Origin of the sequence: Marinomonas rhizomae (genome assembly GCF_024397855.1) — a bacterium.
Lineage (GTDB): Bacteria > Pseudomonadota > Gammaproteobacteria > Pseudomonadales > Marinomonadaceae > Marinomonas > Marinomonas rhizomae_A.
In genome coordinates this window covers 3171248-3228918 of sequence record NZ_CP073343.1, presented here as the reverse complement: position 1 = coordinate 3228918, position 57671 = coordinate 3171248, and the positions used below count along the sequence as shown (strand labels likewise).

Below are 57671 nucleotides of genomic sequence, written 5' to 3'. Positions count from 1 at the left end.
AGGAGCAATGTCGCCAGCGTCATCCATATTTAAGACCGCTACAGATGCCAAGTTTGTATCGTAGGAGTACAAAAATACCACAGCGGAGACAGTCGTCATTGCGTTCACAAATAAGTAACTAGCAATGTCTAATACCGCTGGCATACAAACTGGCAAGGACACACGCCAGAAGGTGAGTATTTGTGGCACTTTGAGGGAAGCGGAAACAGATTCAAATTCTGGGTCAATCTGTTTTAATGCCGTTGTCGCCGTAAGATGGCATACAGTATAAAAGTGGCTAATGGTACAGATGACGAGAATCGCCATGGTGCCATAAATTCCGTTAAGCGGGTTATTTGGTGCGTTGAAAAAGAAGATATAAGCTAAGCCTAACACCAATCCAGGCACGGCCAGTGGCAGAATAGCAAATAAATGAAAGAACCATTTTAGCAGTTTAAAACCTGCTAATTTGGCGACTAAATAGGATTGGAAGAAGATAAAACCAGTGCCGATTAGTGCTGTATATATACCTAATTGGATTGAGTTCCAATAGGAGTCCCAGCCGCCGCCATCCATAAGATCAAAGTTGTAGTTCTTTAATGATAAAGAGAGGTTATATGGCCAAAAAGTGACCAACGAGGCGTATACCGCCATGGCGATGACGCCTAAAATAATGGTCGACACTAAAACCATTAGGGCGAAAAATGCTTTATCAACAATGTTACGAGCTGGCGGCGTCCATGGCACGGCTTTTGACGTCAGAAGCGCAGATTGACGGCGCTGCAACCAACGGTCAGTGATAAAGGTCAATACCGCAGGCAGTAATAAAATCACACTGACCGCCGCGCCCATTTCAAAGTTTTGTTGACCGATGACTTGTTTGTAAATGTCTGTTGCGAGCACATTAAACTGTCCGCCGATCACTTTTGGTACGCCAAAATCCGTGATAACCAATGTGAACACCACAAAAGCAACGCTGATGATGCCGTATTTAGCCGCTGGTAAGGTCACAGTGAAAAAGGTGCGCATCGGTGAGGCACCAAGCGCTTCTGCGGACTCGTATAACCTAGCATCTGTATTTGCCAATGCGGTCAACATGATCATTAAAGCGTGAGGAAAGGTCCAGAAACATGAACCAATAACGATACCAATTGGCCCATAGATACTTTCGCCCATTAGGACTTCTTTCAAAATACCTTGGTTACCGAATAAATACACCAAGCTGATGGCTGGCAATAAAGATGGCGCTAAAATTGGCAAGACCAAGACAATGCGAAAAAATCCTTTTAATGGAATGCGTGTGCGGCTGATCGCGTAAGCGGTTAAGAAGGCTAAGCTGGTGACGATCACCATAGAAAAAAATGCAATAAATAAAGAATTGCTGACAGAGCTATACAAACTTGGCGTATCGATGAACTGCGCAAAGTTGGCTAAGCCAATAAATTCTCCTTCTCTGTTTTCCACACTTTTTGAAAGCAAAGAATACAGCGGTAAAACCACGCAAATAAACAGGCCTAATACACCAACAATTAAAATGCCGCCCAATGACCATTCATCGACACTGCGGCGTTGATGTTGGTGAGAAAAATATTTTTTATAGGAGTACCAAGGTAGTTCTTTCGCCGTGGCGCGAGCGGGTTGGGTTGCAGAATACATTATGCAGCGCCTCCAAAAATATGCAGGCGTTCATGGGGTAACTGACACACGACATTTTGACCAAGCACTAGGTTGAGGCGGGACATTTCGTTCATAGAAATGTCGGCAATAATTGGACGCTCGTGATCTTCTAATTTTAATGACGAGCGGACTCTAGAGCCTAAAAATTCTAAGTGAAGCACTTGAGCATTAAGGATATTGCCAGCAGAGTTGTCGGCTTGAAAACGTACATCTTCAGGGCGAATGGCTAATTGTGCGCTCTGACCCAGAGGTAGATTCGACGGTGCATCGCAATGCAAGGTTAAGTTGCCAGACTGCATTTGACCTGCACCGCTGACTTTGGCACTTAAGAAATTCATTTCACCCACGAACTCGGCAACAAAAGGCGATGTTGGATGCGCGTAGATTTCTTGTGGTGTGCCGATTTGTTCAATCACGCCTTGGTTCATTACGACGATTTGATCCGCCATGGTTAAGGCTTCTTCTTGATCGTGGGTTACCATGATGGTGGTTACCCCCAGTTTCTCTTGAAGCTGTTTGATTTCTTGGCGCAAATGCGCACGAACACGAGCATCAAGGGCTGATAGTGGTTCATCAAGCAATAATAAACCGGGCGATGTGGCTAGGGCGCGCGCTAAGGCAACGCGCTGTTGTTGTCCGCCTGATAGTTGTGCTGGGTATTTGCCTTCGCTGCCAGATAAACCAACGGTTGCTAATAGTTCTGTTACGCGCGCGCGCCGTTCGTTGGCGGATACTTTTTGGGATACCAAACCGTAGGCGATGTTGTCGGCGACGCTTAAATTGGGAAACAGCGCATAAGATTGAAAGACAATGCCGAAGTCTCGGTGGTTGACTGGCGCGTGGGTGATGTCGCGTCCGGCTTGATGAATTTGCCCAGAGGTTGGCGTGTCGAGTCCTGCGACTATGCGTAATAAGCTGGTTTTACCGCAGCCAGAAGGCCCAAGAAAGCAGACGAATTCTCCTTCGGCAATGTTCAAGGAAACGTTTTTTAGCGCTTGGTGTATGCCAAACATTTGATCAATATTATGCAGTTCCAAGTACGTTTGGTTGGACATGATAGGTCCTCTTTCAGTCGTGAGCGTTTAATTAATCAAGATGGACGCGGGTCCTGAAACAAAACAATTGAACCGCGTTGTTCACACGGTTCAATTGAAAATGATCGAAGTGAAAAGTAAAGCTATCCTGCGATCATAATGTGCTTATTTTGCTTCGCTTTTACTGTCGTAACGTGTTTGCCACTGGGTAAGAATCGCATCACGATTTTTAGCAGACCATTCAAAGTCATTATCTATCATCAATGATTCCGCGTTCTCAGGAAAATATTGAATAGATTTAGCGACGCCAGGCATGGCAACAACGGCATAGCCTTCGCTGTACATTTCATTGGCTTTTTTAGAAGTGGTCCAATCTGCGAGTGTTTTTGCTGCTTCTAGCTTTTTCGTCCCTTTGATAATAGACGTTGCTTCCATGTCCCAGCCTAAGCCTTCTGTTGGAAATACTATGTCTAGTGGAGCGCCTTGTTTTTTCGATTTTGCCGCGCGGAAGGCAAAAGAAATACCGATTGGAATCTCACCTGAAGCGGCCAATTTACAAGGTTTAGAGCCAGAGTGAGTGTAGCGGCTAACATTATTGTGTAAGGCATCCATGTAACCCCAGCCTTTGTCCTCACCAAACATTTGTAACCAGCTGCTTACGTCAAGAAAGCCAGTACCAGATGAGTTAGGGTTTGGCATAATAATGTGGTCTTTGTAAACTGGTTTTGTCAGGTCTTGCCAAGAGGTTGGTTTTGGCAAACCTAATTTTTCGGCTTCTACTGTGTTGAAGCAGATTGCTGCCATCCAAGCATCCATTCCAACCCAAACAGGTTCTTTACTGGTGTCTTTGAATTTTGGCGAAATGTTGTTATAGCCATTTGGTTTGTAGGTTTCTAAAAGTCCGTCATTTTTCAATAGCATTAAGCTGGTGGCGGCAAGTCCCCAAACTACGTCGGCTTGAGGGTTGTCTTTTTCGGCTAATAATTTCGCCGTGATGATGCCAGTAGAGTCGCGTACCCAGTTGATTTTGATATCTGGATTGTCTTCATTAAAACGCGCTGCGTATTTTTTAAGGTCTTCTGCTTCAATCGCGGTGTAAACCGTTAGTTCTGTTTTCGCTGCATGAGCAGAAATAGAAACCAATGCGATACCAGCCGTGGCGGCAAGACGTTTAAAAAGGGCTTTCTGTGTCATCTTCACTTCTCCATCATTTGTATTGAATGAGAGGTGATGAATATTTTGGTGAGTAGATAGGACTCTTAGCACCAAAAAAGCATCAACTCGTTAATCTGGTCTATACCAGATTTGTTAATGCAAAATAGCAGCCAAAAATGTCATTCATATGACAGTAAATAAAAAACTCACTAAAAATAGAAAATACATTGGGCTGGGTAAGATGGTGTATTTTTATTGGTTGGAAAAAAGAGCTAGGTAGTTGAGATGTATTAATCTCGAATGGAAATGTTTATTGTAACGGCATCATGTCGCCAAAATTCGTAATCAATTTCAATTACTTGCTTGTTTTTTTCATCATTACTTAAGTAATTAATTCTTTCGATATGAAGCCCCGGCTGACCCGCTGAAATCCCTAGATCGTTTGCTGCATGAGCGGGAAGTGAAGTGGATTTAAAGAATAAATCCATATTGTGATATTCAATTTGATATTTACTTTTTAGTAGTTGGCTTAATGATTGGGTGAGGTCTTCCTCTTCAATGCCAGGTAAGAGTGCAATATTAATGTACATTTTTTCGATCAATACAGGGCGTTGATCAATGTAACGTCGGCGATGTAAAAACAGCACAGGTGTGTTTTCTGGAATCCCCATAAGTGCCGCAATATAAGTATTGGCGGGTTCTAATTGTTGCACCAGTTTTTGAGTGGATGGCTGACAACCTTGCTCGGCCACGTATAAGTTAAAACTTAGGTAACTGGCTGGGTCATAGACCACCGCAGGTGGAGTAACAAACCAACCACGACGATTTTGCCGATAAATAAGACCCTCTGCTTCTAAGTTTTGCAGGGCTTGTCGAACCGTGATACGAGTTAGTTTAAATTGCTCGCCTATCTCTCTTTCAGAAGGGAGCTTTGAACCTGCTAGTAAGGCTTTATTTGCAATCAATTCACTAAAGTAACGTTGTATTTGTTGATAATGGCTGCTGGACATGGAGTGCCTGAAAATAAAGAGAGTGAAAAATTTATCTCAATATACTCTTTTTTGTTTTTGACTCAAAAATCAAAAATGAATTTCAGTACTTTTTGAATTAATGAGCTAACCAATTGAGTTAAAACTGAGCAGTATGATGGAAAAGTGTTCAATTTTGATGCGTTAAACTTTTTTGATTATGCATGTAAAGTGCAAGCAGAGGCATGTTATCATGCCTAAAATACGCAGTTTACTTTTTACCTAATGACAGGTTTACACGCTATGCTAAGAGGTTTCAATACTTTTAGAAAACGCATTACTCTCTTGTCTGGAGGCTTACTGCTCTCCCTAAGCTTGGTGCTTGTTACCTCTTTTTATCAACTGGCTTCTACTCGTCTATCCGAGGCCAGTGGTGAGTCTTTAGTAAATATTAGCCAATCTATTTCTAATATATTGTCAGCAAATCTTATGGAACGTGAGCGTGAGATTCTTCTGCTAAGTAAGCGCTCTTCTTTGTATGCTAACCAAGACTTAAGCGAATTACAGCACGACATAGATCAAATTAAGAACTCATATAAGAATTATGCTTGGATCGGCTTTGCTAATCTTGATGGCTTGGTGCTAGCGTCAAGCAATGGTGTTTTGAAGGGGGCTGATGTCAGTCAGCGTCCTTGGTTTATTCATGGTCGTACAGGTCCTTTTGTTGGTGATGTACATAAGGCTTTATTGCTCGAAAAATTACTTCCTAAACCGAAAGATGGCGCACCAATTCGCTTTGTCGATTTTGCGGCTCCAGTAATAGGGGAAAATGGTGCGCTTAAAGGTGTGGTAGCGACGCATGCTGACTGGAGCTGGGTTCGAGAGGTTTTATTGTCTTCATTGGCTGAAGCGTCAAGGCAGAAAGGTATCGACATCTTTATTATTGATAAAGAGCACAATATTTTATATCCAGATAATCATCTTAGTGATTTTAGGGTACCAGAAGTATTACCAAGTAATGGCCAATTTAAAACATTGATGTGGCAAGATGATAAGGAGTATCTGACCAGTTTAGTATCTGTGCGATCTCCTGAGTCAACAAACCTAGGGTGGAAAATTGTGGTGCGTCAGCCATTGTCTATTGCTATGTCTGTCGTTAATGAAGTTCATAAGTTGTTGCTTTTTTTAGGTGTGTTTTCAACCTTACTTTGTATGCTGCTGGCTTATCAATTTGCTGGCACATTAAGTCGTCCGATAGAGCGTCTGGCTCAAACTGCAAAAAGCATTCAACAAGGTAATCGTCATCTTACTTTCCAAGATGATAGTCAGTTAAATGAAATTACTAGTTTAAGTCGCTCTTTACAGGAAATGATGTCTTCATTATTGGATAGAGAGCAATCTTTATTAAAAATGAACCTGACTCTAGAAGAAAAAGTACGCACCAGAACCGCTGAGTTGGAGGCGATTGTTAGGCAAGATTCGCTTACTAATAGCTTCAATCGCTTGGCTTTAGATGAGGCGTTATTAAAACAGTTTGCCTCTGCTCAAGCATCCGATAGTACGTTTTCTATCATCATGGTAGATGCAGATCACTTTAAAAAAGTGAATGATCAATATGGACATACTGTGGGTGATACTGTGCTTAAGAAAATGGCCAAATTACTTGCTAATAGAGTTGCAGATAAAGGCATGGTTGCACGGTTTGGTGGTGAAGAGTTTACTATCTTATTGCCAACAATATCTGCTCAGGAAGCCCTGAATATTGCCGAAGTCCTGCGCCAAGAACTTGAAACGGAAGAAATGAGTGCTGGATTGTATATTACTGCGAGCTTTGGCGTGGCTATGTATAACGTAGAAGATCGTCATCATGAGCAGGTACTTAATCGCGCGGATTCAGCCCTTTATAAAGCGAAAGAGCAAGGTCGAAATAGAGTCATTGTTAACGACTAGTGTGTTAGAGGTTCTTGATATGCCGCGCACTAATGTTGGGCATAGAAATGTGTGAGATATTTATATATTCGCTACTTTTTTGCTGTTAAGCCTGCTCTTTCTGGTTTTTCGTTATATTCCCTTTTGGTGCAATAAATCCCTCAATTTATCCATTTCTGTGCAATTTAATTTAATTTAAATATAGTTTTAAATTAAATTGCGTCTCCTTAAAAAAACTGTAATATGCATGTTTCTGACCATTTGGTCACATTTCATTCACATTAATCACACAGTATTGATTGAGGGGAAACTGATGCGTAAAGCACTTTTGGGTCTTTCTACTTTGGTTCTTGCTAGCACAGGGTTTGCTGCAGATTATTCCGATGACATTCATAAAAACGATTATTCTTGGCGTCAGTTCAATATGATGTATACCTTTGATGAGCTTCCTGGCGAGTCGAGTCATGATTACCTTGAGCTAGAATTTGGCGGCCGTTCTGGCATCGTTGATCTATATGGATACCTTGATGTATTCAATGTGACATCTACCGACGCCAATGATAAATCTGATAGCGATAAGATGTTTCTTAAGTTAGCACCGCGTTTCTCATTAGATGGTATGACAGGTAAAGATCTGTCATTTGGTGCGGTGCAAGAGCTTTATGTATCGACTCTATTTAGCTTAGATGGCGGTCAAAACGGTACTAACAATTCCTTTATTGGTTTGGGTGCAGACGTCGATATGCCTTGGTTGGGTAAAGTCGGTATGAACCTGTATGCTTTGTACGATCAGAGTTTTGGCAACAGAAATGGTTGGAATGGCTATCAGTTTTCCGCAAACTGGTTTAAACCTATTATGAATTTTGAAAATGGTTCATTCTTAGCGTATCAAGGCTATGTAGATTATCAGTTTGGTATGGACAGTGATTATGTGACATCTACTGATGGTGGCGCGACGTTCCAAGGTTTGTATTGGCACTCTAAGCGTTATGCATTGGGCTACGGTCTGAAAATATTCAAAGATGTTTATGGTATTGATGATACTCCAGGATTCAAATCTTCAGGGTTCTCTCACTACATCTCGGCGACTTATAAGTTCTAAAATTTATAGGCCCTAAAAAGCAAGCGTTTCCCTTTTAAAAGCCAGCGATCAGTTTTGATCGTTGGCTTTTGCTTTTCTAGATTTATTTTGATTGTTTTTTGATCTTTTTTATATCGTGTTTTTGCTATGAAACGATAGCGTTTCATCTATTAAATTCTAATAAATACTTACAAAATTGCATTTAAAATCTTTTAACTTGCTCATAAATGCCTTTTTTTGTCACAAATTCGTCACTTATGATTTCTATACTCCGCAACATCTTATGGTTGTCGAAGAAGGTCATCATGAACATCAAGGACGTAGCAGCGTTAGCTGGCGTGTCGCCTGCAACGGTTTCCCGATGCTTAAACAATACGGGTCCATTGAATGAGATAACGCGTGCTCGTATTGAAAAAGTGGTTGAGTTAACTGGCTACGAGGTGAATCAGGCATCTAGGCAGGTGGATTGGAATCACAATCCTACCATCGGCGTCATGATTCCTAGCTTACTTAACCCTGTATTTTCTGAAATTGTATCGGGAATACAGAAGCGAGCGCGCCACTTTGGTTATTCCGTCATTGTTGTTGATACCCAATATGAACGCGGTCTAGAAAAACAGGCCATTATCGATTTGATTCGACAGCGTGTTGCCGGCGTGATTTTGACGACTGCCTCGGTAGAAGACAACGAAGCCTTGTCTTTATTACGAGAGTTTAATTTTCCTTTTTGTCTTGTTCATAACCAATCATCAGATGAGCCTTGCGTGTACGTTGATAACTACCAAGCAGGCAGTGAAGTCGCTGAACAATTTTTAGCACTCGGTCACAAACGAGTAGGCATGGTGGCTGGGCGCTTTCAATCTTCTGATAGGGCTAAGAAACGATACTTGGGTTTTACTGAGCGTTTAAAGCAGGATTCGTCTTTACCTTCTGTGCAATTGATTGAAGTCGATCAATATGCCTTAACTCCCTTTGATCAAACTCAATCTTCTTTTTTCGATTCTGCTAATGCCCCAACGGCTTGGTTTTGCAGTAATGACCTGTTGGCGTTGAAGCTAGTTAATCATCTTAAGTCTAAGGGCGTTCTTGTGCCTGAAACTGTATCTGTTGTCGGTTTTGACGGTATGGCGCTAGGGCAAATTTTATATCCGCCACTCGCCACCATTCAGGTTCCGCATCATGACATGGGTATGTGTGCTGTGGATTTGTTGTTTAACGCCAAGCATAAAACGGCGTTGTCTTTAGTTAGAAAGTTAGATTTCCAAACCCACTTTGTGGGCACCGTGGCTGAGTGTCAGCCATCCATAATGCGAAATGTTCTTTAAATAGCAGGAGAAAATTCGATGAGTATCTTTAAAAAGGTTTCTAAACTGGCGGTTTTATCATTAGGGATGACAGCGGGAGCATCTTTCGCAGCGGATGCGATTTGTTATAACTGCCCACCGGAATGGGCAAACTGGGGTGGACAGCTTGAGCTGATCAAAAAAGATCTAGGTATTTCCATTCCAATGGATAATAAAAACTCTGGTCAGTCTCTGTCTCAATTAGTTGCAGAGGAAAACAGTCCTGTTGCGGATGTTGTCTATTATGGTGTGTCTTTTGGTATTAAGGCTGCTGAAAAAGGGGTTGTTGCACCTTATAAACCGAAAAACTGGGACAAGATTCCTCAAGGTCTAAAAGACCCACAAGGGCGTTGGTTTGCGATTCATTCTGGTACCATCGGCTTCTTTGTTAATAAAGATGCGCTTGATGGTAGACCGGTTCCACAGTCATGGGATGATCTTTTAAAACCAGAATATAAAGGTATGGTCGCTTACCTTGATCCGACTAGTGCCTTTGTTGGTTATGCCAGCGCGGTAGCTATCAACCAATCTTTTGGGGGGGATATGAGCAACTTTACCCCGTCAATCAATTACTTCAAAAAGTTGGCTAAGAACCAGCCAATTGTGCCTAAGCAAACTGCTTACGCTCGGGTTATTTCTGGTGAGATTCCGATATTGCTGGATTACGACTTCAATGCTTACCGCGCTAAATACAAAGACAGTGCAAATGTACAGTTTGTCATTCCTAAAGAGGGTTCTGTGGTCGTGCCATACGTGATGAGTGCGGTGAAGAACTCACCACATCCTGATAATGGTCACAAAGTACTGGATTTTGTGTTATCGGATAAAGGCCAGCAGGTATGGGCGCAAGCCTATCTTCGTCCTGTTATCTCTTCTGCAATGACACCTGAGATTGAGGCGAAGTTCTTGCCTGAATCAGATTATAAACGGGCTAAAACTGTGGATTTTGCCAAGATGGCAGAAGCTCAAAGTGATTTTGCTCAGCGTTATTTGAACGAAGTCCGTTAATTTAATAATGAAAAGGGTGGTGTGCAGACCGCCGCTCTTTTCATTACTCATGTTGAAGTAATCAGTTAAAGAAATATCTTTTATGAAGCAAAACAGGCAATACACTTTATTAATTATCCCCGCGTTGATTATCAGTGCGGCATTTTTTCTATTACCTATGGCAAAACTGGTATGGCTTTCATTGGCTGAGCAGCATGGCATTAGCTATTGGTATATTTTGACCAAACCCATGTATTTGAAAAGCCTTTGGTCAACTTTTTTATTGTCTGCTGTGGTGACCATCGCCAGTTTAGTCATTGCAACTATTGTGGGCTTATTTTTGACTCGGCATGAGTTCAAAGGCAAATCAATATTAGTCGCCATGTTGAGCTTTCCTTTGGTGTTTCCTGGCGTGGTGATTGGCTTCTTCGTCATTATGCTCGCAGGTCGACAAGGTTTGTTTGCTGAGCTTGGCCTTGCTCTGACTGGCGACCGTTGGACGCTTGCCTATTCTATTTCCGGTCTCTTTATTGGTTATTTGTACTTCTCTATTCCTCGTGTCGTGCTTACCGTGATGGGCGCTGCAGAGAAGTTAGATCATAACTTGATGGAGGCGGGGCGTTCGTTAGGCGCTAACCGCTGGCAGTTATTACGAGATGTGACTTTGCCTGCGTTAACACCGGGGTTGATTTCCTCCGGCTCAATTTGTTTTGCCACTTCCATGGGTGCGTTTGGCACGGCCTTTACTTTGGCTACCAACCTGAATGTTTTGCCCATGACGATTTATACCGAATTTACCCTGAATGCGAACTTTGCTATGGCGGCAGCGCTTAGTTTGATTCTCGGCTTTATTACTTGGCTGTGTCTGACTATCGCGCGACGTCAAGGCGGTTCGTCATTAGGAATGGGAGGCTGATATGAAAAAGGGGATGTATTTTTATTTGCAGCTGGCTTTCACTTTGCTCGTTTGTGCTTTTTTGATTGTGCCGATTTTCATGTCGATCACAGCGGGGCTGACTAATAACTATTTTGTTGGCGTTAAGAGCGGTCTGACTCTTCGCTGGGTTGAGCAGGTTTGGAGAATGTATGCCGATACTATTTGGCTGACCATGGGGATTGCCCTAGTGACGACTTTGGTGAATCTTTGTATTGGTGTGCCTTGTGCTTACTATTTAGCTCGAACACGCAGCAAATTATCGGCGTTTTTGGATGAATGTCTGACGCTGCCCATTGCTATACCAGGTATGGCAATTGCGCTCGGCTTAATTTCTGTTTATGGCGGTATTAGTGAGTTTCGTATGAGTTGGTTATTTATCTTGGTTGGGCACGTGATTTTTACTTTGCCATTCATGGTGAAGTCGGTGTTGGCGGTATTGCAAAGTATTAACTTTAGAGTGTTAGAGGAAGGAGCCGCCAGTTTGGGAGCGAGTTTTTGGCAACGCTTTTTTCATGTCATCGTGCCTAATTGCAAAACGGGTATTGTCAGTGGTGTCTTGATGACTCTGACCTTGTCTGCAGGGGAATTTAACCTGACGTGGATGTTGCATACACCGTTAACCAAAACCTTGCCAGTGGGGTTAGCGGATTCTTATGCCTCAATGCGGTTGGAGGTGAGTTCGGCTTATACCTTGATTTTCCTTGGGATGATTTTGCCTTTATTAATCGCGGCACAGTGGCTGAACCGAAAACCGAAGCGTACGGCATAGAGCGGATATAAACGCATCTACGAATAAACAAGATGAGTAACATAATGAAAAATACAGCAACAAGTGTGGCGATTACTTTAAAGCAGGTACAGAAAACTTTTTCAGACGGGACATTGGCTTTAAAGCCTTTAGACCTGCACATTGAGAAAGGCGAAATTTTAGTTTTACTGGGACCTTCTGGTTGTGGCAAAACCACAACGTTGCGCCTTATCGCTGGTTTGGAGTTTTGCGATCAAGGCGGGCAAATTTTGTTTGGTGAAAGAAACGTCACCAACATTGCCATCGAACAACGCCGCGTTGGTATGGTGTTTCAATCCTATGCCTTGTTTCCCAATATGAATGTGAGTGAGAACATCGCGTATGGATTGCGAGTACGTGGCGAGAGCAAAGAGTTAAAACAGAAAAAAGTCCAGGAAATGCTTGAGTTATTTGATCTTGAGTCTTATGCCCACCGTGGCATTGATCAGTTGTCTGGTGGGCAGCGTCAGCGAGTCGCTTTGGCGCGTGCCATTATCACAGAGCCAGAAGTACTCTTGCTTGATGAGCCTTTGTCTGCCTTAGATGCCTTGTTGAAAAAGCGCTTGCGAACGGACATCAATGCGTTGTTGAAACGTTTAGGTATCACCGCGGTTTATGTGACTCACGATCAAGAAGAGGCGATGGCGATGGGAGATCGAATTGCCATTTTGGATCGCGGTGAAATTGCGCAAATTGGGACCGCTGAAGAGGTTTATTTATCGCCAAATAGTGAGTTTGTTGCAAACTTTATTGGTCAAATGAATCATTTTGATGGCTTATTGAATGGTCAAGCTCTGTCTTTTAGCTCTAATTTTATTCCGTTGCCTGAAGCATTATTTTCTAGCTGCAAAGAAGGTGACCGACTCCGATGTATGGCTCGTCCTGAGGATATGCGCTTAACGACGTTTGAGGACGCCACGCTAAAAGGCGCCGTGTCACAGAGTGTATTTTTAGGAGACAGAACGCGAGTTTTGCTCAGCGTAGAAGGTGTTAAAGAATTGGTACATGTGGATTGCTTTGAGCGAAAACGCTACAGCATGGGGGATCGAGTTGGTTTAGTCGTACCTCCTTCATGTCTTGTGTTATTGCCCAATTCTGGATCGGAGGAAGTATGCTAATTGCCCAGTTAACAGATTTGCACATCAAAAAGGATGGAAAAATTGCGTATCAAAAAGTGGATACTCTACAGTGCTTAAAAAATGCTGTTAACCATATTAATGAGTTATTACCTCAGCCAGATTGGGTGGTGATAACCGGTGACTTAGGTGACTTTGGTATACCTGAAGAGTACGAGGTCTTGGTGCCAGAGCTAAAGAAGCTTAAGGCGCCGGTTAAGGTTATTCCTGGGAATCATGATCATAGAGATCATCTTAGAGTGGCTTTTGATGGATTTGCGAGTTTTGATCACCCTGAGTATTGCCATTTTTCCCAACAAGTTGATGGCTACCATCTAATTGGTTTGGATTCCTCTGTCTTGGGTAAGCCTTATGGGAAGCTAACGCCAGAATCGTTAGTCTGGTTGGACTCTCAACTTAATGAGCAAAGCGCCTTACCGACATTGATTTTTCTCCATCATCCGCCGATGAAGGTGGGAATTGATCATATGGATGTACAAAAACTTCTTAACGATGAAGATCTATGGCAAGTGCTTCAGCAGCATAAACAAGTCAAAGGTTTGGTAGCAGGGCATTTACACCGTGCTATTTATGCAACATGGAATGGGCTGCCAGTTTGGGTTGGGCCATCTCACAGTCATGCAGTGACCTTGGATTTAAACCCTAATGCACCTTCTAGATTTTCCCTTGAACCGCCAGCGATTCAGTTGTTTAAACTTGAGTTAGATAGTCTGGTGAGTCATATCAGTTACATTGAGTCCGGAGAAAAGTCAGCGGGCCCGTTTCCCTTTTTCGATCAGAATAACAAGCTGATTGATTGAATATCTAATCATGATGATGTTCATGACGGACATCATCTGTATTGGATTCTAGCGCTTCGAGTATGGTGCAATGCTCGGCGCTTTCTTCACCGCCACAGCAGGCATCGGATAGGCGTTTGAGTGAGGTTTGAAAACGAGTGAGTTCTGCAAGTTTCCTTTCGACAGCTGAGAGTTTGGTATCGACAAGCTCTTTAACATCAGCACAGGCGTTGTCGGCTTTATTAACTTCAATTGAAAGTAATTCACGAATTTCTGCCAGAGTGAATCCAACGTTCTTTGCGCGTAGGATGAATTGCAGAATGTCTTTGTCTTTTTCAGTGTAAAGACGATAGCCAGACTCAGATCGACTTGATGGGCTGAGTAGAGCGTTTTTTTCGTAAAAGCGTAATGTGTCATTGTTGATGTCACAGGCTTTTGCTAGTTCCCCTATGCGATACATTTCTTGCTCCTGTTTATTTCCTTTCAGTATAAACCTTAGATCTAGGTCCTAGGTCAAGATTCTCGTTAAGCATTTTTTATTTTTCTTTCACCTAAAATGTTTTACATTGCCGGCGCAAATGATTATGCATTTGATTTCATTGAATGGTCCAGTCGTCGTAAGTAGTGGAAGGTAGGTTGTAGTGGATGTATTTCATAGTGTCATTCTTGGACTGGTTGAGGGAGCGACAGAGTTCTTACCTATCTCTTCAACAGGCCATTTGATTGTTGTTAGTCAATGGTTGGGAATGGAGCAATCAGAAGGCAATAAAGCGTTTGAGGTGATTATTCAGCTGGCGGCTATTTTGGCGGTTGTGGCGAATTATAAAGAGCGTTTTTCTGTGAAGTATTTCCGTTTATGGTGCCAGGTATTCGTGGCCTTCTTACCGGTTGCTATAGTGGGCTTTTTATTTCGGCATCAAATAAAAGCGATGTTTTCCGTGTCTGTCGTAGCGACCATGTTTATTGTCGGAGGTGGAATTTTTTTACTGACAGAGAGGTATATAAAGCATAAGTCTCCGAGAGTGAATAGCTTGGATGATCTGGATTTTAAGCAGTCTCAGTGGGTCGGTATTGCCCAGATTTTTGCGCTTATTCCCGGTACCAGCCGTGCAGGTTCAACGATTGTGGGGGCCTTGCTTGCGGGATTAAGCAGAAAAGCCAGTGCGGAGTTTTCCTTCTTATTGGCGTTACCTGTGATGATGGCTGCTTCGGGTTATGATCTTCTTTCCAATTATAAAGAGTTCTCGGGGGAGCTGTGGGTACCTTTGGCAATTGGGTTTGTAGTGGCTTTTCTAAGTGCTTTTATTGTTATGAAGCTGTTTATGGTGTTTTTGGAAAAATTTACCTTTGTGGCATTTGGCTGGTATCGCATTTTATTTGGCGTTCTTTTATTGGCTTTTGCGTGATAATTTCATTTATCTATGACTTATAGCTTAAGACGATTTTCCTAGTGTTGTGATTTACAGTGATATAGTGGTTTACACATCGGAAGGGATGTTTTGTAATGTTCCTTTCTGTTTACCTTTTCAATGTGATTCAGTGGGATGTTTGTCATGCGTCGTTGTTTTCCTTTCGCCATTTTGGCTTCCTTGTTAGCGGGTGGCTGTGCTTCTTCTGATAACACTCCTGTAAATCGTTCATTAGATTCTTTTAGAGGTTCTTCAGCTTGTTACGATCGAGAAACCGAGCCTTATACTCCAGTTGTGGACACGCATTTGCATTACCGACCATTTGACGGGCGGGCGATTCCTTTTAATGAGGTAAATGAGTATTTGTCTCGTACTACGGTGCGTTTTGCTAATGTTTATGGCATTGGGCAAATGTTGCCAGCTAATTCTTCTTGTTCTAATTATCTAAAATGCCCTGGCACACCTGTTTCACCGACGACGCGAAATGATTTTGTTAATGCTGCGAACATGGTGGAGTACAAGCCCGATGACCTTCATCTTACTCTGTCGATGACGTTCACGGATTTATCGAACCCAGAACCAACTGTTGCGTTAATGGAGCTGTATGAAAAGGAATACCCTGGTTTGTTCCATTGGATGGGGGAGGTCAATTTAGTTAAGCAAGCTCAATTTAATAATCGTCATAAACCAGCGACATCAAAAGACATCACAAAGTGGGCGGGCTTTATGGCGGAGTTAAGAGCCAGAGATTACCCAATTACGATTCATTCAGACATTGGTAACGATGCAACGCCGACTTTGTATTTACCCTTGATGGAGAAAGCGTTAACACTCTATCCAGATAATAAAATTGTTTGGGCGCATATGGGGATTTCTTATGAGCAAAAATCGTTGGACGCTGCAACGCACATTGCTATTTTGTCGCGTTTGTTAGATCAATATCCGAACTTGATGTTGGATATTTCGTGGCGTGTTCTCGAAGATTACTATTTTAGTAAGTTCGGAAATCGGAGCAAATACGTTGCTTTTATTAATCAATATTCTGAGCGTATTTTGCCTGGGTCTGACTTTGTCGCCTTTCGGAATAATAGTTTTAAGGTGTATCAATCTGAATTGGAAGCGACTAGCCGAATTCTGCAATATATTGATGATGACGCCTTTCGCAACATTGCCTTGGGTGAGAATTATTTCAAATTATTAAACCTCGATTATCAGGCTCCACAAATATGCAGCAAGTAATAACATTTGATAGGTTCTTGCAGCTTGCATAGTTTATTCTTTGTCTTTCGTTGTTAAATTTCTCTACTTGTTCCATGCTTTTAGATGTGTATTTATTCGTACATTTAGGAGTATCTGAGTATGGGAAGGTTTATTTCAACATCGTCTAATCGTGGGCAGTCATTAGGTGAAGAAGTGGCAAATAGTATCAGCCACGGCTTGGGGCTGGTGGCTGCAATTGTTGGTACTCCATTCCTTATTCTTAGTGCTATAGACTATGCAGACGTGAGTTTTGTCGTAGGGGTCAGTATTTTCTCTGGTACCATGATTCTATTGTATTTAGCCTCGACGCTTTACCATGCTATGCCAAAAGGTAAGGCGAAATACGTTTTTCGGGTGATTGATCACTCGGCAGTGTATTTGTTGATTGCTGGGACTTATACGCCTTTTATGTTGGGAGTGTTAGAAGGTGTGTGGGGCTGGTCTTTGCTTGCTGCTGTTTGGACGTTAGCACTTATTGGGGTAGGGCTTAAGGCGTTTGGTAAAGCTTCCCATCCTGCTATTTCCACCACGCTTTATGTTGTTTTGGGCTGGCTGATTCTTATCGTTATTAAACCACTTGTTTCATTGATGGAGCCAAATGGTCTGTTATTACTCGTGTTGGGCGGTGTGTTGTACACGCTTGGTGTGGTGTTCTTTGTGATTGATTCGCGCTTGCGTTATGGGCATTTGGTTTGGCATTTGTTTGTTGTTGGTGGGACCGTTTGTCACTACTTTTCAATTTTTTATTATGGGGCTTAAGTCGGTAGGTCGCATGCAAAAAAATATCTTCCAAACTATATCAAGTGTATATTGCCTACTCTGGCGTTGAGTCTTGATCAATGCAAAATTCTTTTCTAGGTAATGCTAATAGTTTATGACCATCCCTCTAAATAATGTCTCTGAAGTTGATGTGACTTGTTCAAACTGCCAAGCCTGTTGCTGCCGGATGGAGGTCATGATCATCAGTGATACTGGTGTGCCTGATAAACATATTTCGGTGGATGAGTGGGGTGGGGAAACCATGTTGAGATTAGACGATGGTTGGTGCTCTGCCGTTGATAGAGAGACCTATCTTTGCACTATTTATGAAAACCGTCCGTGGATTTGTCGTGAGTTCGAAATGGGATCCGATGAGTGTAAGGAAGAGTTTAATGTTATCAGGTAGAGGTGAATCATAGTCGCAGGGGGAGTTTTGTGAACGCAACGCAATTTGGGTTTAATCCAGAATACGCAGAAGAAGCGCCAACGCTTGATGAGATTAATAGTCTAAAAGGTGTGGCCGTTTTGGAGTTCGGGGCGCCTTGGTGCGGTCATTGTCAGGCTTCTCATGATTCCGTGAAAGAAACCATGCAATCATACCCAGATATGGCTCATATCAAGGTATTTGACGGTAAAGGAAAACGTTTGGGGCGCCAGTTTGGCGTTAAATTATGGCCGACCTTAATCGTTCTGAAAGATGGTCAAGAGGAGAGTCGTATTGTGCGTTTTAAAACCTCTGACGCCGTTCGTGAATTATTAGACATGGCGATTTAAGACGTGAAGGAAGTAGATTGCTTAAACGGTTATATCGATGAGGCGACCAATGGTTTTATCGGATGAATCGATGACTTTGGCATTGGCTTGCGCTTCTAGGACGCTGCTCTTTGCTTCGATCAATCCATCCTGAATTGGTGAACCGTAAAGTCCAGCATCCTTGGTGGCAGTTGGTTGGTTTAAGGTTTGAGTCGATGCATCCGCTACTTTTTGGCTTGCTTGGTCTAGCTTATCTTGACTACGCTGTAGGCCTTGTTGACCATAGATAAATGACGAGTTATTGATTTGCATAGTCGTACCTTTATTCCACATTATTTGATGAGTCTAACACAATAGGGCGTACGTTTTTTAGACAATGATTGTTTTTTTATGTTTTAAATTGAAAGTAGTTTGAACGGAGCTGGTAGGGCGTATGAACATGGTTATCCAAAAAGTCGTTACTGCTATTACGCTTATTCTTTTTTTGTCGCCTGCAATGGCACTGAACTCACTTGATACTGCGAACAAAGTACTTTTTTACCAAACTATAGATGATAGCTCTGCTTTGCCTGATGCAGAAAAAATAGACGCTTTAAGTCGTACTTTGCTTGGTTCTATCTATGTGGGCGGTAGTGTTGGAGAAGGTGAGCAGGGTAAATATGACAAAGACCCGCTGACCCGTTTTGATGTGTTTGATTGTACTACCTATGTTGAAACTGTGTTGGCTGGCGCTATTTCTAGTACGTCTGATGAGTTTCAGTCAAACTTACAAAGTATTCGCTATCGAAACTCGAACGTTGATTTTGTTTCTCGTAATCATTTTCCGAGTGTTGATTGGTTTCGCAACAACCAAGATAAGCTAATGGACATCACGCCGGATGTTGGCCATGGCCAAGCGCGGGTTGCGAAGGCGATGATAGATAAGTCTGCGTGGTATAAGTATCTTACTGGTGATGTGCTGCAATGTGATGCCGATTCTTCTAGCGAATGTCTAACTTTGTTGAATCAGTTACATGAAGAAGGCCGTATTTATTCCGCAGAGCCTGCTTATATCCCTTATGTACCATTAACGGCGCTGTTTGGTGGTAACACAAATGAGGTTAATCAGGCACTTTTAGATCGTATCCCTTCTGGCAGTGTGATCAGTATGGTACGGCCTAATTGGGATATAAAGAAATACATTGGTACGAATATGAATGTCTCGCACCAAGGTCTGGCTATTCGTAAAAACGGTACCTTATTTCTTCGACATGCTAGTTTGACGAACAAAAAAGTAATGGATGAAAATTTCGCAGATTACTTCTCTCATTACTCTAAAACCTCTTCTTTAAAAGGCTTTAATGTTCAAGTATTAAGACGCTAGCGGTGTGATTATTTTTTGCGACTGCTCTTTTTAAAGTTAGTACTGAAATGCTGAAGATGTAGCTCCAATGCATCGCAAGAAATTGTGATCTCGCGTACGGATAAATACAAAGAGTACATTAGGCAGATTAGGCTCGCCCCGAAAATGTAACTGCCTATTTGTTGATACTCAAGGTAGATCGCCATCATGGATAATACACACAGAAAAAAGCTAATCACCCCAGCTTCTTGCATGCGTCTTATTAAATAAATACGTTTACGTAAGTTGGCAATTTGTTCTGTTGTATTTGCGTCTTCGAGTTTTGGATCAAAGTTACGAATAATCGATGCCAATGTAACAAAGCGGTTCGTATAAGCCAAAAGCAATAAAGAAACGGCGGGGAACAACATTGCGGGAGTCGTTAGAGTGATAATCATGCTGGGTCCTGCTGATCAATAAATAAAGACAGTGTTTTACGCTGTTTAGATACCTTATATTACGCCTTCAATGTGTTTTTTTGAACTGCGTTTACCCCTTCTGAAAGTATAAAAAATAAGCATTGTATCGTAGCAACTTCCTTCTATAATGCGGCCTATATTGACGTTCTGCCTTTCGGTATAAAGAGAGAAAAAATGAGTGATGTGTTTAGTATCGGCCTGCTGATTATTGCTGGTGCCTTATTTGCTATGGCTGAAATTGGCATGGCGGCGGCTAGGAAGATTAAGCTGCGAGTCTTAGCGGATGAAGGTAGCGTTAAAGCGCAAGCTGTGCTTGCCTTGCAACAAAAACCAGGCGCTTTTTTTGCCATGATTCAAATTGCGCTGAACGCTATTGCTATCTTAGGTGGTATTGTTGGTGAACAGGCTCTGACGCCTTATATTAAGCAGCTTGTTAGTTTGCTTTATGCTGGGCCTTTATTGGATCAAGTCAGCTTTGTTGTTTCCTTTCTGTGTCTGACGTCACTTTTTATCCTATTTGCCGATCTATTACCTAAGCGCTTGGCGATGATTATGCCAGAAGCCGTGGCAATTCGAATGGTCACGCCTATGCTCTGGGTGACCTTTATCTTAACACCAGTGGTTTTTCTGTTTAACGGTTTTACTAACTTGGTTTTACGTTTATTTAATGTGCCTATTGAGCGCCAAGAAGTTGTTACTACAGAAGACATTGTTGCCATGATGGATGCTGGCGCAGAAGACGGCAGTTTGCAGAGCCAAGAATATCAATTGATTGGCAATGTATTCGAATTAGAAACTCGAAACATTTCCAGTGCCATGACGCCACGAGATCAGATTATCTATTTTGATATCGATGACAGTAGTGAAGAGATCAGCCAAAAAATTATTGATCATCCACATAATGACTTTTTAGTTTGTAATGGCAGTTTGGATAAAATCGAAGGCATTATTGATTCGAAAGAAATACTACGCTTGGTACTTAAAGGTGAGTCAGCACAAATCAAACCTGAAAAAGTGGATAAAGAGGTTTTTTATCTACCAGAAACCTTGACGCTTTCCGAGGCGCTTAATGCATTTCGAGTAGCGCCACAAGCTTTTGCTGTCATCGTGAATGAATACGCAACGATTGTTGGTATTGTAACGGTGAAAGACTTATTAGGTGGCTTTATGGGCGGATTATTAACGCCTCATGATGAAGAGCAAATAGTACAACGTGATGCGAACTCTTGGTTGATTGAAGGGTTAACGCCGATCAATGATGTGATGCGCAGTTTGAATATAGAAGAGTTCCCTGATCGTACTCAATATGAAACGCTTGGTGGTTTTATTACTTACAGCTTAAAGCGTTTGCCAAAGCGTACGGACTTTTATGTCTATGACAGCTATAAGTTTGAAGTATTAGATTTGGAAGGCGTCAGAGTTGAACAGCTGTTAGTGACTAAATTAAAGTAGCAACGTAAATGGGATGGACGGTATGAAATTAGTTGTGGGGACATTATCGACTTGGTCACTACGGGCGCATCTTTGTAGTCAGATTGCAGGTATCAAACTAGATCTTATCCCAATTAATTTGGAAGCTAAGGGCTATAAAGCTGAAGTGTTAAAATACTCGCCGACTGGATTGGTGCCAGTATTGCTGGTGGATGATGGTGTTGTACATGATTCTTTGGCGATTACGGAATATCTTAATGAATGCTCCAATGGCGCACTTTACCCTAAGAATCAGTCTGAAAGGGCACAAGCAAGAAGCCTTTGCATGGAAATGCATTCAGGCTTTATGAATCTGCGTGGTCAATGCGGGTTTACCTTTGATCCAGTGGCTCCATTGGATAATTTATCGGACGCGCTGAAAAAAGAGATTGAGCGTATTGAAACGATTTTTGCCCAAGCAAAAGGACCTTTTATGTTTGATCAAGCGGGCGCAGTAGATGCCTTCTACGCGATTCTTGCCTTCCGTCTAAAAGCGTATGGAGTGTCTTTGGATGGTAAAGCGGGCGAGTATCAGCAGAGCTTATTAGGCTGACCTTTGTTTAATAACATTATGACACTTTCTCGATCATGGTCTTAATAAAGAGCAAGCTCCTTCAAGTATTCTTATTGTGCTGCTTTTAGTGCATGAAAGTGTTTTTATGTGCCATATAAGAAGGCTATGTCAAGAAACTAAAGGATAATTCGACTAATGGGGAAAGAGACTTTCTTTAGGGGATGTTGACGTATACTTGCGGTTTTCGGTGCTAACATGATATTTCCAAAATCATGAAAGATAAGGAAAACCAAGATGGCCCGTTTAATTAAAAAGTTAATGAAGGTGCAGGTATTTAATCGTCACATTGAAGCACTTGCTGATATTGAGACAGGAAGTGATTCGGATATGGATGAGTGGAAAGGCTGGGATGCTTGGGTAGATGTTAAAAAATAAAGTTTTTTTCTAGTTCTTGTGTTTAAAAACATACGATGCGTAACCAACACAGAGGGGTCGTTATGAGTCGATTCTAAAAAGGGTAAAAAATATACATCATAGTATTTTTTTACCCTTTTTTATTTATGCATCTGGTGACCTGTTCGAAAATATTTTCGATTTACGCCGTCTTGTTTTTTTACCCTATATTTCATATTTAAAGATCAATTATAAAAAAAGGAAAGAAGGTGTGTTTTGTTGAGTGCATTTGACCATCATAAATTAACCAAGTAGTGTAAATAGTGAATGGTAAGGCGATTATTTATAAGCGTTTATTATTTTGTACTAAAAAATGTTACTTACCTTTTTGTAATACCCACTAAGTCTTAAAGGCTTAGTTCGTTTTTTTGTCGCTAGATTGGCGTTGAAAAGTTGATTTTAATTCTGAAAAGGAGAATCAAGAATGGCTACAACAACTAAAAGCACGACCCAAGCAAAAGCACATGAAAAAGTTGATAGCGCTGCAGAAACGGCCCATAAAGGTGTCGATAGCGCAGCCGAGCTGAAAGAGCAGAGCCAAGAACGTATTGAAGAAGTGGCTCATCAAATCAGCGAACAAGCACATAAAATTGCAGATACTGCTAAAGCCCAATCCGAAAAAGTGTCTACAGCAGTTGGTGAATATGCAAAAGAAAACCCAGTTAAAACTATCGGTATTGCATTTTTAGCTGGTGCATTAGCGGCTAGTTTCCTTTGTAAGCGTAAATAAGCTTAGGAAGTACAAAGATGGAAACACCACCGCACTCTGATTCACAGCAAGAACAATCTAGCTTTGATGATGTTATTACGTCACACAAAAGTTGGCTGAAGAGTGTATTAGGGCTTGGAGCGTTGGAGGCGAAGCTGTGGGTTGCATCCAGTGCCCAGCTCCTTGCCTTAATGTGCGGTGTCATTTTTTTATTGCTAACCACTTGGTTATTAATCATTGCTTCCATTGCTGCATTGGCGTGGAGCTATGGTTTTTCCCTTGTTGCCATACTTGTGACGGCGACCTTAGTTACCTTTCTAAGCTCTTTTGTGCTGCTCTATCTAGTAAAGCGTACCTTGAAGAGCATGAACTTCGCTCGTACATTGGACGCTGTTATCCCAACTGATGAGGATTAGCCGATGTTTGGTATAAAACGAATGCATCAGCAACGAGAGCGCCTTTTCCTTCGAACGCAGTTACTAGAGAAGCGTGCCAAAGCATCTCGTGATAAAGCAATAGATAAGGCCCTTGAAAAAGCGACCAGTCCGGAAGGTTTAATAGCGAGCTTTGTTTTAGGTGCAACGACTCAGCTGGATATTACTCGAAAAGCTAGAAAAAATTTGTTGAATGGCGCGAGCCGAGATGTTTTGAGCTTTTTGATCTCTCAAGTGAGTGCTTACATGACTGCCGAATCCCCAAAGCAGGAAGATTCAGCGGAGGCAGAAGATGCCCCAAAAACGTCAGATTCAACTGAGAATATACCTGACAGCGGTGTTATAAAAACCGATCAGGATATAGAAGAGGTATTTCCAGAAAAGAGAAAAGTATAGCGATCTTGTCTTCTTTAACGCTTTCTTAAACTAGTTTGGTAAAAAACCACCTAATTCCTCGACTTTATCCCCATAAATCACTATATTCGCCCACCTTTATGTTTATATTTTGTACGCTGACTAAGTGGCAAATTTAAACGGCTTTCTATTTTCTTTTTTCAGGACTTTCTTTTGATCTCCACGGCTAATATCACTATGCAGTTTGGCGCAACGCCATTGTTTGAAAACATCTCAGCGAAATTTGGCAGCGGTAATCGTTATGGCCTAATTGGCGCCAACGGGTGTGGCAAGTCTACTTTTATGAAAATTTTGAGTGGGGCGCTGACACCAACGTCTGGTAACGTTTCTATTACTCCTGGTGAAAAAGTCGGTACCCTAAGTCAGGATCAGTTTGCTTTCGAAGAATACTCGGTTGTTGATGCTGTTATCATGGGCGATGTGGCGTTGTGGAAAGTAAAACAAGAGCGTGATGCTATTTACTCTAAGCCAGAAATGAGCGAAGAAGATGGTATGCGAGCTGGTGAGTTAGAAGCAGAATTCGCCGAGATGGATGGCTATAGTGCTGAAAGCCGCGCAGGCGACATTTTGTTGGAAGCGGGCATCGAAGAAGAATTTCATTTTGGTCTAATGAGCCAAGTGGCGCCGGGTTGGAAGCTTCGAGTCTTGTTAGCGCAAGCCTTGTTTGCTAATCCTGATATTTTGCTGTTGGACGAACCTACCAACAACTTGGATATCCATACTATTAACTGGTTGGCTGGCGTACTGAATCAGCGCAAGTGCACCATGATCATTATTTCCCATGACCGCCACTTTTTGAACTCTGTGTGTACTCACATGGCGGACATTGATTTTGGTGAGTTGCGTATTTACCCAGGTAACTATGAATACTTCATGGAAGCCTCGTCTTTGATTCGCGAGCAATTATTAACTGAAAACGCGAAGAAAAGTGCGGAAATGGACGATCTTCAAGCGTTCGTTAACCGTTTCTCAGCCAACGCATCTAAGGCAAAACAAGCCAGTTCTCGTGCGAAAAAACTAGAAAAAATTGAACTGTCAGAAGTGAAACAGTCTAGCCGTATGACGCCTTCGCTGACTTTTAAGCAAGATAAAAAACTTCATCGTCATGCTTTGATCTTAGAAGATTTAGGTCATGGTTATGATGAACTGCTATTTTCTGGCGGAAATATGATTTTAGAAGCTGGCTCCCGTTTGGCGATTATCGGTGAAAACGGTGCTGGTAAAACGACGTTCTTACGATGCTTAATGAGCGAGTTAGAAGCCAAGCAAGGTGAGATTAAATGGGCTGAAAACGCCGTTATTGGTTATTGCCCGCAAGACAGTACAGAAGACTTTGATTGCGATTTAACCTTGTTTGATTGGATGTCGAAATGGCGTACGGTAAAACATGATGATTTAAAAGTTCGTGCAATGTTGGGTCGTTTGTTGTTTACCGCGGATGACTTCAATAAAAAAGTACGAGTTTGTTCTGGTGGTGAGAAGAACCGCTTGCTGTTTGGTAAGTTGATGATGATGGATCTAAATGTCTTAGTGATGGATGAGCCAACTAACCACATGGACATGGAAGCCATTGAGGCTTTAAATAATGCGTTACTCGACTTTGATGGTACCCTGATTTTTGTTAGTCACGACAGGGCGTTTGTATCATCGTTGGCGAATCGAGTGATCGAAATTAAAGGCCAAAAGGTTATTGATTTTCAAGGCACTTACGACGAGTACCTTGCTCATCAGGGCTAACCTCACTTAAGTATAGTTTCTATTTAAAGCCGTTTACTGGATGTCAGTGAGCGGCTTTTTTGTTTTATACTGATGACTGTTTTGAACCTTGAAAGGGCGCGATTTTGGACTCAACAACACTTAAAAAATATCTGCTTTCTAAGCCCGAGGCTGAAGAGTATTACCCATTTGATGATTATACGGCCGTGTTTAAAGTGCAAGGGAAGATGTTTGCCTTGTTGATTAAAAAACAAGGGCAGCCATTGCTAAACTTAAAGTGCAATCCAGACCATGCTATTGAACTGCGCGATATATTTAAAGAAATTTTTCCTGCTTACCATATGAATAAACGGCATTGGAATTCCATTATTCTGGATGGCGACTTACCAAATGGAGAAATTGAAAGGTTGATCGATCATTCTTATGGTTTGGTGGTAAAAGGTTTAAAGAAATCCATACGAGAAGGTTTGGAAGTTCGTTATGGTGAAGACGTTTATAAGTAAAAATAATATTGTTTAACCCCATATCACCTTCACCAATTCTGCGTTATAGCCTGTCGATTTATTATTAATGTCTTCTTGCTGTCATTTCTATGTAATGTTTTGTCCGTAAATTCATTGTCAGCTTCCTTTTGCAGGGGGAAGCAACTTATTTGAAAAATAGATGATAAAACCAGTAGCCAAGGATCGAAAAACCAAGGGGAGAACCCCTAATGTTCGACAGCCTAGGCGACTAATATTTAATAAATAATAGGGCAGTGTTATGAATATTAAGAGCAACAGCAAGCTAGGTTTTGACGAATTAGATGAGCTGGTTCGCCCAGCGCCTGAAGTGGTAGAGTTTGAAGAAGTCGCCAATAAAATGGTTTCTCGCCGTGGCTTTTTAGGTGGTGGTGCGGCAGTGGGTGCTGGTGCTTTCGTAATGGGCTCAACGGCCCTATCAGCAGGTAAAGCCTTGGCAGCCGGAACGCCAGAGTCGCGTCTGGCTTTTAGCATGGTAAAAGCCAATACATTGGATACTATTACTGTTCCTGAAGGTTATAAATGGGAAGTGCTGGCTTCTTGGGGTGATCCATTATTCAGCAATGCCCCAGCTTTTAATGGGTCAACTGGTGGAACTGGTGCGTCCCAAGAGTTAGCGTTTGGCGATCATAACGATGGCATGGCGTTCTTCTCTAAAGATGGCAAACAGATTATGGCCATCAACAATGAATACACAAATGGCGATACCCTTCATGCTAATCGTAATGATGGTATGCCAGCAAATGCTGATGACGTGCGTAAAAATAAAGCTGCTCATGGTGTATCTATTATTGAAGTAGATCAACGTGGTGGTAAATGGGGGATCGTTCAGGACTCTCCTTATAATCGTCGTATTACGGCGGATACGGAAATGGATATTACAGGTCCAGCGCGCGGCCACAAATGGATGCAAACATCTGAAGACCCTAAAGGTTTAGTCGCAAAAGGTACTTGGAACAACTGTGGTAATGGACAAACGCCATGGGGTACATATTTGACTTGTGAAGAAAACTTTAATGGTTATTTCACGGTAAATGACAAAAACTACACGATGCCTGAAGCGTTCAAACGCTATGGTTTAAGCACAGAAGGTCGTTACAACTGGGCGATGGCGGATGATCGTTTTGACCTAGTTAAAGAGCCAAATGAGCCAAATCGCTTTGGCTATATTGTTGAAATTGATCCACTGGACCCAACATCTCGTCCTAAAAAACGTACCGCTCTAGGTCGTTTTAAACACGAGAATGCAGAGTTAACTATCGCGCCGAATGGCCATGTTGTTGTCTACCTTGGTGATGATGAGCGTGGTGAATTTCTATATCGTTTTGTCTCGAAACATAAATATTTAGCGGGTGGCAACAATCGCGACCTACTGGAAGAAGGCACTCTTTACGTTGCCAAATTCCACGATAATAATCGCGGTGAGTGGGTTGCATTAACACCAAAAACCACAGGAATGACAGAAGCAGAGATTTCAATTCATACTCGTATGGCGGCATCAAAAGTGGGTGCCACTACCATGGACCGTCCGGAGTGGGTTGCCGCTCATCCTCATAAAGCAGAAGTTTATTGCTCGCTTACGAACAATAAAAACCGTGGCGTTAAGCCAAATGCTGGTGGTGATGCAACGCCTGCTGGTGGCCCGAATCCTCGTGTAAAAAACAACTTTGGTCAAATCGTACGTTGGATGCCAATGGATTCTGATCATACTCACAACGAATTCAAGTGGGACTTGTTTGTACTGGCGGGTAACCCTGCTGTGTACGCTGATGCCAACGCGGGATCAAAAAATATTAACCAAGACAATATGTTTAACTCTCCAGATGGCCTGAAATTCGACTCGAAAGGCTTGTTATGGATTCAAACAGACGGTAATTATTCCAATGAAAAAGGTTTCCAAGGCCAAGGGAATAATCAGATGTTGGTTGGTGATCCTGAAACAGGTGAGATTCGTCGCTTCCTAGTTGGACCAAAAGAGTCTGAAATTACAGGTGCGGCTTGGAATGCTGAGCGTACGACTATGTTTATAAGTGTTCAGCACCCAGGAGAAGGTGGAAACTCTCATTGGCCTGATGGTGGTCAATCTGTACCTCGCTCAAGTGTTATTGCTATATCACGTGAAGACGGTGCTGTTATTGGTTAAGTTTTTGCTTTGTCGGTAATTTTTCACGCTTTAAAAGCCAGTATGATAAATATACTGGCTTTTTTGTCTGTATTTAGGGGAGTGATTGCTCTTTAGTGTTTCATGTTCTTGAACTTATGACCTATATCATAGGAAGCATAAATTATTTTTATATCGCCTTGTTTCACATTGAATAAAATGTCAGTCTTACTGACGTGCACAATTGATGCAAATAGTTAGATTTTTTTGTCTGGTAGGTAAAATGTTGTTTCCAGTCTCTTTTGTGATTTTTATCAGTATGGATGCTGTGAAGATAATGCGGCAGCAAGATATAAAAATTTAAGTGAGTAAGAATGGGTGTCGTATTTTCTAAATCATTGTTTACTAAGCAAGCTATTTTAACCTTAGCGCTTGCCGTTGTTTTAAGTTTAGTTAGTAGCGGTATTCAATTCGTTGATGGCGTTAGATCTCAAAAAGCAGAGATAAATAAAGATTTCGAAGTATTACTGGCTGCTTTTGAAAAACCATTGTCTGAAGCGGTTTTTCGATTAGATACAGCCTTTGCACAACGACAAATCGATAGTTTGCTTGTTAACCCTGCCATTGCTCACGTAGAAGTTCGTGATGAATCGGGTGAGCTCTTTGTAGAAGCAACGGCAGCCCAGCGTGATTTTTCAGTATCAGATACATTAGCCAACTATTTTTTATCAGACCTTCATGATTACAGCACAGAACTTCGTATGGAAAGGCCAATTTTTTTGGCTGGTCATGTATTTATATTGCCTGAAAAACGATACCTTCTTGATAAAATCTTCAAAGAACATCTTTCTAGCCTGATCTATAATTTGTTCAAAGATGTATTGCTCGCATCATTAATCTCCCTTGTATTTTATTTTTTAGTTACCCATCCATTAATGCGTCTAAGCGAGTCTTTGTCGACGGTTGGCGATAAAAAAGAATTGCCTTTGCCTCGATCATTTTATCGGCATCATAAGTCGGATGAATTGGGGCATTTACATTCTACTTTTGCTGTTTTATGGAAGCGTTTAAGTACTGCATTGAGCGATTTAGAGCGCAGTGATAGCCATACAAAGGCAATGATAGAGCACGCTGCGGATGGGATTTTGTTGTTGGATGAAAACAACAAAATTACTTTGGTAAACGCGGCCGCAGAATATATGTTGAAGATGAAAGGTGAGGAGCTTCGATCGAAATCGCTCGATGTGTTGCACTTGCCATCATCCTGGTCAAACTTTGCAACTATTTTGGATTCGCTTGAAGTAAACTCATCTTCTACTGTTGAAACAATGTACCGTGTAAAAGGGATTGAATTACCTGTTGAGATACGTTTAGCCAAGTACAAAGTATTAGACAAAATAGAAACCTTGTTACTGATTCGTGATGTTTCTGAGCGCAAAGAAACAGAAGCACGAATTCATCATCTAGCCTATTTCGACTCAGTCACTAACTTACCTAATCGACAATATTTGGCTGATAAACTTCATGACGCTCTAAAATGTAAGCTGCAGGACTCTAATACAACTTACTCAGCTGTTGTCTTTATGGATCTCGATAGATTTAAAACCATCAATGATTCTTTAGGTCATAATGTAGGCGATCAATTATTGTGCTGTGTAGCGTCACAACTGTCTTCATTGAGCGAAGAGAATATCGTGTTCGCAAGAATGGGCGGCGATGAGTTTGCTTTTTTATTAACGCACATCGGCGATGATAAAGAGAAAGTTGAAAAGGCCATCAAGGGTTTTGTTGAAAGTGTTATGTATGCCTGCCAGCAGGTTAAAAAAGCAGGTCGTCATGAAGTTCACATTACCGCCAGTTTAGGCGCTACTATTTTCGATGGTAACGAAGGCTCAGCGGAAGTGATTTTAAAACAGGCAGATACGGCTTTGTATCGCGCAAAGGAATCTGGCCGAAATACTTTTGCGCTGTATAGACCAGAAATGCAGGCCGTTTCCGATGCTCGCCTTGATATGGAAAAAGCACTTCACCATGCGACAGAATTTAAACTGTTTGAGTTGTATTACCAGCCACAAACGAATGATAAAAATGAATTGATTGGTGCGGAAGCTCTGATTCGGTGGAAAGATGATAAAAAGGGCTTTATTTCTCCTGCTGAGTTTATCCCTGTTGCCGAAGAGATTGGTCTCATAGTTGAAATCGGCCACTGGGTTTTAAATGAAGCGTTATCTCAGGTAGCGTCGTGGTTGAAAGAGGGGAAATGGCAGCTTTCTTGGCGCATGTCCATTAATGTTAGTCCTATCCAGTTCCAACAAGCTGGTTTTCTGCCTATGTTGAAAGCCCAGTTAGAAAAACATGATGTTCCTGCCCACTGTGTTGATCTTGAAATCACAGAGAATATGCTGCTGAATGATCTTTCGTCTTGCTTGGAAAAAATGAACGCCATAAAAGCATTGGGTGTACACCTTTCCATTGATGACTTTGGAACCGGTTATTCTTCTCTTAAATATTTAAAATCTTTGCCGATAGATAGATTGAAAATAGATCAATCGTTTGTTCGAGATTTATTGACAGATAAAAGTGATGAAGCGATTGTTCATGCTGTTATTGCGATGGCGAAAGCGCTTAACATCAGTGTTCTTGCTGAAGGAGTAGAGACTTTACTTCATTATGATCGATTACGTGAAATAGACTGCTTTTATTACCAAGGCTACTATTTTGGACATCCTCTGCCACCAAACGAATTTATTGCTGCATTTGTTCACGATTCATCCACGCCTAAATTCTCTTAATAGCGTAATATTGAAGCTCAATTTACATATCACCATTTCAAGCTAAGGGTTAAGTATGGATTTTTTGTCTTCATTGGCGACATTGACCATTCATTGGGGCGCGCTACTGTTTGTATTTTTACTGTTTTTAGCCCTTATATCTGTGGTGGTTATGTATTGGGTTGATTCCCATCAAACTACTCATACCATTAGGCGAAATTACCCGGTCGTTGGGCGATTCCGTTATATCTTTGAGCATCTGGGGGAGTTCTTCCGTCAGTATTTTTTTGCAATGGATCGTGAAGAGCGTCCGTTTGATCGTGCTGAGCGTTCATGGGCTTATCGAGCAGCTAAAAAAGTAGATACCACAATAGCTTTTGGCTCGACGCGCTCTTTGGAAACACCGGGTGATATTTTCTTTTTAAACTGTGCTTTCCCAACACTAGATGAAGACGCGGCGCAGCCGAAAGAAGTATGTATCGGTGAATACACCGCGAAGAAACCTTATCGAACTCGATCTGTTGTGAATATTTCTGGAATGAGCTTTGGTGCTTTGTCCAAACCTGCGGTACAAGCTTTATCAAAGGGAGCGCGCAAAGCGGGCATTTGGATGAATACCGGAGAGGGTGGGTTATCACCTTATCATCTTGAAGGTGGTTGTGATCTAGTTTTCCAAATTGGTACTGCGAAATATGGCGTGCGAAATTTAGAAGGGCATCTAGACGATACAAAGCTGACCAGTTTGGCAGAGCATGAAAATGTTCGTATGTTTGAGATTAAAATGAGCCAAGGGGCCAAGCCTGGTAAAGGCGGTATGCTGCCTGGAGCAAAAGTGACCGAGGAAATTGCTCATACTCGTGGGATAGCAGTGGGCCAAGATTCGATAAGCCCAAACGGCCATACCGATATTAAATCCATCGATGATTTATTGAATATGGTTCGTCATGTCCGTCAAGTTACCTCTAAGCCAGTCGGCTTTAAAATGGTGGTTGGGGATTTGAAATTCTTTGAGACGTTATGCGAATTAATACATAAAAAGGGCATCGATTACTGCCCTGACTTTATCACTATTGATAGCTCTGATGGTGGAACGGGCGCGGCACCTCAGCCATTAATGGATTATGTTGGCATGCATTTGCGTGAAAGTTTGCCGACCGTAGTGAATATCGTGACTTCTTATGGTTTGCGTCGCTATATTAAAATCATCGCGTCAGGAAAGTTAATTGTTCCTGGAAAGGCGGCTTGGGCCTTGAGTGCAGGCGCCGATTTTGTTGTCACTGCTCGTGGGTTCTTGTTTTCATTGGGTTGTATTCAAGCGCTACAGTGCAATAAAAATACCTGCCCAACAGGGATTACGACTCATAACCCAGAGTTACAGAAAGGCTTAGTGGCAGCAGAAAAATCTGAGCGAGTTGCTAACTATGCAGCAGAACTGTTGCATGGCATCGGCATGATTGCGCATTCTTGTGGGGTAAAAGAGCCAAGAGAGCTTAACCGTTCACATGTCCGTATTATAGAAAATCAAAGTAGATCTGTGTTGTTCTCGGATGTTAACCCAATGCCCAATGTGCGATCTGAATTCATCAATATGACCGCACTTCAAGAAAAATCTGCATCTGTTGCTGCAGAGGATAGGTTACAGTAAGTTATTTCTTGCTTTGATTTTAATAAAGTTGAGAGGCTGCTTTAGAAGTGTCATCTCAGCTTTTTAAGCTTGTTTGTATAGTGCTAGAAACCGTTAGAGTAGTTTTTCGATGAATGTTTCTTTTATGTTGTTTAATGGTGTTACAACACAGGCTGCATCCATTTCTACCGCGACTCTTGGCATCCCGTATACAACACATGAAGACTGATCCTGAACGACAGTAAAACCGCCGGCATTTTTTATTCTTTTTAGTCCTCGCGCACCATCTTTACCCATCCCTGTTAATAAGGTTGCAAACGCATGGCGGCCAATTTCATCTGCTACCGATTTGAATAACACGTCGACGGAAGGACGATGACCGGATACCTTTTCTGCCCTAAATACGTCTGTGTAGAGTTGATCGTTTGATCGTACGACTTTCATATGAAAATCGCCAGGGGCAAGGTAGGCAACGCCTGGGCGAACCAGTTCTCCTCCTTGTGCTTCTACAACGGTGAAGTCTGTCGTTCTATCTAATCGACTGGCAAAGGTAGAAGTAAAGCCTGCTGGCATATGTTGGACAATCAGCAGTGCAAAATTAGCACTAGGAAGTTTGCTGAGCAGGTAATTGATTGCTTCGGTTCCTCCGGTAGAGGCACCTATAGCTAATACTCTGTTTGCTGTAAGTGGCTCAGCTCTAGCGGGTTCTGTATTTGTTGATTGGTGATTGATACCTGTTGAAATGTTACATGCTGCGGCCATTCGAATTTTTTTGATAACCATTTTGCTATAACGCAGGAACATTTCTTTTTGATTTATTTGGGGTTTGGCAATGTAATCGACAGCCCCCAATTCCAATGCTTGAAGTGTGGTATCAGCATTTGCTTTGGTGAGTGTGGATATCATCACCACAGGAGTGGGTTTTACCTTCATTAACACTTCAAGAAAACGCAACCCACTTACTTTGGGCATTTCTACATCCAGAGTAATGACATCAGGGGAGAGGTCATTCACCATTTGCTTTGCTTCAAAAGCATCTTTTGCCGTGCCAACAACTTCTAGGTCAGGATCTGATTCTATAACTTCGCGGAGAACTGTTTGGATGGAAATAGAGTCATCGACAATAAGCACTTTAATTTTTTTAGGCTGCATAGTGTTCCATAAAATGATTAAAACAAATCAACATCGCCCGAGTCGTTATCTTTACCGACAGTCGATATGGCTTTTCTGTAGCGCAATTCACAGTTAGTGGCTTCAGTATCATGATGTTGAAGTAATTTCTTCATCATCACTCGACCAGTAGAAGGAAAGAAATTTACCCTCCTTGGGTAGATATCTAACAAGTCTGAAGACTCGATAGTGATACCTTCATTCTGTAAATAAGACTTAATAAACTCGACATTCTTTTGGCCAACATTTTGAGTTGTCATGCCTTTGATGACATTGCCACCTCCGAAGACTTTGGCCTTAAAATGACTTCTGCGCGCACCTAATTTAATAAGGTGGTTGATCAAGAGTTCCATTGCGTAGACACCGTAACGACCACTTGAAGATAATAGATCGTGTGGGTCTCCTCCTTCAGGTAGTAGGAAATGGTTCATCCCGCCCACCTTCGCAGTAGGATCATATAGGCACACAGAGACACATGATCCTAATAAGGTGGTAATCATAACGTCTTCGTTGGTTGCGTAGTATTCTCCCGGCAGTACCTTGTATGACATGATATCAAACGTATTGTCGAAGTGTTTTCGCGTTGAAAAATGTTCAATTACCGATTCTTTTAATGCCATAGTTTAACCTTACAGCTTTATGTATGCTGTTCGACCAATGGGTTTTATTACGTTGGAAAAGTGGGAAAAATTTTCCGAATGACCTGCAATATAAAGTCCGCCAGGTCGAAGCTTGGCGAGTAACTTAGTTAATATTTTTGCTTGAGTGTCTTTATCAAAATAAATCATCACGTTACGACAAAAAATAACGTCCAAATTCGGTTCTATTGGAAGGTTTTCGTCTAGTAAATTAACGCGGATGAATTCGATCATATTACGTAATTCAGGAACGACTTTAGCGAAGCCTAGGTTGTTGCCTTTGCCTTTAACAAAGAAACTTTTTTTGTCAGGTAAAGCCTCCACTTTTTCTAGTGGGTATTTACCTGTGTTAGCGGTTTCGAGCACTTTACTGTCGATATCTGAAGCAATAATCTCAACATTATGATCGAATCGACCATAGGCTTTTACTAGGCTCATGGCGATCGAGTAAGGTTCTTCACCTGTACTTGATGCCGCGCACCAAATTCTTTTAACCGATTCTCCTTGGTTTATATATTGCGCCAAAATGCTGAAATGGTGCGGCTCTCTATAAAAAGAGGTTAGGTTTGTTGTTAAAGCATTGATAAAGTTTTCTTGTTCCTCAAGATTGTCTTCTAAATACTTTAAATACTCTTTGGTGTTTTTTAATCCCAGCTTTCGAACTCTAGGAGCTAAGCGGCTGTATACCAAAGACTCTTTCGAGTCGGCGAGGTTTATCCCTGTCAGTCCGACAAGGATAGTACGCACCTTATTAAAGTCACTTTGTGTGAACCCAAACTCCCTTTCCATAAGCTTTAGAACTCCTCCCAACCATCGTCCTCATCATCTATCTGAGGTTTTGGCAACGGTTTTGCTTTTTTAACTGGAGCTGACGCCGATGGCAGTTTTTTCATGGCAGAAGGTTTTGAAGGCGCAGGTTTCTTCACATGGGCGATTTGTTTTATGGGTTGAGATTGATGATCCGCACTTAATTCAAACTGATTCACATTACTGGTTAATTGATCTGCTTGGCTTAATAAGCTTTCAGCTGCCGCTGCCGCTTCTTCAACCAGTGCTGCGTTTTGCTGTGTCATTTCATCCATTTGGCTCACAGCTTTGCCTATTTCATCGAGTCCAGATGATTGCTCGGCTGATGCACTGGCGATTTCGGCCATAATGTCATTAACCTGTTTGATCGCAGAAACCACCTCTCGCATGGTATTTCCTGACTTATTAACCAGATCATTACCATTATTAATTTTCGTTGCAGATTCAGAAATGAGATCTTTAATGTCTTTCGCAGCATTGGCTGAGCGTTGTGCTAAGGTTCTTACTTCCGATGCAACAACCGCGAATCCACGACCTTGTTCGCCAGCTCTTGCCGCCTCAACCGCCGCGTTAAGTGCTAGGATATTGGTCTGGAAGGCAATGCCATCAATCATGCCAATAATATCGGCAATTTTTTGTGAGGACTCATTAATCGATGCCATGGTTTTAACAACATCTTCGATTAAGTGACCACCATCTATTGCGACTGTTACAGCATTGGAAGCCAGTGTATTTGCTTGCTTAGCACTGTCGGCATTTTGACGAACTGTTCCTGTTAACTCTTCCATACTCGATGCTGTTTCTTCTAAGCTAGAAGCTTGTTGTTCAGTACGGTTAGAAAGGTCTGTGTTGCCATTGGATATTTCACGAGCACCGGTATACACGGCGTCGGAAGCATTTTTAATATTAATGATGATCTCTGTCATGGTATCAAGAAGTGAATTCACACCTAATGAGATACTCAGCATCATGTCAGATTTATCTTCAGTAGCAACGCGCTGAGTGAGGTCATTATTCACTGCCGCATCAATGGCTGCGTTGACTTGACTGACAGTGAGTTGAAGTTGCTGTTCGGCTTCTACTTCAGCGGTAATATCCGTTGCGAACTTCACTACTTTATATGGCGTGCCGCTTGGGTCTCGAATAGGGCTGTAATTAGCTTGTATCCATATTACTTTGCCGCTTTTGTGAACTCGTGGGTAACGTCCGATGAAATGCTCACCGTTGGCAAGACTGCGCCAGAAATTTCGATATTCTTCGGACTTTTTGTATTCAGAGTCGACAAACAGGCTATGATGTTTACCTTCAACTTCGCCTAGGGAATACCCGAGCGCGTTCAAAAAGTTATCATTTGCAGAAATAATCGTTCCATCAAGCTCAAAGGAAATAACCGCTTGGGACTTAGATATTGCGTCTAGTTGGCTCTCATAATCGCTATTTTGTTTTTTCTTTTCAGTGATGTCAGTTGCAAATTTAACGACTTTGTATGGCTTGTTATTAGCGTCAAAAATAGGGTTGTAGCTTGCTTCAATCCATATGATTTCACCATTTTTAGTGTAACGACAGAACTCACCGCTATGGAATTCACCATTACCCAGTTTAGCCCAGAAGTCTTTGTACTCACGGCTATTTCGGTATTTGTTATCAACAAAAATACTATGGTGTTTGCCTTGAACTTCTTCTAAAGAATAACCAAGCGCATTAAGGAAATTGTCATTGGCAATCAAAATATTGCCATGTAGATCAAATTCAATAATGGCTTGAGAACGAGTCAATGCATTTAGTTGACCTTGAGCATTTACCCAGTCGTCTTTGGCGATAATCATTTGATTATCATCTAATCGCTTTGAAAATAGGCTTTTTAACATGGTAATAACCCTTCCTAATGTATCCTGTTTGGTTTGAAGCCTTGAAGGCCAACTGTGAATAATGTTTGTTTTTATGCGCCTTCGAATACGCCTATTTCATCGCTGGATATGAGCTCTTCTATATCGACGATGATAACCATTTGGTCTTCCAATGCGGCAAGCCCATGTAGGTAACGGCTATCGAAAGCCACACCAAATTCAGGTGCTGGTTTAATATCTTCGGCTTCTAGGTTCATGACATCTGAAACGCCATCGACCACAATTCCCACAACACGATCATGCACGTTTAGCATGATCACAATGGTCCATTCGTTATAAGTCGCTTCGCCTATATTGAACTTAATTCGTAAATCAACAATTGGTACGATATCACCACGTAAATTGATAACACCTTTAATATAACTGGGGGCATTTGCGATTCTAGTTGCCGGTTCGTAACCACGAATTTCTTTAACCGTCATAATATCAAGCGCATAATTTTCATCGCCTAATACAAATGTTAAGAACTCTTTTGCAGGCATTGAAGACGGATTCCCCTGCTGAAGTATTGTCATAATAAATGCCTCCTATAAGTCCGACTTAATGAATTGCGTTATTGAATCGATATCTAAAATCAACGCCACACTGCCATCACCCATTATGGTCGCCCCTGCAATTCCTTCCACACGACGATAATGTCGTTCTAAGTTTTTAATCACCACTTGTTGTTGACCTAAAAGGGAATCAATTACTAAGCCAAATCTTAGTTTTGATGTTTCAACTAGAACAACAATGCCCGTTTCTAGGTTGGTTGCTGTTGCGCTTCCTCCCAATATTTTTCCAATATCAACAAGAGGCCAATACTCGTCACGAACCCAAAGTAGCTGCTTTCCTTTAATGTGCTTAATTTGTTCGGCGACGGGCTGAATGCTTTCAACAATGCTGACGAGAGGGATAATAAATACCTGGTTTGAAGCCTCGACTGTCATACCGTCAAGAATGGCCAATGTCAGTGGTAAGCTGATTGTAAAAACTGTGCCCACTCCAGCCGTTGAGCTGATGCTGATACGTCCACCCAAAGACTCAATGTTTCGACGTACTACATCCATTCCGACTCCTCGGCCAGAGACATCAGTGACTTCTGCCGCAGTGGAAAAGCCCGCTTCAAATATAAGCTGCCATACCGCGCTGTCTGTTAAGGGTTCAGGTAATGAAATTTCTTTTTCTAATGCTTTTTCGATGATTCGATCTCGATTTAGGCCCGCGCCATCGTCTGTAATCGTGATAACAATTTCGCCACCTTTTTGGGCTGCCGAAAGCTTAACAATACCGGTTTCATTTTTATTGGCTTCTAAGCGTACCGATGGCATCTCAATGCCATGGTCGACGCTATTTCTTATTAAATGTAGAAGAGGATCGGATATTTTTTCTACTAGGTTTTTGTCAATTTCCGTATTTGCGCCTTCTATTACTAGGTTTATTTTCTTTTCTAATTTGCTTGAGAGATCTCGGACTAATCTTGGAAAACGGTTAAATACAAATGAAATTGGAAGCATACGAACTGACATGACGGCTTCTTGAATTTCTCGTGTATTTCTTTCAAGCTCGATTAACGCTGACTGCATTTTATCTGCGATGCTTTCTTGTACTTCACCGCCAATCAAATTCAACATGGATTGGGTAATAACGAGTTCGCCAACCAGATTGACCAATTTGTCGATTTTATTTGTTTCTACTCGAATGCTTGATGCTTCCGATTTTGTTTCTGATGCTTTATTTACAGGGGCTTTTGCTACCGCTTTTTTTTGTCCTGACGTTTGTAATGGGGTTGTATTTGCTTGAGGCTCTAAAGGCTCACTCAGGAAGGCTTCATTAAAGAACCCATATCCGATGTTGTCACCTTGTTGTGGATTTTCATCCATTCCAGCCGTCGCAGTGTTATTGTCAGGCTCACCCATATTTTCTTCAAAAAAGCCAAAGCCAATATCTTCCTCGTTAGACTCTTTTGTATTATCTAGGTCCTTATCATCGTCATCAAAAAAGCCGAAACCTTGCTCTTCTTCATTGTCATTTTCGTCATCTTCAAAAAAACCAAAGCCTTGCTCTTCTTCATTGTCATTTTCGTCATCTTCAAAAAAACCAAAGCCTTGCTCGTCGTCGTTTTCTCCTTCGTCATCATCAAAAAAGCCAAAGCCCTGATCTTCTTCCTCTTCTAAAAGGGCGTCGACTTGTACCCCTGAGCCTGTCACTTCTTTTAATGTCGCCCCTAATCTTTGCTTACTTGCCTCAATAATGTCCCAATCAATCTCGGTTTCTTCACGATAGCTGCTCAGAATACTTTTTAATACATCCGTTGTTTCTAGCAAAACTGTGATGAGGTCGTTGGTTAAGGTCAGCTCATTATTTCTCGCAGAGTCCAGCATGTTTTCCATAACATGAGTTAACCCTGTCAAAGCTTTGAAGCCAAAGATGTCGCTGCCACCTTTAATGGAGTGAGCGGCACGAAAAACACTATTAAGCTCTTCCATATCGGGGGCATCGATATCATAGGCAAGTAAGAGCGTTTCCATGGTTTCGAGGTGCTCTTGTGCCTCCTCGAAAAAAACCTCATTGTATTGACTTAAATTATCCATACTGTCTCTCAATGAATTTGCAAAATGAGACTCTTAGCGAAGCACTTTCGAAACGACTTCAAGCAGCTTTTTAGGATCAAATGGTTTAACCATCCAACCCGTTGCTCCGGCTGCTTTGCCCTTCTGCTTCATGGTTTCACCTGCCTCTGTTGTTAAGACAATCAGTGGAACCCGAGCATAACTTGACATCGCACGTAGCGACTTAATTAAGGTGAGTCCATCCATGTTTGGCATGTTTTGATCTGTTAGAACGAAATCAAACATTTCACTTTTACAAAGGCTTAGTGCCGCTTGGCCATCATTGGCAGTTTTTACAGCGTATCCAGCCCCTTTTAAAGTCATTTCCACCATTTGGCGAACAGAAGGGGAGTCATCTACGACAAGCAGTTTTTTACTCATAATTCATCCTAGTATCGTAAGGTTGTCTGTGTTGTGTTGGTGTTTTGATCATAAGAGAAGTCATGGCATAGGGTGTTTATAATGCCTAAGCCTCGACCGTAAGTTTGATCATTCGAAGTGGTTATTTCTTTATCAATTTGATAGCCATTACCAGAGTCTGATACGGTTAATAAAAGCGCTTTTTGTGATGACACCCAACTAACCGATACAGTAATTTTTTGATCGTCACGCAGCGTATTAATGGCTGCCGTTCTATTGTCCAGATATGAAATAAAGTCGATCTTCTTCAAATTGGATTGAATGTTTAAAATGCCGTGATCAACAGAGTTGACAATGAGTTCCGTCAGTACAGTAAATACTTTTTGGCAAAACGACTGTGAAAAGCCATAACTTTCAAGTAGCTCTACTAGCTTTAAAGTGAAATGATCATTCAGCAGTGAGTTCCCAAAGAGCTCAAAGTTAAATGAAAAGTTTCCCTTTGGACTTGGTTTTTCAACTGGACTGTCTGAGAGTTCTTTTCTTAGCGCCTCTAGATTTAAACTGCATAAGGTCATGTCATCATGACTGATGGTTAAATCAGCTTCCATGGTATGCATGCGAGATACCATGTATTCTGGATCGTTAGGGAATTCAGCAATAAGGGAATAGGCATCATCAAAACTGATCATTTTTTCTAGGTGGCGTTTGTTTTCAATTAAGCCATCACTAAAAAATGAAATATATTCAATGCTATCCAGTGGGAAGACTTCAAATTTAGTGCTGATGTCGTTGGTTGGAAGAATACCTATTGCCATATTTTTCGCAGGTACTTTATCGATTAGGTGTTGCTCTTTATCGAAAAGAAGTACATGCGGCATTCCGCCATTCCAGATACTGATGGTTTTTTTTGATAAGGATATCTCGATTAAAATACAGGCAAAAAAACGGTTGCTTGGGACGGTTTGAGAATGTTTGTCACTTAGTTCTCGTAAAATAGCACCAGGAGATAACCCCTTTGCTACCATAGCGTTAAAGGTCACAACCATTGGATAAACAGTAATAGCAGCAGCCATACCATGACCAGTAGCATCACCTAACATAATAATGAGATTACCGTTTGGTGATTTTGCTGATATGAGAATGTCCCCACAAAATCTTCCGCTAGAAAGCGTCGCCACATTCACCCCTTCAATTGAGTGAGAATGTGTATGTAATATATGATCATAGACAAAAAAGGCGAGAGCTTCTTCTTGCTCTTTTTCCTGCATGATACTGAGATAGTTTGCATTGGCCCTAAATAGGGCTTGTTCCACCTCAGACCAATCCAGAAAGCTTTGTACCTTGTTCGATAAAAGCAGTGGTTGAATGGGTTTGTGGATAAAGTCTTTTACACCAGCTTCAAACAAACGCGCCATATGGTCACTATCATATTCCGCCGTCATCATCAGAATCGGCGCCATTGGATAGAGTTGGCGAATCTGTGGAATTAATTCATCGGATATTCCATCCGGCAAATGAATATCTAATAAGAAAAGTTTTATAGATTTATCACCAAGGCAGTGGCGGGCTTCTTCCAGTGTCGTTGTTGAAATCACCTCAATACCCTTGTTCTTAAGTGCTTTAGACACTATCAAACGAGTTGAAGCGTTATCTTCTAATAAAAGAACATTGCCTATTTTATTCATAGCTAAATAGTTTCTCAAAATTAGCCATGTCTAGAATGTCTTTGGCGGTGCCATTCACATTTCGAATAATACCCTTTCCTGCATTGGTGCTAAGCTGACGATGTAGAAGCACCATCATTCCAAGTGCTGAGGAGTCTACATAAGTGACGCGAGAAAAATCCAAGACGATTTTTTTTGTGTTTTTTAATGCTTCTTCATAAGCTTTGGTGAACCATCCGTGCGTACTAAAATCAAACCTTTCAGGCATATTAATTACTACAAAATCTGACATGCTTACCTCTCGTCCTTATTTAAAATAAATCAATGTCGCCGCTTTCAATGTTTTGCTGAGAAACAGGGTTGTGTTTTTGTTGGCTGCGTTGTTTGATTGTTTCTAGTTTATCCCTTAAAACATGTTCTATATTGTCTGGAGACTCATTGTTAATAGAGTTTAATTGCTCGCCCATAAAGTTTAATACTCCAAGGGTGTATTCAATATTTTGTCCGTTAATATCGTCAAACTGTAAGGCTCTGGTTGCGTCGAAGATGGCGGACTCTAATGATTTTGCAAGGTTTTCTAGCTCCACTGTGACATTAGCATCGCCTTCCGCTTTAGCGACGATATGCTCTAAAGCGCTGTTCATGGTTTTTTTAGATTCCATAATGTAGGTCACATCATGGGCCGCTAATCTTTCCATTGATTTGGTTAAATCAGAGACTTGATCTTGGATTTTTTTGAGGCGAGATTGAATAGCAACACTAAAGCCTGAAGAGCGATTGGACAGTGAGCGAACTTCATCGGCAACCACGGCAAAACCACGGCCAGCTTCGCCTGCTCGTGCTGCTTCTATCGCTGCATTAAGTGCTAAAAGGTTAGTTTGATCTGCAATATCATCAATGTCTTTCAAAGCTTTTGCGATTTCTGGCATTTCATCGTGTATTTCGTTTACTTTTGATAGTAGCTCCATAGAAGAGGCCGACATTTCAATCGTACTTTCGATGAATTTATCTAAAGTAGATGCCGTTTGAGCCGCAAAGTCGCGCATCACTTCACTGTAATATTTATTATCATCGCTGTCTGTTTCCACTAAGTGATGTATACAAGTGGCTTGCTGTTCGATGAGTGAATTTGTTTCTATAAATGCGTTGTTGAGTACTTCGACTGCATTTTTTTGCGTGGCAAGAACATTACTAAGGTCATCTGAGCAGACGGTTAATAGAGGTACTAAATCCCTACTAAAAAGTGCTTCAGGTATAGATACATGATCAGGTTGAAGTGGTGTATTTACTGATGCGTTTTCAGGCTGAGAAGGTGATAAAGGTTGGACTTTTTTTGAGCGCGATAAGAGTGTTGGAATAAACCCAAATACCGCAAGAACAGCAATGGCTTCCCACATCAAAGATTCATAAATCAAAATTCCCGCTAGAATTAATGCAAGACAGTGGCAAAGAAGAAATCGCAACATTTTTATCCTTAAGTTGTTTGTATCATTCAACAAAGTAAGTGTAGTCAATAAAATAAATTTTTTTAAAAATTACTAATAAAAAATTAATAAATTATTTTTTGAGTATAGTAATAACCAATTTCTTGTACATACCGCTTTTCAAATTGATACAAAACGCTATGAAACGTGACAAAGCATTGATACAAAAATACATTTTTTGAATGTCACTAACGCATAAGAAATGGTGCGGTGAATGGATGGAGCAAAAGTGTGAAGAGATAAAGGTATGAATTTATTAGGCTTAAAATGTGGAAAAGTGAGACTGTAATTCAGGCCTGTTCAGTTTTTGGAAGTTAGTCATTTTTTACTATACGTCGTTGTATCAAGGCTTCATGTTTACTTTTTCTCTGTGTGCTGTATTTTTCTACTCTCAAACACCGTTATTAGAGATGTCTATGTCTGCTTTATTTCACTATGCTTTTCATGTTACCTCCTTGGAAGAAACACGGCTTTTTTATACTCAGGTTTTAGGCTGCACTGAAGGTCGCAGTGCTGAGACTTGGGTGGATTTTGACCTCTACGGTCATCAATTGTCTTTGCATTTAGGTGAACCCAGCCCGACGACAAATACAGGTAGAGTAGGAGATCATCTTGTTCCTATGCCTCACTTTGGTTTGATTTTACCGCTAGATGAATGGCAGAAAGTGGCTAAACGCTTAAGCGAAGCCAATGTGGTATTTGACCTTGCTCCAAGCGTTCGCTTTGAAGGTCAGCCAGGTGAGCAATGGACTCTGTTTTTTAAAGACCCGAGTGGCAACGCCATTGAATTGAAAGGATTTAAAGACTTAGCTCAGGTGTATGAACAATGATTCCTTTTGTTAGTCGTGCCGATTTGGCTGAACAGAGTATTTGGATTAAGCATTTATCAGCGGCTATGCCTGAAGAAGTGATTGTCCCTTTTGCCGATTTAACGCCGGAGCAAAAGCGGCAATGTGATATTGCTATTGTCGCTAATCCAGACCCTAATGATCTACTTTCATTACCTTCATTACAGTGGGTGCATAGTGTTTGGGCCGGTGTTGAACGCATGATGAATGAGTTATCCTCACCTTCGTTTTCGATAGTGCGGCTAGTCGATGCTAAGTTGGCCGAGACGATGTCTGAAGCGGTCTTGGCTTGGACTCTTTACCTTCATCGAGATATGCCAAGTTATGCCAAGCAGCAGGCACAAAAATCTTGGTTTCAAAAACCGATGGTGCGTGCTCAAGATCGTCGAATCGGTGTGCTCGGGTTGGGGGAATTAGGACGAGTAAGTTCGCAGCGTTTGGTTGCCAATGGTTTTCCCGTTGCTGGTTGGAGTCGTCATGAAAAGCAAATCGAAGGTGTTGAGTGCTTTCATGGTGAAGAGGGGCTGGCTCTTTTATTGAAGCAAACTGATATACTTGTTTGCCTTTTACCTTTGACGCCTGAAACAAAGGGCTTATTAGATCAGCAGCATTTATCGCTTTTACCAATTGGAGCCAGTTTGATTAATTTTGCTCGTGGGCCAATTATAGATGACGAGGCTTTGCTAAATAAGCTGGAATACGATGAGTTATCCCATGCTGTTTTAGATGTTTTTGCGCAAGAGCCGTTGCCAGAAAATCATCCTTATTGGTGCCATGATAGCGTGACTGTTCTGCCACATATTTCTGCGCCTACGAACCCTGTTAGCGCAAGTGACATTGTCGCTAGGAATATTCAGCAGTATCGATTGACTGGGAACCTCCCTCCGGCAGTAGATAAACGTCGTGGTTATTAGTGAAATAGTGCCAAATAAATCTAAAAATGGAGTCTGACATGCCACATTGCATTATCGAATACAGCCAAAATTTAGAGCAAGAAGTACCTCCAGTCGATCTTCTTGAGGCTGTCAAAGGCGCTTGTATTGCGTCGACCTTGTTTGCTGAAGAAGATATCAAATTACGTAGTTTCCCCTATAAGAGCTTCTTAACGGCAGGTAAGGAAGATGCTTTTGTCCATGTTGTTTTACGAATACTTTCAGGGCGAACCCTTGAACAAAGAACGCAGCTTTCTCATTTGGTTCTAGAGTCTTTAACACAATTTTCATTAAAGGATGTTAGCTTTTCGGTGGAGGTGTGTGAAATGGAACGAGACACCTACGCAAAAAAGGTCGTTCTTTCCCAATAAGATTATACGTTTGTATTAAGAAGGTTTTAAAAATGAAAGCCATTGTATGCTCAATGATGCTTCTTCCGAGTTTGCTTTGGGCTGAAGTGGGAGCAAGTTCTCTAGATAATAAATCAGACAGCGGCTTTTTTAGCACGTCCGATACGACGACCGAAGAACAGGTAGATAGCCCTTATTCTCCTGAAGAGCCTGAAGTCCCTGAATCTATTAGTAAGCGAGCTAAAGAAGATAATGGATTACTGCAGCAAAGAGAGAATAGAGAGCAGGCGACGGTGAATAATCCGTTTGTTTTAACGCCCCATAAACCCAATTATTTTCTACCCATTGCTTACACCTCGAACCCTAACGATCGCGCTTTTTTAGGCGATGCTAGCGATTCGGAAAGTCTACAAAGTGTCGAGTTTAAGTTTCAATTTAGCCTTAAATTTCCTGTGGCATATGATGTTGTTGGTAAAAATAGTAGCTTGTGGTTTGCCTACACTCAGCAAGCTTACTGGCAGGCCTATAACAGTAGCATTTCAGCACCTTTTCGCGATACTAATCATGAACCTGAAGCCTTTATTGTTACCAAGCCGAAACACGGTTTTTTAGGTATTAAGCCAAACTATGTCTCCTATGGTTTTGTTCATCAGTCTAATGGTCAGTCAAATGAGTTATCTCGTTCTTGGAATCGGTTTTATGTGGACTTCTTGTTTGAATATGAGGATACCGCTTTTTCCTTTAAACCTTGGTATCGGATTCCTGAAAGCTCAAGGGTGGACGATAATCCCAACATTGAAAATTATTATGGCTACGGCGAGCTCAATGTCATACATGTTATCGATGATTATACTATTGACGTAATGCTGAGAAATAATCTTAAGTCATCCGATAATAGGGGAGCGGTACAGGTAGGTTTTACGTTTCCTTTGTGGGGGAAAACACGCGGTTACATTCAATATTTTAATGGATATGGGCAATCTTTATTGGATTATAACCATCAGACTCAGTCGCTTGGCATCGGTATTATGCTGACCAATTGGTTGTAACATTGGCTGCGTATATCATCGTCACTGAAAGCTTTTAGTCATCTTTTTGTAATGATTGTGTAATTTTTAGCTTTTAAGGTGGTTATAAATCTAACCTAGGAGCTAAACCATGAAGTTGAAATTCTTACCTATTGCAACCGGCCTAATTGCATTGTCTCTGTTGACTGCTTGCGGTGAAACGGTAAAAAAGCAAGACACTATGCCTACCGCTGAAACAATGTCTTTGAACAATGGTGATTTGTACGAAGTGCATCACGAAGGTCGTATTTATGTTTTTGACGATCGTGGTGTGTATGAAGACTTTTTGCAGGTAGGTGAAACATCTTATCGTAAAGTGCGCATTGGTGATGGCCCAAAAGGTGAAACCATTGTTTTCGGTCTAACTAATGCGGATAAGAAAAAAATGTCGGGTATTGCAGCTGTTGAAATGTATGACGGCGAGCTAAAAGCGGCAGACTCTTTCTACGGTGAAATGCGTATCGAAGGTCGTATTTATGTGTTTGGTTCATTGCAAGAAATGAATGATGCTCGCGCTGTTGGTGAAGTGCCTCTTCGCTATACCGATATCGGTTCTGGCCCAAAGGGTGAAACCGTCGTTTACGCATTGAACGGTAGTAACAAAAAAGTGAAGCCAGAAGCAATGATCGAGAAGTTTCATAAAATGAATCACATGAATTAATCATGGCAATCTAAGATCGCAAAAAATACCTCGCTGTGTCGAGGTATTTTTTTGTCTCGACTTTATGGTTTAGGCATGTCACTAAGTTGTCATACTAATGCCACAGAACGGACATTTTACTGGTTTATGTTGAAAGTATGATAAAACCAGTGAGGTGATAAGTATGAATATATTTCAGAATATCCACGCCGTAGATGTACAGACTTTTTCTTGGTGTATGGCGAGAAAGCATCGCGCCACATTAACTCGTATTGGTCGTGCTGTTTCATTTTCAGCGGATGGGCCGTTTTATGCCATACTGGCGCTGCTGCTTTGGTTCGCTGGAGAGCAGATGCTGACGCTTATATTGGTATTTGGTTTTTTAATTGAGAGAGCTTTATACCTCTTGCTAAAACGCGGCTTCAAGCGTCATCGCCCAGCAGATGCGCTCGATAATTTCAACAGCTTTATTATTCCCGCCGATCAATTTTCTTTTCCATCAGGTCATACATCCGGGGCATTTTTTATGGCCTTTTGTTTATCTGGGTGGTTTCCAAGTATGAATTTAATCTTCTATTTCTGGGCGGTAAACGTAGGATTGTCACGTATTTTTCTTGGTGTTCATTTTCCGACAGATACCGTAATTGGCGCCTTGTTAGGTACGGCCTGTGCTGCATTAGCGATAGGGATTTTAGTATGAAGATATTGTATGGTGTTCAAGGAACAGGGAATGGTCATATTACTCGCGCTCGAGCCATGGCGGTTGAGATGTATGCTGCAGGCATAGAGGTTGATTTTGTTTTTTCAGGTCGTCCGCCAGAAGATTATTTCGATATGGCCGTATTCGGTGATTATCGAACGTTTCAAGGCTTGAGTTTTGTTGCTCGAAATGGTCAGTTGGATCTGTACGCGACCTGCAAGAACGCTAATTTTTTGAAGCTATACCGAGATATTCGTACGATTGATACTCACGGTTATGATTTGGTGATCACGGATTTTGAGCCTATTGTTGCTTGGGCGGCTAAACGTCAAGGTGTTCCTTGCGTCGGGTTTGGCCATCAGTATGCCTTTAAGTACGATATCCCGCGTTATAAAAAGAATTTTATAGCCCAATGGATTATGTCAAATTTTGCGCCTGCAGCAACTCAGTTAGGCGCACACTGGCACCACTTTGGTCATCCTATTTTGCCGCCACTGATTCATACGCAACAAATAAAGAACATGGCGGACCCAGAGCAGGTTTTGGTCTATCTGCCTTTTGAGAACAGTGAGGCGGTGTTAGATTGGTTAGAGGGGGTGCAGAATTATCGTTTCCGCCTTCATTGCAAGGATATTGAGCCTGGACTTTATGGCAATGTAGAGGTTTTTCCTTTTAGTCGAGAAGTCTTTCAAAAGAACTTAGGTGAGTGTGAGTCTGTGCTGTGTAATGCTGGATTTGAATTAAATTCAGAGGCCTTGCAGCTTGGTCGTCGCATTCTCGCTAAACCTTTGAAAGGTCAAATCGAGCAACACTCTAATGCCATCGCGTTAGAGTTTTTAGAAATAGCGAAAACGAGCGATGTATTGAACTCGCAAATCATTCAAGAGTGGCTAGAAACAAGTAGAGTCATTCAGATTTCTTATCCCAACGTTGCTCGAGCTGTTGTTGCGTGGTTGCAATCTGGTGACGAAATTAGTGTATCGGATTTGTGTGAGTCTTTGTGGCAGCAGACTCCTAATTTGCGCGGTATTAATTTCAACTATAGTAAGCAATCCGCAATCGATAATACTAAGAGGATAAAAAGTGTTACGGCTTAAGAAAATAGGCCGTAACACTTTTTATTTACCGTTAAGCACTCAATGTCTTTTTAAAGAAACTAATAGTGCGCTCCCAGGCAAGCTCTGCGTTTTTCTCTTGATAACGGGCGGTCGAATCATTATGGAAACCATGATTCGCGTTAGGATATACATACGCTGTGTATTCCACATTGTTCGCTTTTAATGCTTTCTCATAAGCTGGCCAAGAGTCATTCACTCGTTTATCCAACTCTGCAAAATGCAGCTGTAGTGGTGCTGTAATTTTATCTATGTTGGATTTTGCAGGTGTACCGTAATAAGGTGCACCTGCATGAATAGTGTCTGGCATTGCTGCTGCTAAGGCATTTGTCAAATACCCTCCATAACAAAATCCGACCATGCCTACTTTTCCAGTACTCAATTCATGGTTTTTCAGCAGCGTTGCGGCATCCATAAAGTCCCCTTCGATTTTATTTCCGTCCAAGGTTTTTTGCATTGCACGACCTTCATCGTCATTACCTGGATAACCACCTAAAGGGAAGAGAGCATCAGGAGCAAAAGCGATGAATCCGGCTTTTGCTAGCCGTCTTGCAACATCCTCTATGTATGGGTTGAGGCCACGGTTTTCGTGCGCAACTAGAACGGCTGCCGCTTTGTTATCGGCATTAACATTTTTGGGAATGACTAAATAGCCACGAGCTTTACCATGTCCGTTCGGCGATTCGTATTCAACGTAACTCGCCGTAATATCTGGATCATTAAATGACACTTGTTCAGCCAATGCGTAATTTGGCGTTAGTGCACCTGCGACGACAGAAAGGGTCAGTCCCGTCACGCTAAGTGTGCCGAGACGAGACAAGAAAGTACGGCGATCTATATCGCCATGGGCGTATTCATCGTACCAGTCGAATGCTTCTTGAGGGATCTTTTCGCTTGTTAACGCTTTATTAATGGGTCTTTCTGTTGGTAAAGTCATCGCAATTCCTTCTTTAAATTTATAGAGTGAAATTCAGCAACGCATCTTCCTTAGAACTTATTAATGGAAAGTGGTTCAATGGATACGTGGGAAAAAAGATCTTAGATGATATTAATTGATCTTTTTTTTTAAACGGTACGTATTTAAGCTAGCAGAAAAATCCAGTGTTGTTATAAACAAACTATCAATACTGAATCGATAGTATTTTTTCATGTGGTTAATGACAATAACTCAGTAGGAAAGGACACTAATGACGCGTAAAATGCCAATTATTATTACCGGCGGAGGGCAACGTCTAGGTCTTGCTTGCGCTAAAGCGTTAGTTGCTCAAGGATACAAGGTGGTTATCACCTATCGCAGAGAACGAGAAGATATTGCCATCTTAGAAGAGCAGGGGATTTCTTGCATACAAGCGGACTTTTCTACTAGTTCTGGAGTGGATAAATTTATTAAAGTTATAACGGATCAGTATTCTGCGCTTGGCGGCATTATTCATAATGCATCCGAATGGGAGTCTGAAGACGGTTGTTTGGATACAGCGTTATTGATGGAAAAAATGTGGCAAGTTCACGTATTTGCTCCTTACCGTATAAATCTGGCTTTCGAAGCATTATTATGTGCAGGTTCTGAGCAAGATGGGCAAGCAGATATTATTCACATGACGGATTATGTGGTTGAAAAAGGCAGTGATAAACACATTGCTTACTCAGCCAGTAAAGCAGGCTTGGCGAATTTAACTTGCTCGTTTGCTAAACGATTTGCACCTCGAATTAAAGTTAATTCGATCGCTCCATCACTTTTAATGTTTAACAGTAGTGATGACGTCGAATATAGGAACAAAGCATTGAATAAATCCTTGCTGCGCAAGGAGCCAGGGGAGCAAGAAGGTGTGCGAGCGATACAGTACATATTAGACAGTCGCTACATGACAGGTCGAACCTTGTCACTTGATGGAGGCCGACATTTGGCGTAGTTCGCCAAATAGGACTTCTTTTTTGAACGCCTTCATGTCACGAGACAGGGTTAAGCAACTTAGGACAAACATATGAAAGCTAACACAGCTGAACAAACAAATTTAAACCGCCTTGCGTTGTCTGATGAGGCGATAAAAGTACGCGATGCTCTTATCAACAGCGGTCTAGAAACCCCGATGATTGATAACGGTTTAACGAACGAAGAAAAATACCAGCGTATCAAAAGTGCATTCGAAGATGTAGTGTCAACGCTTGGTCTGGATTTGACTGATGACAGTCTGGCTGAAACGCCACACCGTATTGCCAAAATGTACGTGAAAGAAATTTTTTCTGGTTTAGATTACGCGCAGTTTCCAAAGATCACCGTTATTGAAAATAAGATGCAAGTGGATGAAATGGTAAAAGTGAGCGATATCAGCTTTACCAGCACTTGTGAACATCACTTCGTGACGATTGATGGTTTAGCCAAAGTTGCTTATTTGCCTAAAACTAAGATCATTGGTTTATCTAAAATTAATCGTATTGTGCGCTTTTTTGCCCAGCGTCCACAGGTGCAAGAGCGTCTGACTCAGCAAATTTTAGTGACCTTGCAAGCCTTGTTAGAAACAGACAACGTTGCGGTGAGCATCAGTGCTGTGCATTATTGTGTTAAAGCCCGAGGTGTTATGGACGCAAGTTCTTCAACTCAAACGACAGCTTTGGGTGGATTGTTTAAACGCAGCGACAAAACGCGTGGTGAGTTCCTTGCAAGATAAGAGCCTTGCAAGATAAGAGTAGGCAAAATAGAGCTAACTCTCCTCGCTAAGTAGTAATTTTAATAAAAAGAGTCTATTCATATAGGCTCTTTTTTTATGGGACAAATTAAGGCAAAGTGTTCCTGTATATGCGCTATTAGGCTTTGAGGCATTTGATATGACGGATAAAAAAACAGTTTGGTTTCCAGCGAAAAAGAATGGCTTGGGTTGGGGGAAGCCAAATACATGGCAAGGATGGGCGGTTTTAGCGTTATATCTGCTGGCGGTCGTTGTTATTAGTATTGTTAATGATCCAAAAACTGAGCTGCTTAAATGGGCTGTGTCCGTTGTTGTTAGTACGCTTATTTTGATTGCTTGCTATTACTGGAAAGGGGAAGCGCCAAATTGGAAATGGAAGACGATAGAAAAAGAAAAACGTAAATGGCGTTAGGCCGTTATTTATAAAATAGATACGTTCAAATAAGCAAATTTTAATAAGGATATTTAGAGTGCGCACATCAGGCGTTTTGTTATTTATTGCTTATTTAGGCTTCATTAGTTTGGGCTTACCAGACGCCGCCCATGGTATCAATTGGCCATTTGTTCGTACGGAATTTGGTGTTCCTACTGGCTGGCTAGGTTTGGTCATTGCAGCTGGTGGCGTGGGCTATTTAATGTCGAGCTTTTTAGTCGGCTATTTAATGACCCGCTTTGGTGTGGGTTGGTTATTGGTTGTCAGCAGCTTGCTGGTAAGTTTTGGTCTATTCGGATTCTATTTTAGTCCTTCTTTTATTATTTTTGTCTTGTCCTCTATCGTCATTGGTATGGGGTCAGGCGCTATTGATGCTGGGCTTAACGCCTATGCAGCAGAGCATTTTTCAACTCGTCATATGAATTGGTTGCATGCTGCGTTCGGTGTTGGTGCAACCGCAGGTCCGATTATTGTCACAAGTGTTTTGGTTAGCTTTTCCCAGAACTGGCGTCTGGGTTATGCCGTTCTCGCGACAATATTATTTGTCATGGCTGTGGTGTTTGTATTTAGTCGGCACCTTTGGGAAAGTGAGAAACATAGCCCTAAAAAAGCCGATACTAAAGTCGATGGTACGCCAGCAATTACGCAGCTTCAGGCATTGAAGCATCCTGTTATTCGCTTTCAAATTGTGTTTTTCTTTTTATACGCTGGTGTTGAAGTTGGTGTTGGTCAGTGGGCGTTCACAGTGATGACCGAGTCTCGAAATATCTCGTTAGCCAGTGCAGGGACTTGGGTTGCCGTTTACTGGGGAGCTTTGGCGTTTGGTCGTGCTATTTTTGGTTTCTTAGTGGAGCGTTTTTCTGTCGATCAATTATTGCGTCTTTGTTTGATTGGTGTTGCTTTAGGCGCACTCTCTTTTACGATGAGTGGGACGCCATATACGAGCTATTTTGGCTTGGCATTGATGGGGTTCTGCGCTGCACCGATTTTTCCTTGCATGATTTCGCAAACGGCAGCGCGAGTTGGTAAAAGGTATTCTGTCCATGCGATTGGCTTTCAAATGAGTGCCGCAGTATTTGGTGCTATGACCTTGCCATTCTTAAGTGGTGTGATTGGCGGACATTTTGGACTGACCTTGTTAACCGTCAGCTTTCTGTTTTATGCATTGTTACTGTTTGGTTTGTTTCAGGTGATTTTAAGGCGTGCAGCCTGATCTCAGATCAGGCTTTGGTAGACAACTAAATCTAATCGTTTTCTTGATCTAGCGTGTTACGTTTTAATAAATTTGGGAACAGATACATCCAAATACCGACGACAGCAATGGTTCCCACTCCGCCAATAACAATGGCGGGAACCACACCGAACCAAGCTGCGGTGACCCCAGATTCAAATTCCCCTAATTGATTGGAACTGCCAATGAAAACCGAATTGGCAGCACTGACTCGGCCACGCATTTCATCGGGCGTTTCTAATTGAACCAATGTCGAGCGGATGACCACACTTATCATGTCGGATGATCCAAGCAAGATGAGAGCGATCATTGATAAAATCAGGTTCTCGGATAAACCAAATAAAATCGTTGCGACACCAAAAATAGCCACGGCAGCAAACATGATTTTCCCGACGCTGTGGGTTAACGGATGACGTGCTAAGTACACTGACATGAGTAATGCGCCAAGTGCTGGAGCGCAGCGCAATAACCCCAAGCCCCATGGCCCCGTATGAAGTATATCCTTGGCAACAATGGGTAAAAGAGCCGTCGCGCCACCTAGGAGAACCGCAAACATGTCCAGAGACACGGAACCAAGAATGACCTTGTTACCGCGGATAAAGCTTAAACCACCGAATAGATGTTCCATGCTGATTGGCGACTTACTTTTTACGGTGAAGTTGTAATGTAAGAAAAACATGATGACGCAAGAGACTAAAAAGCAACTCATGCTAGAAAGGTAAAGCGTAGTTGGTCCTAAAAGATAAATTAAGCCCCCAAGCGCTGGCCCTGCAATGACCGATATCTCTCGTGCAGAAGCGATAGCACTAATGGCGCGAGATAGTAATTCATTGGGAACAAGATTTGGAAGAATGGCTTGGTTCGCTGGCATTTCAAAGGCCCTTGCTGTGCCTAGTAGAGCAGCGCAAAGGTAAATCATATTGGCTGAGATGCTTTCAGTCATATTTCCGTACGCTAGAATTCCAACTGTCATTGCCATAGTGAAACGCGTACAAACACAAATAAGTCGACGGTTATAGCGATCTGCGACGTGCCCTACGACCAAGGTTAATAGTAGTTGCGGGAGAAACTGGCAAAGCCCCACAAGCCCTAGTGCCATTGGGCTATTGGTCAGGTCGTACATTTGCCAGCCAATCCCCACACTGAGCATCTGGAAAGCAAAGGAAGACGCTATTTGACCGATCCAAAAATGGACAAAATTAGGGTGCTTAAAAAGAGGCTGCATGATTTCCTTTCTTTATTTTCTGAAACAATGATGAGTGGTTTTATAGCTGATCGACTTTTTGTGTTTAGCCGTCGCTATTAGTAGGGAGGGCGCACTGATCGTTAAGTCAGATTTTACGTGTTTTTTTATTCTAGGTGCAAAGATAAAGCCGTATTTATATCGTTGTTTTATTGATACTTATTATTTTTGATTAGAGTTTTTGACCATAATACCCAGAAAAAAACACCAAAATATGATAATTTATTGCTCACTTTATCAGGATGATAAATAACCCCTTTTTAAACGCAAGTTTGCCTTGGTAAGTTTGTTTAAGTGGGTCTGCTGTATTGGCAGACTGAACTGCTGGTTTATTTTTTAAGGACATGCATTGATTAACTCCGAAACTTATTCTTCCCTTCATGAGCGCTTGTCTCGCTGGCTGTTGTTATTTTGTTTAATAGCGGTAGGGATTGGGCAATCTTTTATCTTTACGTCTTTACCACCAATAGGTCGTGAAATTGGTCTTGCTGATGTCCGGATTAGTACACTGATCACCGTTGGTGCCGCCACTTTTGTGGTTGCGGCTTTTCTGTGGGGAAGCATTATCAACAGAATTGGCCGAGTGCGTTCGGTAATTATCGGCATGAGTTGCTACGCTGTTACCATTGGCACTACAGGTTTTGTGCTTCAGGAAGCATTGGCAAAACATTTAACCGCGGAGCAGACATATTTTAGTGTGTTTGTTTTGCGAATTATTTTTTCGCTAGGAATCGCTGGGATTTTACCTTCTATTCAAACCTATTTGATTTCGCACACAGATATTAAGCATCGCAGTTCGACCATTGCGATGATTGGCGCTTCTTTTAGTATTGGGATGATTTTAGGTCCTGCGTTTGCGTCTTTGTTGAGTGGTTTAGGTCTTACAGCGCCTTTTTATATTATTTCTTTTTTAGCTGGTTCGTCAGCATTGCTGGTGGTGTTTTTTGTCAAAGATACCAAGCATGTTCGTCAATTTGTGAAACCTCCCAAAATTAATTGGTTCACCCAGCCAGTCATGCCGTTCTTGTTTATGTCCTCTTTGTCGATTTTATCTATGACAGGCGTGCAGCAAATTATGAGCTTTTTGATTCAAGATAGGTTTCAGCTTGATGTTGCTCAAACAACCCATCAGTTAGGGTTTGCTATGATGACCATGTCTTGTTTTAGTATTTTGGTGCAGATGATATTGGTACCGCGCTTCCAGCTTGGCGTAGTCACTTTGATTTTCTCTGGTGTGGGGGTTGGAATAGTGGCTCAGCTAGCGTTTATCTTTTTGGATTCTTATTTTGGCGTGCTGGTTGCCATGGGGTTATTTGGTGCCGGTTTTGGTTTCTTATTTCCAGGTATAGTGACCGCGCAAACCTTGTTGGTAAAGGACGATCAACAGAGCCGATTAGCCAGTATGAATGCATCAATGCAAGGGCTTGGTGCTGCCTTGGGGCCTGTCACATTGGCTTCTTTGTATCAGCTTGGTCAATTGGTACCATTTTTTGGCTTAACGTTTGCTCTGATCTTTATGTTGGTTGTTTTCATGTACTGCAAAGCAAAATTAGGACACGCTTTTTAGTTTTATATTCTGTTATGAATTGAGTTGAGTTTGAGTCACTTGGCGTGGTGATATCCCAAAGTGTTGATGGAAGCGTCGACTAAAGTGACTCAAACTTAAGTAACCTAGTTCATAACTCACTTCTGTTACTGAAGATTTCTCTTGTAAGCGCTGGTAGGCGCGGCTCATCCTTCTTTGGTGTTGGTATTCTAAAGGTGTGCAGCCTAGTTGGCGTTTAAAATTTTCGTAGAAGCGGCTTCGGCTCATGCAAGCCATTTTAGCCAGCTGATTGATATCTAATGGTTGGGCTAGGTTTTGTTCTATCCATTGGATAACACAGGTCAAGCCATTTGCATCAGGTGCGCGTTGGGTGAAGCGCAATAGTGCGTCTCGGCCGTGATGTCTGAGTATGCGAGTGACCAGCTCGCTGACCCCAAAGTCGACGAGCAAATCTCGGTCTGGATCATTGCGCAAAAAATCACTGGTAAGACGATCGATGACTTGTTGAGTTGCTTGGGTGTGCAAAGTATGTAGGTGTTGGTTGGGATCCAATGTCACGTTAGTCGGCAGAGACTCTACCATAATGTCATTCATGCGATCGCAAATTTGCGCGACTCGTTCTTGCGAAATAGCGATGGTGAGACAAGTGGTTGGGTTATGAAACTCGGCTTCGGGGAAGTCGATAAAGACTTCCTCCTTAGGTGCCAAAATGAAAGATTCATGGGGTAGAAAAGGTATATTGTCATGGTCTTTTGTGTGCATGACCTTTGCGCCTGTCACCATTCCACAATAAAGCAAGGACTCGGCTTTTAAGCTGACTTTTTGGGCTTGCTCATAAGTATCGTAGATACTCAATTCAGAGTGCGGCCCAGCAAAACACACACGGTTTTCGACCAGCTGAATGGGGGCGCGTTTATGTTGCTGTAATGTTTTTTCTGTCGAGATAGAACGACTCATTAACACACCTCTTTTATCTTCATATTGTTATTTTAATAGTGTGGCGTGGTGAATTCTCTTTTACTCATCATCTCTCTTGCTTGCTCAAGGGTCAATACAAAAGCAGCGCAGAAATGGATCGCTAGACAAGTTTCATGGACTCACAGGCAAGTTTTCTTCTTTCTTTCTTCCTACTCTTAGTCACAAGGTTAAAAACAAAAACAATGGAGATACTATATGATCTACGCACAACCTGGTACTAACGGTAGCCTTATTACATTTGAAGCCCAGTACGGTAATTTTATTGGCGGTGAATGGGTTGCTCCGGTGAAAGGCCAATATTTCGATAATATCAGTCCTGTTAATGGTGAAGTATTTTGTCGAATTCCTCGCTCTACTGAAGAAGATATTAATCTAGCTCTAGATGCGGCCCATGCTGCTCGAGCGGCTTGGGGCAAAACGTCCGTCACCAATCGCTCTAATATATTATTGAAAATTGCCGATCGTATTGAACAAAATCTAGAAGCGCTGGCGGTTGCCGAAACATGGGATAATGGTAAAGCGGTTCGTGAAACTTTGAACGCTGATATCCCTTTGGCCGCTGATCACTTTCGATATTTCGCTGGTTGTTTACGTGCGCAAGAAGGTAGTACAGCTGAACTAGACGAACACACTGTGGCGTATCACTTTCATGAGCCATTAGGCGTTGTTGGTCAAATTATTCCTTGGAACTTTCCAATCTTGATGGCGGCATGGAAACTGGCTCCAGCACTTGCGGCGGGTAACTGTGTGGTTCTAAAGCCAGCAGAACAAACGCCAGCGTCT

58 protein-coding genes (2 of these 58 running past the window's edge) are annotated in these 57671 nt (G+C 41.8%); 38 read left to right on the top strand and 20 right to left on the bottom strand.

Annotation, left to right across the window (positions count from 1 at the left end; all coding sequences use genetic code 11):
* The 4 genes from KDW99_RS15225 to KDW99_RS15210 all read right to left on the bottom strand — a co-directional run.
* Positions 1–1635, bottom strand: the 5' portion of a protein-coding gene (locus KDW99_RS15225; RefSeq protein WP_255825882.1) for a putative 2-aminoethylphosphonate ABC transporter permease subunit. 111 nt of this gene lie to the left of the window's left edge; 1635 of the gene's 1746 nt are visible here — the first part of the coding sequence; the start codon lies at positions 1633–1635; the stop codon falls past the left edge of the window.
* The gene (locus tag KDW99_RS15220) at positions 1635–2711 is read right to left on the bottom strand and encodes a putative 2-aminoethylphosphonate ABC transporter ATP-binding protein (protein ID WP_255825880.1); all 1077 of its coding nucleotides are present in this window, start codon (positions 2709–2711) and stop codon (positions 1635–1637) included. The genes KDW99_RS15225 and KDW99_RS15220 overlap by 1 nt, the downstream gene beginning before the upstream one ends.
* A gap of 144 nt (positions 2712–2855) precedes the next feature.
* The gene (locus tag KDW99_RS15215; RefSeq protein ID WP_255825878.1) at positions 2856–3884 is read right to left on the bottom strand and encodes a putative 2-aminoethylphosphonate ABC transporter substrate-binding protein; all 1029 of its coding nucleotides are present in this window, start codon (positions 3882–3884) and stop codon (positions 2856–2858) included.
* 251 nt (positions 3885–4135) lie between these two features.
* The gene (locus KDW99_RS15210; RefSeq protein WP_255825876.1) at positions 4136–4855 is read right to left on the bottom strand and encodes a UTRA domain-containing protein; all 720 of its coding nucleotides are present in this window, start codon (positions 4853–4855) and stop codon (positions 4136–4138) included.
* 261 nt (positions 4856–5116) lie between these two features.
* Here KDW99_RS15210 and KDW99_RS15205 point away from each other — a divergent pair, with 261 nt between their 5' ends.
* The 8 genes from KDW99_RS15205 to KDW99_RS15170 all read left to right on the top strand — a co-directional run bounded on the left by KDW99_RS15205 (position 5117) and on the right by KDW99_RS15170 (position 13813).
* Positions 5117–6763 (top strand): GGDEF domain-containing protein, encoded by a 1647-nt coding sequence (locus tag KDW99_RS15205; RefSeq protein WP_255825874.1) that lies wholly within the window; start codon positions 5117–5119, stop codon positions 6761–6763.
* A gap of 292 nt (positions 6764–7055) precedes the next feature.
* Complete coding sequence (locus KDW99_RS15200; RefSeq protein ID WP_249411604.1) at positions 7056–7844, top strand: nucleoside-specific channel-forming Tsx family protein; 789 nt, start codon at positions 7056–7058, stop codon at positions 7842–7844.
* A gap of 284 nt (positions 7845–8128) precedes the next feature.
* Complete coding sequence (locus tag KDW99_RS15195; protein WP_114410330.1) at positions 8129–9148, top strand: substrate-binding domain-containing protein; 1020 nt, start codon at positions 8129–8131, stop codon at positions 9146–9148.
* Between the two features lie 18 nt (positions 9149–9166).
* On the top strand, positions 9167–10174 hold the full coding sequence (locus tag KDW99_RS15190) for an ABC transporter substrate-binding protein (RefSeq protein WP_114410329.1): 1008 nt from the start codon (positions 9167–9169) through the stop codon (positions 10172–10174).
* Between the two features lie 82 nt (positions 10175–10256).
* A complete protein-coding gene (locus KDW99_RS15185; protein WP_114410328.1) occupies positions 10257–11069 on the top strand; it encodes an ABC transporter permease in 813 nt (270 codons plus the stop codon).
* 1 nt (position 11070) lies between these two features.
* On the top strand, positions 11071–11859 hold the full coding sequence (locus tag KDW99_RS15180; RefSeq protein WP_255825866.1) for an ABC transporter permease: 789 nt from the start codon (positions 11071–11073) through the stop codon (positions 11857–11859).
* Positions 11860–11903: 44 nt separating this feature from the next.
* Positions 11904–12995, top strand: coding sequence for an ABC transporter ATP-binding protein (locus KDW99_RS15175; RefSeq protein ID WP_255825864.1), 1092 nt, complete (start codon positions 11904–11906; stop codon positions 12993–12995).
* Positions 12989–13813: a phosphodiesterase gene (locus KDW99_RS15170; protein WP_255825862.1), complete on the top strand. Its 825-nt coding sequence runs from the start codon at positions 12989–12991 to the stop codon at positions 13811–13813. Before KDW99_RS15175 ends, KDW99_RS15170 begins: the two co-directional genes overlap by 7 nt.
* 4 nt (positions 13814–13817) lie before the next feature.
* On the opposite strand, the gene zntR is transcribed toward KDW99_RS15170, so the two are convergent.
* Positions 13818–14252 (bottom strand): Zn(2+)-responsive transcriptional regulator, encoded by a 435-nt coding sequence (zntR, locus tag KDW99_RS15165; protein WP_114410324.1) that lies wholly within the window; start codon positions 14250–14252, stop codon positions 13818–13820.
* A gap of 181 nt (positions 14253–14433) precedes the next feature.
* Between zntR and KDW99_RS15160 the strand changes: the two genes are divergently transcribed.
* The 5 genes from KDW99_RS15160 to KDW99_RS15140 all read left to right on the top strand — a co-directional run bounded on the left by KDW99_RS15160 (position 14434) and on the right by KDW99_RS15140 (position 17994).
* Complete coding sequence (locus KDW99_RS15160; RefSeq protein ID WP_255825859.1) at positions 14434–15198, top strand: undecaprenyl-diphosphate phosphatase; 765 nt, start codon at positions 14434–14436, stop codon at positions 15196–15198.
* 147 nt (positions 15199–15345) lie between these two features.
* The gene (locus KDW99_RS15155) at positions 15346–16440 is read left to right on the top strand and encodes an amidohydrolase family protein (RefSeq protein ID WP_255825858.1); all 1095 of its coding nucleotides are present in this window, start codon (positions 15346–15348) and stop codon (positions 16438–16440) included.
* A 120-nt stretch (positions 16441–16560) separates the two neighbouring features.
* A complete protein-coding gene (trhA, locus tag KDW99_RS15150; RefSeq protein WP_255825856.1) occupies positions 16561–17220 on the top strand; it encodes a PAQR family membrane homeostasis protein TrhA in 660 nt (219 codons plus the stop codon).
* A gap of 115 nt (positions 17221–17335) precedes the next feature.
* A complete protein-coding gene (locus KDW99_RS15145; protein ID WP_255825855.1) occupies positions 17336–17626 on the top strand; it encodes a YkgJ family cysteine cluster protein in 291 nt (96 codons plus the stop codon).
* Between the two features lie 29 nt (positions 17627–17655).
* The gene (locus KDW99_RS15140) at positions 17656–17994 is read left to right on the top strand and encodes a thioredoxin family protein (protein WP_255825854.1); all 339 of its coding nucleotides are present in this window, start codon (positions 17656–17658) and stop codon (positions 17992–17994) included.
* A 21-nt stretch (positions 17995–18015) separates the two neighbouring features.
* Here KDW99_RS15140 and KDW99_RS15135 read toward each other — a convergent pair whose 3' ends face one another.
* Positions 18016–18285 carry a hypothetical protein gene (locus tag KDW99_RS15135; RefSeq protein WP_255825853.1) on the bottom strand — a complete coding sequence of 90 codons (270 nt, stop codon included), beginning with the start codon at positions 18283–18285 and terminating at the stop codon, positions 18016–18018.
* A gap of 121 nt (positions 18286–18406) precedes the next feature.
* Between KDW99_RS15135 and KDW99_RS15130 the strand changes: the two genes are divergently transcribed.
* Positions 18407–19336, top strand: a complete 930-nt coding sequence (locus KDW99_RS15130; protein WP_255825852.1) for an N-acetylmuramoyl-L-alanine amidase-like domain-containing protein — start codon at positions 18407–18409, stop codon at positions 19334–19336.
* A gap of 8 nt (positions 19337–19344) precedes the next feature.
* Here the strand turns inward: KDW99_RS15130 and KDW99_RS15125 are convergent, their stop codons facing one another.
* Positions 19345–19752 carry a DUF2721 domain-containing protein gene (locus tag KDW99_RS15125; RefSeq protein ID WP_255825851.1) on the bottom strand — a complete coding sequence of 136 codons (408 nt, stop codon included), beginning with the start codon at positions 19750–19752 and terminating at the stop codon, positions 19345–19347.
* A gap of 195 nt (positions 19753–19947) precedes the next feature.
* Between KDW99_RS15125 and KDW99_RS15120 the strand changes: the two genes are divergently transcribed.
* The 11 genes from KDW99_RS15120 to KDW99_RS15070 all read left to right on the top strand — a co-directional run bounded on the left by KDW99_RS15120 (position 19948) and on the right by KDW99_RS15070 (position 32521).
* On the top strand, positions 19948–21225 hold the full coding sequence (locus KDW99_RS15120; protein WP_255825850.1) for a hemolysin family protein: 1278 nt from the start codon (positions 19948–19950) through the stop codon (positions 21223–21225).
* A 22-nt stretch (positions 21226–21247) separates the two neighbouring features.
* On the top strand, positions 21248–21796 hold the full coding sequence (locus tag KDW99_RS15115; RefSeq protein ID WP_255825849.1) for a glutathione S-transferase N-terminal domain-containing protein: 549 nt from the start codon (positions 21248–21250) through the stop codon (positions 21794–21796).
* A gap of 255 nt (positions 21797–22051) precedes the next feature.
* Positions 22052–22192, top strand: a complete 141-nt coding sequence (locus tag KDW99_RS15110) for a hypothetical protein (RefSeq protein WP_255825848.1) — start codon at positions 22052–22054, stop codon at positions 22190–22192.
* 442 nt (positions 22193–22634) lie between these two features.
* Positions 22635–22940: a hypothetical protein gene (locus KDW99_RS15105; protein ID WP_255825847.1), complete on the top strand. Its 306-nt coding sequence runs from the start codon at positions 22635–22637 to the stop codon at positions 22938–22940.
* A 17-nt stretch (positions 22941–22957) separates the two neighbouring features.
* A complete protein-coding gene (locus KDW99_RS15100) occupies positions 22958–23335 on the top strand; it encodes a hypothetical protein (RefSeq protein WP_255825845.1) in 378 nt (125 codons plus the stop codon).
* Positions 23336–23338: 3 nt separating this feature from the next.
* Positions 23339–23749: a hypothetical protein gene (locus KDW99_RS15095; RefSeq protein ID WP_255825844.1), complete on the top strand. Its 411-nt coding sequence runs from the start codon at positions 23339–23341 to the stop codon at positions 23747–23749.
* Between the two features lie 171 nt (positions 23750–23920).
* On the top strand, positions 23921–25504 hold the full coding sequence (locus KDW99_RS15090; RefSeq protein ID WP_255825843.1) for an ABC-F family ATPase: 1584 nt from the start codon (positions 23921–23923) through the stop codon (positions 25502–25504).
* Between the two features lie 104 nt (positions 25505–25608).
* Entirely contained in the window at positions 25609–25986 is a 378-nt protein-coding gene (locus KDW99_RS15085; protein WP_255825842.1) for an MmcQ/YjbR family DNA-binding protein, read from the top strand.
* Between the two features lie 259 nt (positions 25987–26245).
* On the top strand, positions 26246–28147 hold the full coding sequence (locus tag KDW99_RS15080) for a PhoX family protein (RefSeq protein WP_255825841.1): 1902 nt from the start codon (positions 26246–26248) through the stop codon (positions 28145–28147).
* A 332-nt stretch (positions 28148–28479) separates the two neighbouring features.
* On the top strand, positions 28480–30897 hold the full coding sequence (locus KDW99_RS15075) for a putative bifunctional diguanylate cyclase/phosphodiesterase (protein WP_255825839.1): 2418 nt from the start codon (positions 28480–28482) through the stop codon (positions 30895–30897).
* A gap of 55 nt (positions 30898–30952) precedes the next feature.
* Positions 30953–32521, top strand: a complete 1569-nt coding sequence (locus KDW99_RS15070) for an FMN-binding glutamate synthase family protein (RefSeq protein ID WP_255825838.1) — start codon at positions 30953–30955, stop codon at positions 32519–32521.
* A gap of 93 nt (positions 32522–32614) precedes the next feature.
* Here the strand turns inward: KDW99_RS15070 and KDW99_RS15065 are convergent, their stop codons facing one another.
* The 10 genes from KDW99_RS15065 to KDW99_RS15020 form a co-directional block, all read right to left on the bottom strand.
* Positions 32615–33652: a protein-glutamate methylesterase/protein-glutamine glutaminase gene (locus KDW99_RS15065; RefSeq protein ID WP_255825837.1), complete on the bottom strand. Its 1038-nt coding sequence runs from the start codon at positions 33650–33652 to the stop codon at positions 32615–32617.
* 17 nt (positions 33653–33669) lie between these two features.
* A complete protein-coding gene (cheD, locus tag KDW99_RS15060; protein WP_255825835.1) occupies positions 33670–34290 on the bottom strand; it encodes a chemoreceptor glutamine deamidase CheD in 621 nt (206 codons plus the stop codon).
* 9 nt (positions 34291–34299) lie between these two features.
* Positions 34300–35097, bottom strand: coding sequence for a CheR family methyltransferase (locus KDW99_RS15055; RefSeq protein ID WP_255825834.1), 798 nt, complete (start codon positions 35095–35097; stop codon positions 34300–34302).
* 5 nt (positions 35098–35102) lie between these two features.
* Positions 35103–36983, bottom strand: coding sequence for a methyl-accepting chemotaxis protein (locus KDW99_RS15050; RefSeq protein WP_255825833.1), 1881 nt, complete (start codon positions 36981–36983; stop codon positions 35103–35105).
* Positions 36984–37054: 71 nt separating this feature from the next.
* A complete protein-coding gene (locus tag KDW99_RS15045; protein WP_255825832.1) occupies positions 37055–37537 on the bottom strand; it encodes a chemotaxis protein CheW in 483 nt (160 codons plus the stop codon).
* Positions 37538–37549: 12 nt separating this feature from the next.
* Positions 37550–39595 (bottom strand): chemotaxis protein CheA, encoded by a 2046-nt coding sequence (locus KDW99_RS15040; RefSeq protein ID WP_255825831.1) that lies wholly within the window; start codon positions 39593–39595, stop codon positions 37550–37552.
* A gap of 33 nt (positions 39596–39628) precedes the next feature.
* Positions 39629–39994, bottom strand: a complete 366-nt coding sequence (locus tag KDW99_RS15035) for a response regulator (RefSeq protein ID WP_255825830.1) — start codon at positions 39992–39994, stop codon at positions 39629–39631.
* An 8-nt stretch (positions 39995–40002) separates the two neighbouring features.
* Entirely contained in the window at positions 40003–41658 is a 1656-nt protein-coding gene (locus KDW99_RS15030; protein WP_255825829.1) for a SpoIIE family protein phosphatase, read from the bottom strand.
* Positions 41651–41929, bottom strand: a complete 279-nt coding sequence (locus KDW99_RS15025; protein ID WP_255825828.1) for an STAS domain-containing protein — start codon at positions 41927–41929, stop codon at positions 41651–41653. The genes KDW99_RS15030 and KDW99_RS15025 overlap by 8 nt, the downstream gene beginning before the upstream one ends.
* 19 nt (positions 41930–41948) lie before the next feature.
* Entirely contained in the window at positions 41949–42605 is a 657-nt protein-coding gene (locus tag KDW99_RS15020) for a methyl-accepting chemotaxis protein (protein WP_304941384.1), read from the bottom strand.
* A 932-nt stretch (positions 42606–43537) separates the two neighbouring features.
* Here KDW99_RS15020 and KDW99_RS15015 point away from each other — a divergent pair.
* The 7 genes from KDW99_RS15015 to KDW99_RS14985 all read left to right on the top strand — a co-directional run bounded on the left by KDW99_RS15015 (position 43538) and on the right by KDW99_RS14985 (position 48755).
* Positions 43538–43951 carry a VOC family protein gene (locus tag KDW99_RS15015; protein ID WP_255825827.1) on the top strand — a complete coding sequence of 138 codons (414 nt, stop codon included), beginning with the start codon at positions 43538–43540 and terminating at the stop codon, positions 43949–43951.
* Positions 43948–44883 carry a 2-hydroxyacid dehydrogenase gene (locus KDW99_RS15010; RefSeq protein ID WP_255825825.1) on the top strand — a complete coding sequence of 312 codons (936 nt, stop codon included), beginning with the start codon at positions 43948–43950 and terminating at the stop codon, positions 44881–44883. Before KDW99_RS15015 ends, KDW99_RS15010 begins: the two co-directional genes overlap by 4 nt.
* Before the next feature lie 38 nt (positions 44884–44921).
* Positions 44922–45272 (top strand): 5-carboxymethyl-2-hydroxymuconate Delta-isomerase, encoded by a 351-nt coding sequence (locus tag KDW99_RS15005; protein ID WP_255825824.1) that lies wholly within the window; start codon positions 44922–44924, stop codon positions 45270–45272.
* A gap of 32 nt (positions 45273–45304) precedes the next feature.
* Entirely contained in the window at positions 45305–46300 is a 996-nt protein-coding gene (locus KDW99_RS15000; RefSeq protein WP_255825823.1) for a phospholipase A, read from the top strand.
* A gap of 109 nt (positions 46301–46409) precedes the next feature.
* Positions 46410–46979, top strand: a complete 570-nt coding sequence (locus KDW99_RS14995) for a hypothetical protein (RefSeq protein WP_255825821.1) — start codon at positions 46410–46412, stop codon at positions 46977–46979.
* 163 nt (positions 46980–47142) lie between these two features.
* On the top strand, positions 47143–47658 hold the full coding sequence (locus KDW99_RS14990) for a phosphatase PAP2 family protein (RefSeq protein WP_255825820.1): 516 nt from the start codon (positions 47143–47145) through the stop codon (positions 47656–47658).
* Complete coding sequence (locus KDW99_RS14985) at positions 47655–48755, top strand: MJ1255/VC2487 family glycosyltransferase (RefSeq protein ID WP_255825819.1); 1101 nt, start codon at positions 47655–47657, stop codon at positions 48753–48755. Before KDW99_RS14990 ends, KDW99_RS14985 begins: the two co-directional genes overlap by 4 nt.
* A gap of 31 nt (positions 48756–48786) precedes the next feature.
* Here the strand turns inward: KDW99_RS14985 and KDW99_RS14980 are convergent, their stop codons facing one another.
* Positions 48787–49710, bottom strand: a complete 924-nt coding sequence (locus KDW99_RS14980) for a dienelactone hydrolase family protein (protein WP_255825818.1) — start codon at positions 49708–49710, stop codon at positions 48787–48789.
* Between the two features lie 250 nt (positions 49711–49960).
* Between KDW99_RS14980 and folM the strand changes: the two genes are divergently transcribed.
* The 4 genes from folM (at position 49961) to KDW99_RS14960 (ending at position 53103) form a co-directional block, all read left to right on the top strand.
* Positions 49961–50683, top strand: coding sequence for a dihydromonapterin reductase (gene folM / locus KDW99_RS14975; protein ID WP_255825816.1), 723 nt, complete (start codon positions 49961–49963; stop codon positions 50681–50683).
* A gap of 72 nt (positions 50684–50755) precedes the next feature.
* A complete protein-coding gene (folE, locus tag KDW99_RS14970; protein ID WP_255825815.1) occupies positions 50756–51439 on the top strand; it encodes a GTP cyclohydrolase I FolE in 684 nt (227 codons plus the stop codon).
* 157 nt (positions 51440–51596) lie between these two features.
* Entirely contained in the window at positions 51597–51869 is a 273-nt protein-coding gene (locus KDW99_RS14965; protein ID WP_255825813.1) for a hypothetical protein, read from the top strand.
* Positions 51870–51927: 58 nt separating this feature from the next.
* Positions 51928–53103, top strand: coding sequence for an MFS transporter (locus KDW99_RS14960; RefSeq protein ID WP_255825812.1), 1176 nt, complete (start codon positions 51928–51930; stop codon positions 53101–53103).
* Positions 53104–53134: 31 nt separating this feature from the next.
* Here KDW99_RS14960 and KDW99_RS14955 read toward each other — a convergent pair whose 3' ends face one another.
* Complete coding sequence (locus KDW99_RS14955; protein ID WP_255825811.1) at positions 53135–54346, bottom strand: MFS transporter; 1212 nt, start codon at positions 54344–54346, stop codon at positions 53135–53137.
* Between the two features lie 367 nt (positions 54347–54713).
* Here KDW99_RS14955 and KDW99_RS14950 point away from each other — a divergent pair, with 367 nt between their 5' ends.
* A complete protein-coding gene (locus KDW99_RS14950) occupies positions 54714–55931 on the top strand; it encodes an MFS transporter (protein ID WP_255825810.1) in 1218 nt (405 codons plus the stop codon).
* A gap of 12 nt (positions 55932–55943) precedes the next feature.
* On the opposite strand, the gene KDW99_RS14945 is transcribed toward KDW99_RS14950, so the two are convergent.
* Positions 55944–56867, bottom strand: a complete 924-nt coding sequence (locus KDW99_RS14945; protein WP_255825809.1) for an AraC family transcriptional regulator — start codon at positions 56865–56867, stop codon at positions 55944–55946.
* Between the two features lie 216 nt (positions 56868–57083).
* On the opposite strand from KDW99_RS14945, the gene exaC reads away from it, so the two are divergent.
* Positions 57084–57671, top strand: the beginning of a protein-coding gene (exaC, locus tag KDW99_RS14940; RefSeq protein ID WP_255825808.1) for an acetaldehyde dehydrogenase ExaC. 930 nt of this gene lie beyond the right edge of the window; the window shows 588 of its 1518 coding nt (coding positions 1–588); it begins with the start codon at positions 57084–57086; its stop codon lies beyond the right edge, outside the window.

Excerpts from the sequence above, each read along its gene's own strand:
- KDW99_RS15015 (WP_255825827.1), top strand. The coding sequence starts at position 43,538 with ATGTCTGCTTTATTTCACTATGCTTTTCATGTTACCTCCTTGGAAGAA.
- KDW99_RS15095 (WP_255825844.1), top strand. The coding sequence starts at position 23,339 with ATGTTTGGTATAAAACGAATGCATCAGCAACGAGAGCGCCTTTTCCTT.
- KDW99_RS15040 (WP_255825831.1), bottom strand. The coding sequence starts at position 39,595 with ATGGATAATTTAAGTCAATACAATGAGGTTTTTTTCGAGGAGGCACAA.
- cheD (WP_255825835.1), bottom strand. The coding sequence starts at position 34,290 with ATGGCATTAAAAGAATCGGTAATTGAACATTTTTCAACGCGAAAACAC.
- KDW99_RS15045 (WP_255825832.1), bottom strand. The coding sequence starts at position 37,537 with ATGACAATACTTCAGCAGGGGAATCCGTCTTCAATGCCTGCAAAAGAG.
- folM (WP_255825816.1), top strand. The coding sequence starts at position 49,961 with ATGACGCGTAAAATGCCAATTATTATTACCGGCGGAGGGCAACGTCTA.
- zntR (WP_114410324.1), bottom strand. The coding sequence starts at position 14,252 with ATGTATCGCATAGGGGAACTAGCAAAAGCCTGTGACATCAACAATGAC.
- KDW99_RS15050 (WP_255825833.1), bottom strand. The coding sequence starts at position 36,983 with ATGTTAAAAAGCCTATTTTCAAAGCGATTAGATGATAATCAAATGATT.
- KDW99_RS15070 (WP_255825838.1), top strand. The coding sequence starts at position 30,953 with ATGGATTTTTTGTCTTCATTGGCGACATTGACCATTCATTGGGGCGCG.
- KDW99_RS15105 (WP_255825847.1), top strand. The coding sequence starts at position 22,635 with ATGGCTACAACAACTAAAAGCACGACCCAAGCAAAAGCACATGAAAAA.
- KDW99_RS15185 (WP_114410328.1), top strand. The coding sequence starts at position 10,257 with ATGAAGCAAAACAGGCAATACACTTTATTAATTATCCCCGCGTTGATT.
- KDW99_RS15020 (WP_304941384.1), bottom strand. The coding sequence starts at position 42,605 with ATGGAGCTACTATCAAAAGTAAACGAAATACACGATGAAATGCCAGAA.
- KDW99_RS15075 (WP_255825839.1), top strand. The coding sequence starts at position 28,480 with ATGGGTGTCGTATTTTCTAAATCATTGTTTACTAAGCAAGCTATTTTA.
- KDW99_RS14955 (WP_255825811.1), bottom strand. The coding sequence starts at position 54,346 with ATGCAGCCTCTTTTTAAGCACCCTAATTTTGTCCATTTTTGGATCGGT.
- KDW99_RS15130 (WP_255825852.1), top strand. The coding sequence starts at position 18,407 with ATGAACATGGTTATCCAAAAAGTCGTTACTGCTATTACGCTTATTCTT.
- KDW99_RS15035 (WP_255825830.1), bottom strand. The coding sequence starts at position 39,994 with ATGAGTAAAAAACTGCTTGTCGTAGATGACTCCCCTTCTGTTCGCCAA.
- KDW99_RS15030 (WP_255825829.1), bottom strand. The coding sequence starts at position 41,658 with ATGAATAAAATAGGCAATGTTCTTTTATTAGAAGATAACGCTTCAACT.
- KDW99_RS15010 (WP_255825825.1), top strand. The coding sequence starts at position 43,948 with ATGATTCCTTTTGTTAGTCGTGCCGATTTGGCTGAACAGAGTATTTGG.
- KDW99_RS15115 (WP_255825849.1), top strand. The coding sequence starts at position 21,248 with ATGAAATTAGTTGTGGGGACATTATCGACTTGGTCACTACGGGCGCAT.
- folE (WP_255825815.1), top strand. The coding sequence starts at position 50,756 with ATGAAAGCTAACACAGCTGAACAAACAAATTTAAACCGCCTTGCGTTG.
- KDW99_RS15135 (WP_255825853.1), bottom strand. The coding sequence starts at position 18,285 with ATGCAAATCAATAACTCGTCATTTATCTATGGTCAACAAGGCCTACAG.
- KDW99_RS14985 (WP_255825819.1), top strand. The coding sequence starts at position 47,655 with ATGAAGATATTGTATGGTGTTCAAGGAACAGGGAATGGTCATATTACT.
- KDW99_RS14995 (WP_255825821.1), top strand. The coding sequence starts at position 46,410 with ATGAAGTTGAAATTCTTACCTATTGCAACCGGCCTAATTGCATTGTCT.
- KDW99_RS14980 (WP_255825818.1), bottom strand. The coding sequence starts at position 49,710 with ATGACTTTACCAACAGAAAGACCCATTAATAAAGCGTTAACAAGCGAA.
- KDW99_RS15080 (WP_255825841.1), top strand. The coding sequence starts at position 26,246 with ATGAATATTAAGAGCAACAGCAAGCTAGGTTTTGACGAATTAGATGAG.
- KDW99_RS15125 (WP_255825851.1), bottom strand. The coding sequence starts at position 19,752 with ATGATTATCACTCTAACGACTCCCGCAATGTTGTTCCCCGCCGTTTCT.
- KDW99_RS15000 (WP_255825823.1), top strand. The coding sequence starts at position 45,305 with ATGAAAGCCATTGTATGCTCAATGATGCTTCTTCCGAGTTTGCTTTGG.
- KDW99_RS15100 (WP_255825845.1), top strand. The coding sequence starts at position 22,958 with ATGGAAACACCACCGCACTCTGATTCACAGCAAGAACAATCTAGCTTT.
- KDW99_RS15005 (WP_255825824.1), top strand. The coding sequence starts at position 44,922 with ATGCCACATTGCATTATCGAATACAGCCAAAATTTAGAGCAAGAAGTA.
- KDW99_RS15215 (WP_255825878.1), bottom strand. The coding sequence starts at position 3,884 with ATGACACAGAAAGCCCTTTTTAAACGTCTTGCCGCCACGGCTGGTATC.
- KDW99_RS15120 (WP_255825850.1), top strand. The coding sequence starts at position 19,948 with ATGAGTGATGTGTTTAGTATCGGCCTGCTGATTATTGCTGGTGCCTTA.
- KDW99_RS14990 (WP_255825820.1), top strand. The coding sequence starts at position 47,143 with ATGAATATATTTCAGAATATCCACGCCGTAGATGTACAGACTTTTTCT.
- KDW99_RS14965 (WP_255825813.1), top strand. The coding sequence starts at position 51,597 with ATGACGGATAAAAAAACAGTTTGGTTTCCAGCGAAAAAGAATGGCTTG.
- trhA (WP_255825856.1), top strand. The coding sequence starts at position 16,561 with ATGGGAAGGTTTATTTCAACATCGTCTAATCGTGGGCAGTCATTAGGT.
- KDW99_RS15220 (WP_255825880.1), bottom strand. The coding sequence starts at position 2,711 with ATGTCCAACCAAACGTACTTGGAACTGCATAATATTGATCAAATGTTT.
- KDW99_RS15170 (WP_255825862.1), top strand. The coding sequence starts at position 12,989 with ATGCTAATTGCCCAGTTAACAGATTTGCACATCAAAAAGGATGGAAAA.
- KDW99_RS15065 (WP_255825837.1), bottom strand. The coding sequence starts at position 33,652 with ATGCAGCCTAAAAAAATTAAAGTGCTTATTGTCGATGACTCTATTTCC.
- KDW99_RS15180 (WP_255825866.1), top strand. The coding sequence starts at position 11,071 with ATGAAAAAGGGGATGTATTTTTATTTGCAGCTGGCTTTCACTTTGCTC.
- KDW99_RS15155 (WP_255825858.1), top strand. The coding sequence starts at position 15,346 with ATGCGTCGTTGTTTTCCTTTCGCCATTTTGGCTTCCTTGTTAGCGGGT.
- KDW99_RS15205 (WP_255825874.1), top strand. The coding sequence starts at position 5,117 with ATGCTAAGAGGTTTCAATACTTTTAGAAAACGCATTACTCTCTTGTCT.
- KDW99_RS15145 (WP_255825855.1), top strand. The coding sequence starts at position 17,336 with ATGACCATCCCTCTAAATAATGTCTCTGAAGTTGATGTGACTTGTTCA.
- KDW99_RS15055 (WP_255825834.1), bottom strand. The coding sequence starts at position 35,097 with ATGGAAAGGGAGTTTGGGTTCACACAAAGTGACTTTAATAAGGTGCGT.
- KDW99_RS15175 (WP_255825864.1), top strand. The coding sequence starts at position 11,904 with ATGAAAAATACAGCAACAAGTGTGGCGATTACTTTAAAGCAGGTACAG.
- KDW99_RS15210 (WP_255825876.1), bottom strand. The coding sequence starts at position 4,855 with ATGTCCAGCAGCCATTATCAACAAATACAACGTTACTTTAGTGAATTG.
- KDW99_RS15025 (WP_255825828.1), bottom strand. The coding sequence starts at position 41,929 with ATGTCAGATTTTGTAGTAATTAATATGCCTGAAAGGTTTGATTTTAGT.
- KDW99_RS15190 (WP_114410329.1), top strand. The coding sequence starts at position 9,167 with ATGAGTATCTTTAAAAAGGTTTCTAAACTGGCGGTTTTATCATTAGGG.
- KDW99_RS15200 (WP_249411604.1), top strand. The coding sequence starts at position 7,056 with ATGCGTAAAGCACTTTTGGGTCTTTCTACTTTGGTTCTTGCTAGCACA.
- KDW99_RS15110 (WP_255825848.1), top strand. The coding sequence starts at position 22,052 with ATGGCCCGTTTAATTAAAAAGTTAATGAAGGTGCAGGTATTTAATCGT.
- KDW99_RS15195 (WP_114410330.1), top strand. The coding sequence starts at position 8,129 with ATGAACATCAAGGACGTAGCAGCGTTAGCTGGCGTGTCGCCTGCAACG.
- KDW99_RS14945 (WP_255825809.1), bottom strand. The coding sequence starts at position 56,867 with ATGAGTCGTTCTATCTCGACAGAAAAAACATTACAGCAACATAAACGC.